The 57,671-nt window shown below is 64.2% G+C and carries 50 protein-coding genes and 1 tRNA gene (2 of these 51 only partly in view); 26 read left to right on the top strand and 25 right to left on the bottom strand.

Annotated features, from left to right (window positions below):
* From pknB to BFN03_RS17780, 7 genes are all read right to left on the bottom strand, one after another.
* Positions 1 to 1,313, bottom strand: partial view of a Stk1 family PASTA domain-containing Ser/Thr kinase gene (pknB, locus tag BFN03_RS17810; protein WP_070380122.1) — the 5' portion only. The gene continues 589 nt to the left of window position 1, outside the view; the window shows 1,313 of its 1,902 coding nt (coding positions 1–1,313); it begins with the start codon at positions 1,311 to 1,313; its stop codon lies off the left edge, out of view.
* Positions 1,310 to 2,761: a protein kinase domain-containing protein gene (locus tag BFN03_RS17805; protein WP_070380121.1), complete on the bottom strand. Its 1,452-nt coding sequence runs from the start codon at positions 2,759 to 2,761 to the stop codon at positions 1,310 to 1,312. Before BFN03_RS17805 ends, pknB begins: the two co-directional genes overlap by 4 nt.
* A 2-nt stretch (positions 2,762 to 2,763) precedes the next feature.
* Entirely contained in the window at positions 2,764 to 4,251 is a 1,488-nt protein-coding gene (locus tag BFN03_RS17800; protein WP_070380120.1) for a peptidoglycan D,D-transpeptidase FtsI family protein, read from the bottom strand.
* Positions 4,248 to 5,702, bottom strand: coding sequence for an FtsW/RodA/SpoVE family cell cycle protein (locus tag BFN03_RS17795; RefSeq protein WP_070380119.1), 1,455 nt, complete (start codon positions 5,700 to 5,702; stop codon positions 4,248 to 4,250). The genes BFN03_RS17800 and BFN03_RS17795 overlap by 4 nt, the downstream gene beginning before the upstream one ends.
* Entirely contained in the window at positions 5,702 to 7,198 is a 1,497-nt protein-coding gene (locus tag BFN03_RS17790; RefSeq protein ID WP_070380118.1) for a PP2C family protein-serine/threonine phosphatase, read from the bottom strand. Before BFN03_RS17790 ends, BFN03_RS17795 begins: the two co-directional genes overlap by 1 nt.
* A complete protein-coding gene (locus tag BFN03_RS17785) occupies positions 7,195 to 7,659 on the bottom strand; it encodes an FHA domain-containing protein FhaB/FipA (protein WP_070381050.1) in 465 nt (154 codons plus the stop codon). Before BFN03_RS17785 ends, BFN03_RS17790 begins: the two co-directional genes overlap by 4 nt.
* A gap of 247 nt (positions 7,660 to 7,906) precedes the next feature.
* Positions 7,907 to 9,325 (bottom strand): DUF3662 and FHA domain-containing protein, encoded by a 1,419-nt coding sequence (locus BFN03_RS17780; RefSeq protein WP_070380117.1) that lies wholly within the window; start codon positions 9,323 to 9,325, stop codon positions 7,907 to 7,909.
* Positions 9,326 to 9,616: 291 nt separating this feature from the next.
* Between BFN03_RS17780 and BFN03_RS17775 the strand changes: the two genes are divergently transcribed.
* Positions 9,617 to 9,702: transfer RNA gene (locus BFN03_RS17775), tRNA-Leu, on the top strand.
* Positions 9,703 to 9,827: 125 nt separating this feature from the next.
* Positions 9,828 to 10,511, top strand: coding sequence for a helix-turn-helix domain-containing protein (locus tag BFN03_RS17770; RefSeq protein ID WP_070381049.1), 684 nt, complete (start codon positions 9,828 to 9,830; stop codon positions 10,509 to 10,511).
* Here BFN03_RS17770 and BFN03_RS17765 read toward each other — a convergent pair.
* Positions 10,501 to 10,896, bottom strand: a complete 396-nt coding sequence (locus tag BFN03_RS17765) for a VOC family protein (RefSeq protein ID WP_070381048.1) — start codon at positions 10,894 to 10,896, stop codon at positions 10,501 to 10,503. The genes BFN03_RS17770 and BFN03_RS17765 overlap by 11 nt on opposite strands.
* A gap of 185 nt (positions 10,897 to 11,081) precedes the next feature.
* Here BFN03_RS17765 and BFN03_RS17760 point away from each other — a divergent pair, with 185 nt between their 5' ends.
* Together BFN03_RS17760 and BFN03_RS17755 are read left to right on the top strand one after the other, a co-directional pair.
* The gene (locus BFN03_RS17760) at positions 11,082 to 11,795 is read left to right on the top strand and encodes a hypothetical protein (protein WP_070380116.1); all 714 of its coding nucleotides are present in this window, start codon (positions 11,082 to 11,084) and stop codon (positions 11,793 to 11,795) included.
* Positions 11,792 to 12,259, top strand: a complete 468-nt coding sequence (locus BFN03_RS17755; protein WP_070380115.1) for an RDD family protein — start codon at positions 11,792 to 11,794, stop codon at positions 12,257 to 12,259. Before BFN03_RS17760 ends, BFN03_RS17755 begins: the two co-directional genes overlap by 4 nt.
* A gap of 7 nt (positions 12,260 to 12,266) precedes the next feature.
* Here the strand turns inward: BFN03_RS17755 and BFN03_RS17750 are convergent, their stop codons facing one another.
* Complete coding sequence (locus BFN03_RS17750; RefSeq protein WP_070380114.1) at positions 12,267 to 12,707, bottom strand: MmpS family transport accessory protein; 441 nt, start codon at positions 12,705 to 12,707, stop codon at positions 12,267 to 12,269.
* A gap of 259 nt (positions 12,708 to 12,966) precedes the next feature.
* On the opposite strand from BFN03_RS17750, the gene BFN03_RS17745 reads away from it, so the two are divergent.
* Complete coding sequence (locus BFN03_RS17745; RefSeq protein ID WP_269748455.1) at positions 12,967 to 14,175, top strand: acyltransferase family protein; 1,209 nt, start codon at positions 12,967 to 12,969, stop codon at positions 14,173 to 14,175.
* On the opposite strand, the gene BFN03_RS20300 is transcribed toward BFN03_RS17745, so the two are convergent.
* The 3 genes from BFN03_RS20300 to BFN03_RS17725 all read right to left on the bottom strand — a co-directional run bounded on the left by BFN03_RS20300 (position 14,082) and on the right by BFN03_RS17725 (position 17,113).
* The gene (locus BFN03_RS20300) at positions 14,082 to 14,861 is read right to left on the bottom strand and encodes a hypothetical protein (RefSeq protein WP_084385676.1); all 780 of its coding nucleotides are present in this window, start codon (positions 14,859 to 14,861) and stop codon (positions 14,082 to 14,084) included. The two genes, BFN03_RS17745 and BFN03_RS20300, sit on opposite strands and share 94 nt — an antisense overlap.
* Positions 14,858 to 15,805, bottom strand: a complete 948-nt coding sequence (locus BFN03_RS17730) for a hypothetical protein (protein WP_198163510.1) — start codon at positions 15,803 to 15,805, stop codon at positions 14,858 to 14,860. Before BFN03_RS17730 ends, BFN03_RS20300 begins: the two co-directional genes overlap by 4 nt.
* A 285-nt stretch (positions 15,806 to 16,090) precedes the next feature.
* Entirely contained in the window at positions 16,091 to 17,113 is a 1,023-nt protein-coding gene (locus BFN03_RS17725; protein ID WP_070380109.1) for an FAD-dependent monooxygenase, read from the bottom strand.
* 53 nt (positions 17,114 to 17,166) lie between these two features.
* On the opposite strand from BFN03_RS17725, the gene BFN03_RS17720 reads away from it, so the two are divergent.
* The 13 genes from BFN03_RS17720 to BFN03_RS17660 all read left to right on the top strand — a co-directional run bounded on the left by BFN03_RS17720 (position 17,167) and on the right by BFN03_RS17660 (position 36,653).
* Positions 17,167 to 17,715, top strand: a complete 549-nt coding sequence (locus BFN03_RS17720) for a TetR/AcrR family transcriptional regulator (protein WP_070380108.1) — start codon at positions 17,167 to 17,169, stop codon at positions 17,713 to 17,715.
* A 296-nt stretch (positions 17,716 to 18,011) separates the two neighbouring features.
* A complete protein-coding gene (gene gltB / locus BFN03_RS17715) occupies positions 18,012 to 22,610 on the top strand; it encodes a glutamate synthase large subunit (protein ID WP_070380107.1) in 4,599 nt (1,532 codons plus the stop codon).
* On the top strand, positions 22,603 to 24,054 hold the full coding sequence (locus BFN03_RS17710) for a glutamate synthase subunit beta (RefSeq protein WP_070380106.1): 1,452 nt from the start codon (positions 22,603 to 22,605) through the stop codon (positions 24,052 to 24,054). The genes gltB and BFN03_RS17710 overlap by 8 nt, the downstream gene beginning before the upstream one ends.
* Before the next feature lie 232 nt (positions 24,055 to 24,286).
* Positions 24,287 to 26,035 carry an Ig-like domain-containing protein gene (locus BFN03_RS17705; RefSeq protein WP_198163288.1) on the top strand — a complete coding sequence of 583 codons (1,749 nt, stop codon included), beginning with the start codon at positions 24,287 to 24,289 and terminating at the stop codon, positions 26,033 to 26,035.
* An 87-nt stretch (positions 26,036 to 26,122) separates the two neighbouring features.
* Complete coding sequence (locus BFN03_RS17700) at positions 26,123 to 27,856, top strand: Ig-like domain-containing protein (protein WP_157109647.1); 1,734 nt, start codon at positions 26,123 to 26,125, stop codon at positions 27,854 to 27,856.
* A 285-nt stretch (positions 27,857 to 28,141) separates the two neighbouring features.
* Positions 28,142 to 29,923 (top strand): Ig-like domain-containing protein, encoded by a 1,782-nt coding sequence (locus BFN03_RS17695; protein WP_232320330.1) that lies wholly within the window; start codon positions 28,142 to 28,144, stop codon positions 29,921 to 29,923.
* Positions 29,924 to 30,011: 88 nt separating this feature from the next.
* The gene (locus BFN03_RS17690) at positions 30,012 to 31,742 is read left to right on the top strand and encodes an Ig-like domain-containing protein (protein ID WP_232320328.1); all 1,731 of its coding nucleotides are present in this window, start codon (positions 30,012 to 30,014) and stop codon (positions 31,740 to 31,742) included.
* Between the two features lie 264 nt (positions 31,743 to 32,006).
* Entirely contained in the window at positions 32,007 to 32,909 is a 903-nt protein-coding gene (locus tag BFN03_RS17685) for a cutinase family protein (protein ID WP_070380103.1), read from the top strand.
* Positions 32,910 to 32,957: 48 nt separating this feature from the next.
* On the top strand, positions 32,958 to 33,404 hold the full coding sequence (locus BFN03_RS17680) for an acyl-CoA thioesterase (protein ID WP_070380102.1): 447 nt from the start codon (positions 32,958 to 32,960) through the stop codon (positions 33,402 to 33,404).
* A 134-nt stretch (positions 33,405 to 33,538) separates the two neighbouring features.
* On the top strand, positions 33,539 to 33,832 hold the full coding sequence (locus tag BFN03_RS17675) for a putative quinol monooxygenase (protein WP_070381045.1): 294 nt from the start codon (positions 33,539 to 33,541) through the stop codon (positions 33,830 to 33,832).
* A 112-nt stretch (positions 33,833 to 33,944) separates the two neighbouring features.
* Positions 33,945 to 35,324 carry an Hsp70 family protein gene (locus BFN03_RS17670; RefSeq protein WP_070380101.1) on the top strand — a complete coding sequence of 460 codons (1,380 nt, stop codon included), beginning with the start codon at positions 33,945 to 33,947 and terminating at the stop codon, positions 35,322 to 35,324.
* Positions 35,325 to 35,421: 97 nt separating this feature from the next.
* Positions 35,422 to 35,919 (top strand): hypothetical protein, encoded by a 498-nt coding sequence (locus tag BFN03_RS17665; protein WP_070380100.1) that lies wholly within the window; start codon positions 35,422 to 35,424, stop codon positions 35,917 to 35,919.
* A gap of 50 nt (positions 35,920 to 35,969) precedes the next feature.
* Positions 35,970 to 36,653: a dienelactone hydrolase family protein gene (locus BFN03_RS17660; protein WP_070380099.1), complete on the top strand. Its 684-nt coding sequence runs from the start codon at positions 35,970 to 35,972 to the stop codon at positions 36,651 to 36,653.
* 4 nt (positions 36,654 to 36,657) lie between these two features.
* Here the strand turns inward: BFN03_RS17660 and BFN03_RS17655 are convergent, their stop codons facing one another.
* The 3 genes from BFN03_RS17655 to lysX all read right to left on the bottom strand — a co-directional run bounded on the left by BFN03_RS17655 (position 36,658) and on the right by lysX (position 41,599).
* Positions 36,658 to 37,257 (bottom strand): histidine phosphatase family protein, encoded by a 600-nt coding sequence (locus BFN03_RS17655; RefSeq protein WP_070381044.1) that lies wholly within the window; start codon positions 37,255 to 37,257, stop codon positions 36,658 to 36,660.
* A 39-nt stretch (positions 37,258 to 37,296) separates the two neighbouring features.
* Positions 37,297 to 38,103, bottom strand: coding sequence for an alpha/beta fold hydrolase (locus tag BFN03_RS17650; RefSeq protein ID WP_232320326.1), 807 nt, complete (start codon positions 38,101 to 38,103; stop codon positions 37,297 to 37,299).
* A gap of 70 nt (positions 38,104 to 38,173) precedes the next feature.
* Complete coding sequence (gene lysX / locus BFN03_RS17645) at positions 38,174 to 41,599, bottom strand: bifunctional lysylphosphatidylglycerol synthetase/lysine--tRNA ligase LysX (RefSeq protein ID WP_084385674.1); 3,426 nt, start codon at positions 41,597 to 41,599, stop codon at positions 38,174 to 38,176.
* A gap of 108 nt (positions 41,600 to 41,707) precedes the next feature.
* Between lysX and BFN03_RS17640 the strand changes: the two genes are divergently transcribed.
* Positions 41,708 to 41,935, top strand: coding sequence for an RNA-binding S4 domain-containing protein (locus BFN03_RS17640; RefSeq protein WP_070380097.1), 228 nt, complete (start codon positions 41,708 to 41,710; stop codon positions 41,933 to 41,935).
* Here BFN03_RS17640 and BFN03_RS17635 read toward each other — a convergent pair.
* Positions 41,926 to 43,281, bottom strand: coding sequence for a dipeptidase (locus BFN03_RS17635; RefSeq protein ID WP_070380096.1), 1,356 nt, complete (start codon positions 43,279 to 43,281; stop codon positions 41,926 to 41,928). The two genes, BFN03_RS17640 and BFN03_RS17635, sit on opposite strands and share 10 nt — an antisense overlap.
* A gap of 24 nt (positions 43,282 to 43,305) precedes the next feature.
* Complete coding sequence (gene rraA / locus BFN03_RS17630) at positions 43,306 to 43,776, bottom strand: ribonuclease E activity regulator RraA (RefSeq protein ID WP_070380095.1); 471 nt, start codon at positions 43,774 to 43,776, stop codon at positions 43,306 to 43,308.
* A 42-nt stretch (positions 43,777 to 43,818) separates the two neighbouring features.
* On the opposite strand from rraA, the gene BFN03_RS17625 reads away from it, so the two are divergent.
* On the top strand, positions 43,819 to 44,697 hold the full coding sequence (locus BFN03_RS17625; RefSeq protein WP_070381042.1) for an NAD(P)H-binding protein: 879 nt from the start codon (positions 43,819 to 43,821) through the stop codon (positions 44,695 to 44,697).
* Here BFN03_RS17625 and BFN03_RS17620 read toward each other — a convergent pair.
* A complete protein-coding gene (locus tag BFN03_RS17620; protein WP_070380094.1) occupies positions 44,674 to 45,075 on the bottom strand; it encodes a hypothetical protein in 402 nt (133 codons plus the stop codon). The two genes, BFN03_RS17625 and BFN03_RS17620, sit on opposite strands and share 24 nt — an antisense overlap.
* A 119-nt stretch (positions 45,076 to 45,194) precedes the next feature.
* Between BFN03_RS17620 and BFN03_RS17615 the strand changes: the two genes are divergently transcribed.
* Complete coding sequence (locus BFN03_RS17615; protein WP_070380093.1) at positions 45,195 to 47,615, top strand: ATP-binding cassette domain-containing protein; 2,421 nt, start codon at positions 45,195 to 45,197, stop codon at positions 47,613 to 47,615.
* Here the strand turns inward: BFN03_RS17615 and BFN03_RS17610 are convergent.
* On the bottom strand, positions 47,600 to 48,532 hold the full coding sequence (locus BFN03_RS17610; RefSeq protein WP_070381041.1) for an oxygenase MpaB family protein: 933 nt from the start codon (positions 48,530 to 48,532) through the stop codon (positions 47,600 to 47,602). The genes BFN03_RS17615 and BFN03_RS17610 overlap by 16 nt on opposite strands.
* 130 nt (positions 48,533 to 48,662) lie before the next feature.
* Positions 48,663 to 49,049, bottom strand: a complete 387-nt coding sequence (locus BFN03_RS17605; protein WP_070380092.1) for a DUF5313 family protein — start codon at positions 49,047 to 49,049, stop codon at positions 48,663 to 48,665.
* 158 nt (positions 49,050 to 49,207) lie between these two features.
* Between BFN03_RS17605 and BFN03_RS17600 the strand changes: the two genes are divergently transcribed.
* Positions 49,208 to 49,774: a nucleoside deaminase gene (locus BFN03_RS17600; protein ID WP_157109646.1), complete on the top strand. Its 567-nt coding sequence runs from the start codon at positions 49,208 to 49,210 to the stop codon at positions 49,772 to 49,774.
* A gap of 19 nt (positions 49,775 to 49,793) precedes the next feature.
* Here the strand turns inward: BFN03_RS17600 and BFN03_RS17595 are convergent, their stop codons facing one another.
* Both BFN03_RS17595 and BFN03_RS17590 read right to left on the bottom strand, forming a co-directional pair.
* A complete protein-coding gene (locus BFN03_RS17595) occupies positions 49,794 to 50,549 on the bottom strand; it encodes a MerR family transcriptional regulator (protein WP_070380091.1) in 756 nt (251 codons plus the stop codon).
* A gap of 39 nt (positions 50,550 to 50,588) precedes the next feature.
* The gene (locus BFN03_RS17590) at positions 50,589 to 52,445 is read right to left on the bottom strand and encodes an AMP-dependent synthetase/ligase (RefSeq protein ID WP_070380090.1); all 1,857 of its coding nucleotides are present in this window, start codon (positions 52,443 to 52,445) and stop codon (positions 50,589 to 50,591) included.
* 320 nt (positions 52,446 to 52,765) lie between these two features.
* Here BFN03_RS17590 and BFN03_RS17585 point away from each other — a divergent pair, with 320 nt between their 5' ends.
* Entirely contained in the window at positions 52,766 to 53,860 is a 1,095-nt protein-coding gene (locus BFN03_RS17585; RefSeq protein WP_232320323.1) for a beta-propeller fold lactonase family protein, read from the top strand.
* Between the two features lie 205 nt (positions 53,861 to 54,065).
* On the opposite strand, the gene BFN03_RS17580 is transcribed toward BFN03_RS17585, so the two are convergent.
* The gene (locus tag BFN03_RS17580; protein WP_070380088.1) at positions 54,066 to 54,617 is read right to left on the bottom strand and encodes a GNAT family N-acetyltransferase; all 552 of its coding nucleotides are present in this window, start codon (positions 54,615 to 54,617) and stop codon (positions 54,066 to 54,068) included.
* Positions 54,618 to 54,644: 27 nt separating this feature from the next.
* Entirely contained in the window at positions 54,645 to 54,938 is a 294-nt protein-coding gene (locus BFN03_RS20500) for an RtcB family protein (protein ID WP_157109645.1), read from the bottom strand.
* Between BFN03_RS20500 and BFN03_RS20290 the strand changes: the two genes are divergently transcribed.
* Together BFN03_RS20290 and BFN03_RS17570 are read left to right on the top strand one after the other, a co-directional pair.
* Complete coding sequence (locus BFN03_RS20290) at positions 54,884 to 55,129, top strand: type II toxin-antitoxin system RelE/ParE family toxin (protein ID WP_084385673.1); 246 nt, start codon at positions 54,884 to 54,886, stop codon at positions 55,127 to 55,129. The two genes, BFN03_RS20500 and BFN03_RS20290, sit on opposite strands and share 55 nt — an antisense overlap.
* Positions 55,130 to 55,167: 38 nt before the next feature.
* A complete protein-coding gene (locus BFN03_RS17570; RefSeq protein ID WP_070381039.1) occupies positions 55,168 to 55,479 on the top strand; it encodes a HigA family addiction module antitoxin in 312 nt (103 codons plus the stop codon).
* 133 nt (positions 55,480 to 55,612) lie between these two features.
* Here BFN03_RS17570 and BFN03_RS17565 read toward each other — a convergent pair whose 3' ends face one another.
* Positions 55,613 to 56,809 (bottom strand): RtcB family protein, encoded by a 1,197-nt coding sequence (locus tag BFN03_RS17565; protein WP_070380086.1) that lies wholly within the window; start codon positions 56,807 to 56,809, stop codon positions 55,613 to 55,615.
* A gap of 215 nt (positions 56,810 to 57,024) precedes the next feature.
* On the opposite strand from BFN03_RS17565, the gene BFN03_RS17560 reads away from it, so the two are divergent.
* Positions 57,025 to 57,671 carry the 5' portion of a TetR/AcrR family transcriptional regulator gene (locus BFN03_RS17560; RefSeq protein ID WP_070380085.1) on the top strand. The gene runs 13 nt beyond the window's last position, so the window shows 647 of its 660 coding nt (coding positions 1–647); the start codon lies at positions 57,025 to 57,027; its stop codon lies beyond the right edge, outside the window.

Here is a 57,671-nt window from a genome sequence, read left to right as displayed (position 1 = left end):
TCCTGCTGGTTCAGTCCGGCCAGCCGGGGAATCGTCACCTGCTCGGGGCCCGAGGACACCTCGAGGGTGACGGTGCTTCCCCGCTCTACCTCGACACCTCCGAGGGGCCGGGTACTGATGACGTTGCCTGCCGCCACGACGTTATCCGGCCTCTGCTGCCGGGTCACTTGAAACCCTTCGTTCTGCAGTGTGGCGGTGGCGGCGTCGGCGCTCTGATTGGTGACATCCGGCAGGGTCACCTGGTCGCCGGACCCCAATCCCAAGGCAGTCCACAGAAACGCCGTGACGATGCCGATGACGATGAGTGCGCCCAGCGCCATCAGTGCCAGCAGGATCGGATTTCGCCGTCGATCCGGATGCTCATCCGTTTCGTCCTCTGGCGGATCGGGGGGAAGCAGCTGAGGCTTGATGAGGCCGGTGGGGCGGTCGTCCCAGTCGTTGGGGTTCTTGTCGACCACGGGCGCGCTGGGCCGTCGACCGGCCAGCACCCGGACCAGGTCGCTGCGCATGTCGGCGGCAGTCTGGTAGCGGTTGGCAGGGTTCTTACTCATTGCCTTGAGGATCACGGAGTCGAGCTCGCGCGGAATATCCGGGTTGATGTCGGACGGTATCTCCGGATCTTCCCGCACGTGCTGATAGGCCACCGCGACCGGTGAGTCACCCTTGAACGGGGGCTGGCCGGTGAGGATTTCGAAGAGCACACACCCGAGCGAGTACACATCGGATCGGGCGTCCACCTGTTCGCCGCGGGCCTGTTCCGGCGACAGATACTGGGCAGTGCCGATGACGGCAGCAGTCTGAGTCATCGGGCTGGACGCATCGGAGATTGCACGCGCGATACCGAAGTCCATCACCTTCACCGCGCCCGCGCGGTTGATCATGATGTTGGCCGGCTTCACGTCGCGGTGAACGATGCCGTTGCGGTGGCTGAAGTCGAGCGCCGCGCACACATCCGAGATGACTTCCATCGCGTGCTGCGGCGACATCGGGCCCTCGTTGCGAACGATGTCGCGAAGGGTCTCGCCTTCGACGTACTCCATCACGATATAGGGCAGTGGTCCGGCGTCGGTCTCCGCTTCACCGGTGTCGTAGACGGCCACGATCGCGGGGTGGTTGAGTGCTGCCGCGTTCTGTGCCTCGCGGCGGAAGCGCAGATAGAACGTGGGGTCGCGGGCAAGGTCGGCCCGCAAAACCTTGATCGCCACGTCTCGGCTGAGCCGGACATCGCGGGCGAGATGGACCTCGGACATGCCACCGAAGCCGAGAATCTCACCCAGCTCGTAGCGTGCGGAGAGGTTGTGCGGTGTGGTCATGGCTGTCCTTGTGGGATCGGAGCTTCGGTTTCCTCCGACGTGGTCGTCGTCGTGGGCGGCTCGGTGGTCGTCGTCGTGGGCGGCTCTGTAGTGGTCGTCGTGGGCGGCGGCTCGGTGGTCGTTGTCACGGGTGGCGGCTCGGTGGTCGTTGTCACGGGTGGCGGCTCGATCGTCGTCGGCGGCACTTCGACGACCGGTGGCGGCACGATGATCGTCGTCGGTGTCTGCTCGAACGTGGTGGTGGTCGGCGGCGGCGTCGTCGTGATCGTCCGAAGTGGCGACGTCACGGAAGGCGTCGTCGGAACATTCGTACCACCCTGGTCGAACAGGACGAGTGCAACGCCGATGATTGCTGCCAACAGGATCAGCCCCCCTGCACCCCAGGCGACAGCCATCTGGCTACTGGTCAAGCCGCCCCGTGCGTTGTCATTCTTTTCGTCAGAGTCTTCGGGTGCTGCCTGAGCAGCGCCTTGACCCGCGTACACGGCCTGAGTCGGCCCTGCCGTCGGCGTCATCTGGGACGGCCCTGCCGTCGGTGTCACCTGAGTGGGCCCCGCCACCGGTGGAGGCAGTACCCGGGACGCCCCATTCTTTCTGCCGGGTGGTGGTGGGCGTCGCCCGGCCCGGACCGCAGCGACGGCCTCGGCGAAGTCGCCGCCACTCGAATAGCGCACCGCCGGATCCTTCGCGATGGTGATATCGATCAGTTCGCGGATGTTCGGCGGCAGGTCGCTCGGCAGCGGCGCCGGAGTCTCCTGCACGTGCTTCATCGCGACGGTGATCGCGCCGTCACCGAGAAATGGGCGATGCCCTGACAGCGCTTCGTATCCGACGATCCCGAGTGAGTAGACATCGCTGGCAGAGGTCGCATCCTGTCCGAGCGCCTGCTCCGGGGCGATGTACTGGGCAGTGCCCATCACCATTCCGGTGCGGGTGATGGGAGAGCTTTCCACAGCCTTGGCGATGCCGAAATCCGTGATCTTCACCTGACCGGTGGGGGTGATCAAGATGTTGCCCGGCTTCACGTCGCGGTGCACCACGCCGGCGTCGTGCGCCACCTGCAGCGCCCGTCCGGTCTGCTCGAGCATGTCCAGGGCGTGCGGAATGGTCAGTCGGCCCACCCGCGCGAGGACTGCGTTCAGCGGTTCACCGTTGACAAGTTCCATCACCAGGTATGCGGTGGACTCGCCGGTGCTGTCGCTTACCTCGCCGTAGTCGTAGACGCCGGCGATACCGGAGTGGTTCAACTGTGCGGTGAGACGCGCCTCGGAGCGGAAGCGCTCGAGAAATTCTGGATCCGAAGAGATTTCGGACTTCAGTACCTTCACCGCGACATGACGATTGAGCCGACTGTCGTTCGCTTCCCAGACCTGTCCCATTCCGCCGGTAGCGATGAGACGGATCAGCCGGTAGCGGTCGGCAATCAGAGAGCCGTTGTTCAGTGCCATGGTCAGCCCCCCTGAAGTCCCGCCGCAATGACTGCACGACCGATGGGCGCGGCTACCGAGCCTCCGGTCGCCGCCAGTGAACGATCTCCGCCGTCTTCGACGATGACCGCGATTGCCACGGTCGGGTTCTCGGCGGGCGCGAATCCGATGTACCAGGCATGTGGCGGTGTGTTCTGTGGATCGGTCCCGTGTTCGGCAGTGCCAGTTTTGGAGGCGATCTGAACGCCGGGGATCTTGCCTTCGCCGCTGGTGTCGTTCTCGGAACCGATCATCAGTTCGGTCAGGGTATCTGCCACCTCCGGAGACATCGCTTGGCCTTCGGACACAGGGTTGGTGATGGCGAGATCGGACAGGTCGGGGGCCTGCAGCTTCGACACCAGCTGTGGCTGCATCCGAACTCCCCCGTTCGCGACTGTCGCCGCGATCATCGCGTTCTGCAGCGGAGTGAGCGCGACGTCGCGCTGGCCGATGCTGCTCTGGCCGAGTGCCGCATCATCCGGGATCGTCCCGATTGTGCTGTCTGCCACCGGGAACGGAACACCGGACATTGGTCCGCCGATGCCAAGTGCGCTGGCTTGGTCGCGGATGGCGTCAGCCCCGGTTTCGATACCCAGTTCGACGAATGCCGTGTTGCACGACCGTGCGAATGCCTCGCGCAACGGTGCGGTGGGGGCGTCGCCACAGGGTGTGCCAGCGTAGTTCTCGAGGGTGGTCGATGTGCCGGGAAGAGTGATCTCGGGGGCCGCAGTCAGTTGGGTGTCGGGGGTGGTTCCGGCGGCGAGCGCTGCCGCAGTGACCACGACCTTGAAAGTGGAACCCGGCGGGTAGGTCTGTGACACCGCGCGGTTGATGAGGGGCTTGTCCGGGTCGTCGTTCAGCTGCTCCCAGGCCTGAGTGACCTCGGTGCCGTCGTGGCCGGAGAGTGAATTGGGGTCGTAGCTCGGGGTACTGACCATCGTCAGGATATGACCGGTGCTCGGGTCGATAGCCACGACCGAACCGGTGTAGCCCTTTGCCGTCAACTGGTCGTAGGCCACCTGCTGCATGGCCGGATTGAGAGTAGTCACGACGTTGCCGCCACGGGGGTCGCGCCCCGCCACGAGGTCGAAGAATCGCCGTCCGAACAGGCGACCGTCGGAGCCGTTGAGAACTTGGTCCTCGGCCCGCTCGAGCCCGGTGCTGCCGTATTGCATCGAATAGAAGCCGGTGACCGGGGCGTTGGCGAGCGGACTCGAGGGCGCTCCTTGGGCGGCGGGGTAGGTGCGTAGGTACTTGTAGCGGTCGGTGGTAGGAACCGACACCGCCAGCACCTCGCCATCCGCCGAGATCTGACCCCGCTGACGCGAGTATTCGTCGAGGAGCACCCGGGAGTTGCGCGGATCGGCTCGCAGGTCGTCGGCCTTGATCACCTGGACGTAAGTGGCGTTGGCGAGCAGAGCAACAACCATCATCATGACGGCGATGGCGACGCGGCGTAGAGGTGTGTTCATGAGCGAGGCATCATCTCGGTCTGGGCCTCGGCGATGGGCGTGGGACCCTTCTTCTTCGGAACGGCGGGCTCACGTGCGGCGTCCGAGATCTTGATCAAGATTGCGAGCAGCAGGTAGTTGGCGAGCAGGGACGACCCACCGTACGACATGAACGGCGTGGTCAGGCCGGTGAGCGGGATCAATTTGGTGACGCCGCCGACCACCACGAACACCTGGACGGCGATGGTGAACGACAGTCCCGCCGCGAGGAGTTTGCCGAAACTGTCTCGCACGGCCAACGCGGTGCGCAACCCGCGGATGACCAGTACCAAGAAGAGCATCAGTACGGCGGTGAGACCGATCAGTCCGAGTTCCTCGCCGATTGTGGCAACGATGAAGTCGGTCTTCGCGAACGGCACCTGGGAGGGCCTGCCGCCGCCGAGTCCTGTGCCGGCGACCCCGCCGGTGGCGAGGCCGAACAGCGACTGCGAGATCTGGTAGCCGGTGTCGTTGTAGTCGGCCAACGGGTCCAGCCAGGTGCTGACACGAACGCGGACGTGACCGAACATTTGATAGGCGAAGAAGAACCCGATCGCCAGCAGTCCGACGCCGATCAGTAACCATCCGACACGTTCGGTGGCGATGTAGAGCATCACGAGCACGGTGCTGAACAGCAACAGCGACGTTCCGAGCTCTTTTTCCACCACGAGCACGCCCACCGACACCATCCAGGCGACGATGATCGGGCCCAGGTCACGGGCTCGGGGCAGATCGATGCCGAAGACATGCTTGCCGGCCGTGGTGAACAGGTCTCGTTTCGCGACGAGGATCGAAGCGAAGAAGATGATCAGCAGGATCTTCGCGAACTCGCCGGGCTGAATGCTGAACCCGGGGAGCCGGATCCAGATCTTTGCCCCGTTGACTTCGGAGAATCGCGCCGGCAGGAACGCGGGGATCGCAAGGAGGACCAGCCCGGCGAGACCCAGTGTGTAGCTGTAGCGAGCCAGGAGGCGGTAGTCGTTCAAGAGGACGAGAACGGCCACGAACCCCGCGATGGCCAGTGTGGTCCACAGAACCTGCTGGTTAGCGTCCGGAGACGGGATGGGAAGCCCGAAATACGTGGCGGACTGTTCGTCGGCGAGATCGAGCCGGTGGATCAGCACCAGACCCAGCCCGTTGAGTAGTGCGACGATCGGCAGGATCAGTGGGTCGGCGAACGGTGCGAACCGGCGCACTGCAAGATGCGCGATCAGGAACAGCGCAGTGTAGGCGGCGGCGTACTTGGCGAGATCCCAGCCCAGGATCTGCTCCTGGCTGGCCTCGACCAGCACCAGCGAAATCGTCGTGATCAGGATCGCGAAACCGATCAGAAGCAGCTCGGTATTGCGCCGGGTCGGTTGGTCGGGAGCAGGTGCGAACCCGCCAGGCGGACTGGGAAACTGCGCTCCCGGTGATGGACTGGCAACTGACATCAGTTGGCCGTCCTGCAGTTCTGACCGGGGATCTGGACGATGGGAGGCACTGCCGAGTCAGTGGGCGGCGACGGAATCTCCTGCGTAGGAGCCGGGATCTCCTGCGTAGGAGCCGGGATCTCCAGCCCAGCTACCGGTGGCACCTGGGCCGGGGCCTCTGGCGCCGGCGGAGGCGTTGTCTCCGGGGTGGGCGTGGGAGCCGGGGTCGTCGGGGTCAGGTCGGACGATTCCGGCTCGCAGACCGGAAGCAGATCGTTCAGGGCGAGCCGCGCCATTTGGTTGCGGGCGTCCTCGAGGTTGCCCGAGGGTAGCCCGGCCCGCACCTGCTCGCGGGCGGAGGGCCGGAGGTCATCGACCTCGAGAATCGTGCAACCGCTCGCCGTCTCGTTGGGCGACATCAACCTCAGGTCGCCTGTATCGCTGACACAGCCGAGGAGATTCGCTTCCTGCAGCGAGTAACCCAACACTGAGCCGGGAACCCCGCGCAGCACGGTGACCCGTTCGTTGTCGGCCCCGACGTAGTAGTTGTTGCGTATCAGGGCCTGTCCGACGTAGGCGGCGATGGCGATCACCGCGACCAGGCCGACCGCGAAGGCGGCCCACCAAATGCGATGGCGCTTCTTCGCCACCGGTTCCGTGGTCTGGGGGATCACCCGCTTCGGGGTGGCTCGCGGCGGGCGCATCGCGGCGGCACGACCGGCGGCAGTGTTCGGCGGAGGGGCGTCCTCCTCGTCGTCTGTAGAGGCGGCACCAGCAACGATGGGGTTGCTCTCGCCGTAGTCGAGGTCGATGACATCGGCGACGACGACCGTGACGTTGTCCGGCCCGCCGCTGCGGAGGGCCAGTTCGATCAGCCGATCGGCGCACTCATCCTGAGAACTCTCGCGCATGGTGTTCTCGATGGTCTCGTCGCTGACCACGTCGGACAGTCCGTCCGAGCACAGAAGGTAACGATCCCCGGCGCGTGCCTCCCGCACCGTCAGCGTCGGCTCGATCTCGTTGCCCGTGAGGGCACGCATGATGAGTGAGCGCTGAGGGTGCGAGTGCGCCTGCTCGGCCGTGATCCGTCCCTCGTCGACGAGGGACTGTACGAACGTATCGTCCCGGGTGATTTGAGTGAGGGAGTCGTCGCGCAAGAGGTAGGCGCGCGAGTCACCGATGTGGACTAGCCCGAGTTTGTTGCCGGAGAACAGGATTGCTGTGAGCGTGGTGCCCATCCCGTCGAGTTCGGGATCTTCCTCGACATGGTCGGCGATGGAGTCGTTGCCTTCGCGGGTGGCAGCCTCCAACTTGCCCAGGAGGTCTTCACCGGGTTCGTCGTCGTCGAGATGTGCCAGTGCGGCGATCATCAATTGTGATGCGACTTCACCGGCAGCATGACCGCCCATGCCGTCCGCGAGTGCAAGGAGACGAGCACCTGCGTAAACGGAATCTTCGTTGTTGGATCGAACGAGGCCGCGGTCGCTGCGAGCGGCATAGCGGAGTACCAGGGTCACGGGCGCAACTCGATTACCGTTTTGCCGACGCGTACGGGAGTACCGAGCGGCACGCGGACAGATGTTGTGACTTTGGCCCGATCCAGGTAGGTGCCGTTGGTCGAGCCGAGGTCTTCGACATACCAGTCGGCGCCTCGTGGGGAGAGCCGAGCATGGCGGGTGGAAGCGTAGTCGTCAGTGAGGACGAGGGTGGAGTCGTCGGCGCGGCCGATGAGGACCGGCTGCGTGCCCAATGTGATGCGTGTGCCAGCCAGGCCTCCCTGCGTGACCACCAGGTATTTCGCGGATTTCGTCCTACCCAGAGACGGCAAGACGCTGCCGCTGCGGGAGTACCGAGCCGGAACCCGTACGCCGGAGCCGGCGTAGATGTCGCCACGCAATGTGCGCAAGACGGCCCAGACGAAGAGCCACAGCAGAAGCAGGAAGCCTGCTCGCGTGAGTTGCAGAATCAAACCCTGCACGCAGTCCACCTCCTTCATTCATGGCCGGAACACCCGAGGTTTCCGGCTCTATTTCTGGCAGCATCATAGGGGCAACCCGTACCCTGCGATCAGGATACGGGCAGCCCACAACGACACGGAGTCCGCACCGTGTTACGGCCGAATCAGTATCCGACGTGATGTCGGCCGAGTATCGAAGCTGTCTCAGTTGTGTCTCGGCCGGGAAGGTCCGTGGAACGGTTTCGAGCGGACGCTTCACCGGTTCGTCTTAGAGGATTCGGACGAGGATCTCTGAGTGACCTGCGCGGATGATGTCTCCGTCGGCGAGTTGCCAGTCCTGAACGGGTGCACCGTTGACCGTGGTTCCGTTGGTGGAGCCGAGGTCGGAAAGCATGGCGACCCGACCGTCCCAGCGAATGTCGATGTGGCGACGTGACACGCCGGTGTCCGGGAGGCGAAATTGTGCTTCCTGGCCGCGTCCGATGACGTTGTTGCCTTCTCTCAGCTGGAAGTGTCGACCGCTACCGTCCTCGAGCTGCAACGTCGCGGTGAACGTCTGGCCGGAAGCCGGATACGGCTGCTGGTAGCCGCCCTGGTCGTATCCACCCTGCTGGTCGTAGTCGGCGTAGGACTGCTGGTAGCCACCCTGCTGCTGGTAGCCACCCTGCTGGTCGTAGTCGGCGTAGGACTGCTGGTCGTAGCCGCCCTGTTGATAGCTGCCGCCGTCATATCCCTGGTCGTAATTCTGCGGCTGTTGGTAGCCGCTGTCGGCGTAGGAGCCATCCGGGTAACGGGCGGGGGCTTGTTGGTCGTAGTCGGCGTAGCCGCCCTGGTCGTATCCACCCTGCTGGTCGTAGTCGGCGTAGGACTGCTGGTCGTATCCACCCTGTTGGTCGTAGCCGCCCTGTTGGTCGTAGCCGCCCTGCTGGTCGTAGCCGCCCTGCTGGTCGTAGCCGGGTTGCCCATACGCAGGTTGCTCGTAACCCCGAGAAGGCGGGCCCTGGTCGTATGCCTGGCCATATGCCTGTTCTTGTGGGTACGCACCCTCCGGCGGGTATTGGCCGCGGTCATAGCCGTTCTGGTAGCCCTGCGGGTACCGCTGGTCCTGACCTGGGTGGGCGTGACCGTTCCGCGCGTCTTGTGGGTCCGGCTTGCGGTTGCGCGCCGGGTCGCGGCTTGGGTCGTAGCCTGAATTCTGCGTCATGGGGCCAGCTCCTGGGTTCGACGTGACGGGTACTGATTGTGCCTGTGGTCGCGCTACGCGGCCACGTGGCGGTTCGGGTCGCCCCGACGTTGTGGAACTGGGGCGACCTGCGTCGGGATCTACCGAACCCCGGGCGCGGAACTGCCCCGTGTGCAGTGAAGACGATGGTTCGAACGCGACGACGATGGGACCGTACGTCTGCCAGCCCTGCTCGCGGATGAAGTCTTCGAGGTGACGAGCGAAGGCCTTGACCGTCAATTCCGCATCAGCGGCGAGGGCCTCGTGGTCCGAGTTGTTGATCGTGATGACGTAGCTGTTGGGTGCGAGGAGATGGCCGCCCTCCAACTGCTGAATCCGGTCGGACGCTTCCTGCTGCAACGCGGCTTCCACCTCGTGGGGCACAACCCCGCCGCCGAAGACCCGGGCAAATGCGTCGCCGATGGCGCCTTGGAGCTTCCGTTCGAAGCGTTGAACAATTCCCATCGGATCGGAACCTCCTTCCAGTGCCGCGGCGCCATACGCCGGGTGTCGCTGTGTTGTATTTGTCGGAGACATGTTTATATATCGGACGGCTCCAGGCTGCGACACTTACGTGTCGTGACACCGCCGTGCGTGAACCCCACGGTACTGTCAGTGCAACCAATCACGACACCCGTCCGCGCAACAGCATGATATCGGTCCTCTGGCGGACGAGTACTGTCGTGGCCTTTTTGTGTCCTGAGCTGTGCGAATCGCAATTGCCAGGGATCCCGTGATAATGTTCTCGCGTCGCTCGGGCGAGTGGCGGAATGGCAGACGCGCTGGCTTCAGGTGCCAGTGTCCTTCGGGACGTGGGGGTTCAAGTCCCCCTTCGCCCACCAGCGTGATTCTCCGGAATCATGACATCGAGGCCACGGACCCGCAGGGGTTCGTGGCCTTCGTGCTTTCCAGGTCGGATCGGCACCGGTCGGGTCCGGGTCTGCACCGCCTACATAGCATTGAAGTCATGTATGCGGAGCGGCGGTCCACGTTCCCGGGCGCAGTGGTGTGGACCAGCACCGCGGCCGAGGGGCAGACCGCTGTCCTGCCCGACGGTTGCATGGACCTCATCTGGAGGAGCGGTGAAGTCGTCGTAGCCGGCCCCGATTCCCGGCCATATCTCGCCGCCGCTCGGGAGGGGGATCAGTACGTCGGATTGCGTTGCGCTCCTGGGATACTGCCGGATCTGTTGGGGACCCCAGCGGAGGAGCTCGCCAATCTGCGGGTCCCGCTTGCCGACGTCTCGAGCGACACCGCTACGGCAGAATTCCTCAGCCGGATCGTCGATGCAGCCGACCCCGATCGGGCGCTCGAGGACTTCGCGAGGTCTCGAAGGTTCCATGGGCCGCCGAGGGACGGCAGGATCGCCGCGATCGTTCGGCTCCTCGAGCAGCAGGCGTCCGTCCGCGAGGTCGCGGACTATGTCGGTATCGGAGAACGCCAACTGCACCGGTTGTGTCGTCGTCAGTTCGGCTACGGGCCGAAGATGCTGGCCCGGATTCTTCGGTTGCAGTCGGCGATGAGATTCGCAAACTCATCCATTCCCGCAGCGCAGGCGGCTGGGATGGCCGGGTACTCCGATCAAGCCCATCTGATTCGTGAGGCCAACGAGTTGACTGGGCGCACTTTCGGTCAGCTCGTCACCGTGTGAGGGCTGCGAACAGGTCGACGGGATTGCCGTCGGGATCGTCGACGATGGCGTATCGCTGGCCCCAGGGCGCGTCCCACGGCTTCTTCCGGCCAGTGTGGCCGGCACCTGTGATCTCATCGAACAGCTTGTTGACGCCTTCGGCGGTTCCGCAATCGAAGGCGAGGCAGACGCGATGCCCACCGCTGGGTTCTTCCCATTCGGGCGTAAACGAACGGATGGTCTCGATCGTGTCCCACATCAGGCGAACACCGCCGGGAAGCTCGACTTCGACGTGGGGCGACCTTTCGGCATCGACGGGGATGTCGAGTCCGAGTTGCCTGTAGAACGCGAGTGAGGCGGGCAGGTCGCGAACGACCAGTTCGATGGCGCTGAGTGTTGCGGTCATGCCGAGAACGCTAGAGACCGCCAGCCAGTCCGCATTGAAGGTTTCGGACATCAAGCATGTTCACTCGTTAGAGTCCCTTTTCGATCTGCAGCACGGTGCGGTGGGCATGACATGGGCCGCGACCACCGAGGACGAAAAACGAATAACCGGTCCGCCGCGGCCTTGAACCGGCTTGGATAGTAGGTATGGACGGCGCGAAGTCCTCCGATCCGGTGCGCCTCGCGATTGGTGTCGCCGCCACCCTGGGCGCAGGGTTGCGTCGTGTGATTGGGTTCGGCCTCGATACGGCGCGGCGCGTGCCGGGCATCGATCCTGTGTTTGCCATCCTCGAAGTCCGCGGGACCGCGGCACTGCACACAGCAGACGAACTCACGGATCGGGTCTTGCACGCTGTCCTGCGGAGAATTGTGCGGGTTGCGCTCCTCGAAGTGGACATCACGTCGATCGTTCGCGACCACGTCGACCTCGATACCATCGCCGAAGGCGTCGACATCGAGCGCATCATCGACCGGGTGGACGTGGATGCGATCGCTGCCCGCCTCGATATTTCACAGATCCTCGATCGAGTGGACGTCGATGCCGTCGTCGATCGCGTCGACCTGAATTCGATTGCCGGGCGGATCGATGTGGATGCGGTCGTCGAGCGTGTCGACGTGGGTTCGGTGATAGCACGCATCGACCTCATCGGTCTCGCTGACACCATCATCGAGGGTGTGGATTTACCGAGCATCATTCGGGAGTCCACCGGATCGATGTCCAGCGAGGCAGTGCGCGGCGTGCGAAGCCAGGGAATGCAGGCTGACGACGCCGTGTCGGGATTCGTGGGCAAGTTGTTCGGACGCACGCAGGAGCAGCGCGGGGACGCTCGGGAACAGTCCGAGGAACCGGGCGAACGATGAGCGGGCCTACACATCACTACGCGGGAATCGTCACCCGAGGGTTGGCCGCCGGTATCGACCTCCTGATCGTGTCGGCGGTGATGGGCCTTATCTATATCGGTGCGTTGATTGCGCAGCTGTTGTTCTCACCGCAGGAATTCTCGTTTCCCAGGGGCAACGCCGTGCTCTCCGTCAGCACGTTCATCACCGTGTCGGTGCTGTACCTCACGGCATGCTGGGCCGTCAGCGGTCGCACCGTCGGAGCGGTGACGATGGGCCTGCGAGTGATAAGCCGCAGCGGGAGGTTGATCGGCTGGCCGCGAGCATTCCTGCGCGCCGTGCTGTACGTGATGTTCGGGTTCGGGCTGCTGTGGGCGGCCGTCGACCCTCGGCGCCGGTCGGTTCAGGACATCCTGTTGCGGACCACGGTCGTCTACGACTGGGAGCCCGACCTACATCTCGGCGAAGCTGCGCCGGGGATATGACGGCGGGCTAGTCCAGGATCTTCGAGCAGTAGACGGAGGCGTAGGGGCCGCTCGCTGTGTCCGAGTCGAGGACCTTGCCGCCTTCGGAGATGGTGCAGCTCACGGTTCTCCCGGAACTACCGGTGGAGACGCTCAGTGTTGCCAGCTTGACCAATCCGGAGATCGTGACGGTCTCGGACCACGGCGTGGTTACGCTGGCGGCTTCGACCGACTCCGAGTCGCCGCTTGTGTACCGGATCGACCGGATGTCGTCGGAGGTCGAAGTGACCTCGTACTGAACGTCGATCGTACGGCTGACCTCCTCGTTCACCTCCTTCACCGCAACCCCCACCAACGCTGTGCACCCCGCGAAACCGAGCAGGACGACGCCGACTACCGCGATCAACACCCAGAGCCAGACGGGGTGCTTCTTCTGCGGAGGCTGCTGAGGATAGCCGGGCTGAGCCATGTAACTCGGTGGCGGCGGGTAGGCACCTTAGTTATGGGTACTGCCCCGGTGGCTGTTGTTAAAAGCCGCCTTCGGGAGATTGTCCCGGCGGGGTTGTCTCATCTGGCAAAGCGATGACCCCTCGGAAGAACTGCCCTAAAAATGGGACAAACGTACCATTTAGCCCAGGGAGTCCCGGCTGATGATGTAGCTACCTTCGCCAGGTAGCTATTCTGTTCGAGCGTCTCGTGACGCCCGGCAGTGCAGTAAGGAGCAGGCGGTGGTTGTCAATTCCGTGGACGAGTCTGCGCGGCTTACTACGATCAGTTCTCTCACGGGAATACGGGCCTTCGCGATGCTCCTGGTGGTGGGGGCGCATGCCGGTTTCTGGACCGGCAAGTACACACCCGACCTTGTGGGTGCGTTCTACTCTCGACTCGAGATCGGCGTGGCGATCTTCTTCGCCCTGTCCGGGTATCTGCTGTTCCGGCCCTGGGTGAAGGCACTGGCCAGAGGGGGTCAGAGTCCGGCGGTGGGCACGTACTTGTGGCACCGAGCACGAAGGATCTTGCCCGCATACTGGATCGCCATTATTGCGGTTTACACGATCTACCTGTTCCGCGATTCGGGCGAAACCGGACTCGGGTGGGACGGATTCCTGCGGAACATGACCTTCACCCAGATCTATGGGTTCGGCCATTTCCACGATGGGTTGACGCAGACATGGTCGCTGGCGGTGGAGGTGATCTTCTACCTGCTCCTGCCACTGATCGCCTGGGCGCTCGTGGTTGTAGTGTGTGGCGGGCGTTGGCGGCCCGGTCGACTGGTGCTGGGGTTGTCCGTTCTGGCGATGACCACCCCGCTGTGGATCGTTTTCACGCACACCGACGCCCAGATTTCGATTACCGCGCGGCTGTGGTTCCCGGGCTTCTTCGCCTGGTTCGTGGGAGGGATGGTCCTGGCGGTCGCTTCGATGACGCTTCGCCGCTTCAATCCGTATGCGGCGGGCGCCGGAGCGCTGGTCTGCTTTCTACTGGCCATGACACCCGCGACCGGTGAGGCAACGATCGTCCCCGACGACGGCGGAGCGGCGATCACCAAGGCTTTCCTGTACCTGATGTTCGCGATGTTCCTGCTGGCCCCGCTGGTCGTCGGCTCACACGACGGACCGTTCGGATCCCTGTGCGCGTCCAGGCCCATGGTGTGGCTCGGCGAGATTTCGTACGAGTTCTTCCTCGTGCATCTCGTCGTCATGGAGTTCGTCATGGAGATGCTCGGCTACGGGACCTTCCAAGGTTCCGCGGTGGGTGTGTTCATCGTCACCACTGTCTTGACCATCCCTCCTGCATGGGCACTGCACAGGGGAATCGCACGCGTCGTGTTGTGGCGCGAGAATCAGACCCGTGCCGGTCGACCCTCACCCACGGCCGTCGCTGTCGCCGACAGCCGCTCGTACGCCGATCGCGTCTCCGGTGCCAGCAGGTCTTGACTGATGACGACTCCCGTGCCCAGGTGTTCGTCGTAAGGGATGGTTTCGATCCCCCACACCTGTCCGCCGAGGTACTCACGCAGGAGGTCGACGTCCACCTGCCAACCAGTGGCGTCCTGATTCGACACGGTGACCACCGTCCGGGCGAGACCAGGCTGACCGAGGGTGTCGCCGATCGCTTGCAGTGATGAACGCAGGCGGTTGAAGGCGTCTGCCCGGCAAGGCACGACCAGGATGATCGGCGATGGTGTGGCCAACAGCGGCGCCAGGTATGCGGCGCGCAGTCGGTGACCGAGATCGTAGACAGTGCTCCCACCCCGGGCATGCAAGGTACGCGTAAGAACGTGGTATTCGCCATCGACGGCGCTTTGGTTCCCGATGCGATTCAGAATGCGGGCTCCGGCGCTTGTACGGGAGCAGAATTCGTCGATCACGTCGGGCTGAACCGAACCCGATGCCGCAGACGCCACCAACTGTTCCAGCCCGTTCATCGAAAGCATCTCGTCGGCGCCGCGCTCGGCGATATCACCGCCCGCAGGCGTCGCATCGACGGCTACGACTGAGCCCCCGTTCGCCGTGTTGGTGTTCGCGAGGCCCAGCGTCGTCGTAGTTGCTCCGGCCCCACCACACGCCCCGAGGACGAGCGTCGACACGGGAAGGGGCTGCAGCAGAGGTTCGTTCGTCAATTCGAGGCTCCAATAGATGTGATGTACGTCCGGCCGCCGACGTCTGCCGTGGTCACGACCTGCTTGTATCTCTGCATTGACCCATTCGGTCGCAACTCCGACAGCGTCACGGCGTAGCGACCGATTCCGGTCTCGGTGATGGTGAGGCAGTGCTCGGTGCCGACCGGGAGTGTGTCGATTCCACCTTGAATATCCGCGGCCGACCCCATCTCCGCATCGGGCGCGCCGACAGCACGGGCCTTCGCGCCGTCCCGGTCGACGTAATACGCGTGGTCGAAGGCGAGGATCGCATCGAATCCGTTGGTCGTCCCACCTGGTCCGTTCCCGACGACTGTTTCGCCGTCGCGTGCTTCGACGCACCAACTCGGGCTCTCATCGGCGACCGGTTCACTCGGCGCATTGCTGGTCGGTGGGGCGGTCGTCGGTGCGACGGTTGACTGTGCGACGGCAGACGGGGACGGTTCGTCATCGGACTGCGCAAGGAACAGGGCGGCGCCACCGCCTGCCACAGCGATTGCCGCGACGCCGACGCCGAGCTTCCGCTTGCCTCGCCCTTTGCCTCGTCCACCTCGAACGGGTGGCGGGGGAGAGGGCTCGTCATCCGCCGACAACCACGTAGGGGCAGGTGGAGGCGGGAGGTCCCGGCGGCGTTCGGCTTCGGGGGCGGCGGCCGCGGGGTCGTGGGGCTGTTCGTTCTCGGGGGTGGCGGCCGGGAGGTCGTGGGGCTGTTCGTTCTCGGGGACGGCAGCCGGGAGGTCGTAGTGCTGTTCGGCTTCGGGGGTGGCAGCCGGGAGGTCGTAGTGCTGTTCGGCTTCGGGGGTGGCGGGGGGGTCGTCGTGTACGGCCTGTCGGGTCGGTGCCGCAGCCGGTGCGAAAGGTGGGAACCAATGTGAGAAGCGATCGAGGGGAACGCTGTCGTCATTCCTGTTCGGCGGTTCTGTCACAGCTGAATCCTCCACACCTCGCTCCCTTGCGTGAAGCCGACCCCTGGCCGGGCCTCGCGCGAGGGATTCGTATCACACCTGCAGCAACATCGATCACACCAATGATCTGCACGAACGGATCTGCACGAACGGATCTGCCCGAACGCGGGCGCAGGTCAGTCGGTCCTGGCGGACAGTGCTTCAGTCGTCGATCGCCCCCATGATCGCCCCGGTCATTCCAGTCCCGCTACCGCGGAAAAGTACCAGACGGCAAGTATCCCCGCGATCTTCGAGCATCGGTCTCGGTCAGGCCAGGCCGGTGGCCAGCTTCACAGCGAGATCGCGAGTAGGACGTAGGTGCCGTGTCATCGCGACGGCGGACATGATCCGCGAACTGTGGACGAGTCTGCGGGTCGGACGGCGACGCGCGCGGTCGTAGCGAAGGAGTGCGTCTCGAATGTCGTTGCTGCGGGCAAGCAGTCGCCCCAAAGTTGCGGCATCGACCAGCGCTTCGGATGCACCGCGGCCGAGATTCGGTGCCATGGCGTGTGCTGCGTCACCAAGAAGCGCTGTCCGGCCCGATACATACGAGGGCAAAGCAGGGGATTCGTACAGATCGTGATGCAGCATCGCCGCGTCCGTCATCGCTTCGAGAACGGCTCGGACTTCGGTGTGCCAGCTCCCGAAGCGGCGGCGCAGGAAATCGATGCCGCCGTCGAATCCTTCGTCCGCACGTACGCACGCAAACCAGTTGACCAGATTGCCGTCGCGGGGGGTGATTCCGAAAAGCGCTGATTTGTCCCAGGTTTCACTCATGTCGCTTTGGCATCCTGGAATCCACCCGCGCCATGCGGTGACGCCGGTATAGACGGGTTCGTATCCGTCCCCGAACAACTGCCGTCGGGTTGGGCTGCGCAAGCCATCCGCCCCGATCGACACGTCGTAGTCGGTCAGCGCGTCGAGTGGCGGCGCGGGCGTGCCGAATGCAAGGGCCTTGTTGGGCAAGGCTTCGTACAGGGCACCGAGAAGGGCGGGCCGCGACAGAAGATAGGTGGTCCGGCTCGTGTTGTCGATGGTCCCGATGCGGGATCCGTCGGGCCGGAGGAATGACCCGCGGTGCTGCGCTGATCCCACTTCGCGTACTCGATCGCCCGCTCCGATGGCGTCGAGCGCGGTGAGTGCGTGCGGCCACATCGCGAGGGCGGTACCGGACGTGGGCAGTTGGGGCGCACGCTCGAAGACGTCGACATGCCAGCCCCCGCGGGAGAGGGCGCCGGCGACGGCAAGTCCACCGATTCCTGCGCCGAGTATTGCTGCGGAACGAGTCATGCCGACAAGCTACTACAGGTGTAGTGATCTTACTACATGTGTAGTGTTTGGCTGTGGCAGGAAAACAAGACCAGGTACTGGACGCCGCGATCGAGTTGGTCGGCACGCGTGGATTGCGTGCCCTTACGCACCGGGCCGTCGACGAACTAGCGGGAATGCCACAGGGATCCACGTCGAACTACTTCCGCAGTAGGGGTGCGCTGCTCGAGGGATTGATCACTCGATTGGGTCAACGTGACCGAGACGACTTCCGGATGCTCGCGAAGGCGCCGCCGGAAGACCGGGAAGAGTTGGTGAATGCGCTGGCCGCTTTCGTGCGCTACGCCACCGGTCCTGACCGTGTACGAACGACCGCCCGGTACGCGCTCTTCGTGGAGGCTGCATCAACGCCGGCGTTGGAGACGATCATCCGCTCGATCCGGTCCCGGCTCGTCGAATGGGGCGCGGACATGCTCGAACAGGTCGGATCGAGGGATCCGGCAGCCGGCGCTGCGGCAATTACCGACTACGTGGACGGGGTGGTCCTTCACCAGCTGACTATGCCTGACCCGCAATTCGATCCGGCTACCGGAATCGGCACCGTGGTCGGCGCGTTCGTTTGACATCTACTCCTCGAGGTCGGCGGCTCGAGTTCGCACACGTCAGGAGATAGATAGGTTAACCTAAATTGTGTTTTGACGGGGGTTCTGACTTATCGTTTTCTGTACACGCCGGACCCACGAAAGTCCGACCCAACCGAAAGAGCGACGTCGCCCAGCGCGAGACCATACCCAGCGTGTTGCAAAGGGCGACAGCCGATCGGTGGTGCCGATCACGTCGTGACGGTGCAGGCATTGCAAGTTGATGGCCATCAGCGCTGCTGGTCGTCGGTGCATCTCTTGGCATACGAAGGCTAGGTATGAAGCAACTTCCAGGCCCTCAGGGGCTATACCATCCCGCAAACGAGCACGATTCCTGTGGTGTCGCGTTCGTAGTGGACATGAAGGGCCGAAGCAGCAGAGACATCGTCGAGAAGGCGATCACCGCTCTGGTGAACCTCGAGCACCGTGGTGCTGCGGGCTCCGAACCCAATACGGGTGACGGTGCCGGCATCCTCCTCCAGGTTCCGGACAAGTTCTTCCGCGCGGTAGTCGATTTCCCACTGCCCGCCGCGGGAAAGTACGCCACTGGCATCGCGTTCCTGCCGCAGAGCCAGGCTGACGCTCAGCGTGCAGTGGAGGCGGTCGAGAAGATCGTCGAGAACGAGGGGCTGAAGGTTCTCGGTTGGCGCGAGGTGGGAACCGACGAATCGTCGCTCGGTGCCCTCGCTCGCGACGCCATGCCCACGTTCCGGCAGATCTTCATCGGCAGCGAGAACCACGCCCTGAGCGGGCTCGAACTCGAGCGCCGCGCCTACGTCATCCGCAAGCGCACCGAGCACGAGTTGGGTAACGAAGGCGCCGGTCAGGACGGCCCCGGTCGCGAAACCGTGTACTTCCCGAGCCTGTCGAGCCAGACGTTCGTGTACAAGGGAATGCTCACGACTCCGCAGCTCAAGGGTTTCTACCTGGACCTGCAGGACGAGCGCCTCGAGTCGGCCCTCGGCCTCGTGCACTCACGCTTCTCCACCAACACGTTCCCGTCATGGCCACTGGCCCACCCGTTCCGTCGGGTGGCGCACAACGGTGAGATCAACACCGTTACCGGCAACGAGAACTGGATGCGCGCCCGCGAAGCGCTCATCGACAGCGACATATTCGGTGGTCGCGACGAGCTCGAGAAAATCTTCCCGGTCTGCACCAAGGGCGCGAGCGACACCGCGCGTTTCGACGAGGTGCTCGAGATGCTGCACCTCGGTGGCCGTAGCCTCCCGCACGCGGTCCTGATGATGATCCCGGAAGCCTGGGAGCGTCACGAGGGCATGGATCCCGCGCGTCGGGCGTTCTACCAGTACCACGCGTCACTCATGGAGCCGTGGGACGGACCGGCCTCGGTGTGCTTCACCGACGGCACCGTCATCGGCGCGGTGCTCGACCGCAATGGCCTGCGCCCGTCGCGTCTGTGGGTGACCGACGACGACCTGGTCGTCATGGCCTCCGAGGTCGGCGTTCTGCCGATCGATCCTGCCACCGTCGTGCAGAAGATCAGGCTGCAGCCCGGCCGCATGTTCCTCGTCGACACCGAAAAGGGTCGCATCATCAGCGACGACGAGATCAAGTCGGAGTTGGCTGCCGAGCACCCGTACCAGGAGTGGGTCGAGCAGGGGCTGACTCACATGGACGATCTGCCGGACCGTCCGTACACCTACATGTCGCACGAACGTGTCGTTCTGCGTCAGCAGATGTTCGGGTACACCAGCGAAGAGGTCAGCCTCCTCGTGAAGCCGATGGCGGCTTCCGGTGCCGAGGCTCTGGGTTCGATGGGTACCGACACCCCGATCGCCGTTCTGTCCTCGCGGCCGCGAATGCTGTTCGACTACTTCTCTCAGCTGTTCGCGCAGGTCACCAACCCTCCGTTGGACGCAATCCGGGAGGAGGTCGTCACCAGCCTCGGCGGCACCATCGGTCCCGAGCACGACCTGCTGCACCCCACCGCAGAGTCCTGCCATCAGATCTACCTGCCGCAGCCGATCCTGCACAACGACGACCTGTCGAAGCTCATCCACGTCAACGACGACGGTGACTTCCCGAACTTCCGCAGCGTCATCGTCCGGGGCCTCTACCCGGTGGCCGAGGGCGGAGAAGGCCTGCGCCGGGCCCTCGACGACGTCCGGTACCAGGTGTCGGAGGCCATCGCCGGTGGTGCACGCCTCATCGTCCTGTCCGACCGTGAGTCGAACGAGACCTACGCGCCGATCCCGTCGCTGTTGATGACCTCGGCCGTCCACCACCACTTGGTGCGCGAGAAGACCCGCACCAAGGTCGGTCTCATCGTGGAATCCGGCGATGCACGTGAGGTGCATCACATGGCGGTTCTCCTCGGGTTCGGTGCAGCAGCGGTCAACCCCTACATGGCGTTCGAGACGATCGACGAGGCCGTCCAAAACAACGAGTTGGACGGCGTCAGTCACGACAAGGCCATCGAGAATTACATCAAGGCGGCAGGCAAGGGCGTGCTCAAGGTGATGTCCAAGATGGGCATCTCCACCCTCGCCTCCTACACCGGTGCCCAACTGTTCCAGGTCATCGGTCTGTCACAGGAACTGGTGAACGAGTACTTCACCGGACTCAACTCGAGCCTGGGCGGAATCGGGCTCGACGAGATCGCAGCCGACGTGGCAGTTCGTCACTCCAATGCGTACCTGGACCGTCCGGAGGAGCGCGCGCACCGCGAGCTCGAGGTGGGCGGTGAGTACCAGTGGCGTCGCGAGGGCGAGTACCACCTGTTCAACCCCGACACGGTGTTCAAGCTGCAGCACTCCACGCGCACCGGGCAATACGAGGTGTTCAAGGAGTACACGAAGCTGGTCGACGACCAGTCCGAGCGCCTCGCAGCGTTGCGCGGCCTGTTCGAGTTCAAGAAGGGTATCCGCGAGCCGGTCCCGCTGGACGAGGTCGAGCCGGCCTCCGAGATCGTCAAGCGCTTCTCGACCGGGGCAATGAGCTACGGCTCCATCTCGGCCGAGGCGCACGAGACTCTCGCGATCGCGATGAACCGTCTCGGTGGTCGCTCCAACTCCGGTGAGGGCGGCGAGGATCCGGCGCGTTTCAACCGAGACGAGGATGGCGAGTGGCGCCGGTCGGCGATCAAGCAGGTGGCGTCCGGACGCTTCGGTGTCACATCGCACTACCTGACCAACTGCACCGACATCCAGATCAAGATGGCGCAGGGAGCCAAGCCCGGTGAGGGCGGTCAGTTGCCGGCGCACAAGGTGTACCCCTGGGTGGCCGAGGTGCGGCACTCCACGCCTGGCGTCGGGTTGATCTCGCCGCCGCCGCACCACGACATCTACTCGATCGAGGATCTAGCGCAGCTGATCTACGACCTGAAGAACGCCAATCCCGAGGCTCGCATCCACGTGAAGCTGGTCTCCGAGTTGGGCGTCGGCACTGTTGCCGCGGGCGTGTCCAAGGCCCACGCCGATGTCGTGCTGATCTCCGGTCACGACGGTGGCACCGGGGCAACCCCGCTGACCTCTATGAAGCACGCGGGCGCTCCCTGGGAGCTCGGCTTGGCCGAGACTCAGCAGACGCTGCTGCTCAACGGCCTGCGCGACCGCATCGTCGTTCAGGTGGACGGACAGCTCAAGACTGGTCGCGACGTCATGATCGCTGCACTGCTCGGTGGTGAGGAGTTCGGATTCGCGACTGCCCCACTGGTGGTTTCGGGCTGCGTCATGATGCGGGTGTGCCACCTCGACACCTGCCCGGTGGGAATCGCCACCCAGAACCCGGTTCTGCGCAAACGGTTCACTGGTCAGCCCGAGTTCGTGGAGAACTTCTTCCTCTTCATCGCCGAAGAGGTCCGCGAACTGTTGGCCGAGCTGGGATTCCGCACCCTCGACGAAGCCGTCGGACAGGTCGATGTCCTCGACACGACGAAGGCGTTCGAGCACTGGAAGGGCAGCAAGGCGGGTAATCTCGATCTTTCCCCGATCCTGCACCAGCCCGAGTCGGCGTTCATGAACCAGGACCTGTACTGCACGGGAACCCAGGATCACGGACTCGACAAGGCTCTCGACCAGCAACTGATCGTCGCGAGCCGCAATGCTCTGGACAAGGGCGAGAAGGTCGCGTTCGAGTCGCCGATCACCAACGTCAACCGCACGGTTGGCGCCATGCTCGGCCACGAGGTGACCAAGGCCTACGGTGGTGCGGGGCTGCCCGACAACACGATCGACATCACGTTCACCGGTTCGGCAGGAAACAGCTTCGGCGCGTTCGTTCCCAAGGGCATCACCCTTCGCCTCAACGGCGACGCGAACGACTTCGTCGGCAAGGGGCTCTCCGGTGGTCGGATCGTGGTACGCCCACCGCTCGAGACCGCTCCCGGGTTCGTCGCCGAGGACAACATCATCGGCGGCAACGTGATTCTCTTCGGTGCCACGAGCGGCGAGGCTCTGCTCCGCGGCGTCGTGGGGGAGCGGTTCGCGGTTCGCAACTCCGGTGCCACCGCGGTGGTCGAGGGTGTCGGCGATCACGGCTGCGAGTACATGACGGGCGGTAAGGTCGTCATCCTCGGCGCGACGGGACGCAACTTCGGTGCCGGCATGTCCGGTGGCGTCGCGTACGTCTACAACCCCGACAAGGTGTTCGAGAACAATCTCAATACCGAACTGGTGGATCTCGAGGACCTCACGGGTGATGACTTCACCTGGCTGAAGTCCGCAATCGAGCGTCACCGCGACGAGACGGGCTCCGAGGTTGCCGCGCGCATCCTCTCCGACTGGTCGCAGCAGGTCAGTCACTTCGCGAAGGTGATGCCCCGCGATTACAAGAAGGTGCTCTTGGCCATCGAGGCCGCGAAGAAGGATGGAAAGAACGTGGACGAGGCAGTGATGGAGGCAGCTCGTGGGTGATCCAAGCGGCTTTCTGAAGCACACGTCACGCGAACTTCCGGTTCGCCGCCCGGTGCCGTTGCGCCTGCTCGACTGGAAAGAGGTCTACGAGGATTTCTCCTCGGAGACCCTGAAGACCCAGGCCAGCCGGTGCATGGACTGCGGTATCCCGTTCTGCCACAACGGCTGCCCCCTGGGGAACCTGATTCCCGAGTGGAACGACCTGGTGTATCAGGACCGCTGGCGCGACGGCATCGAGCGCCTGCATGCGACGAACAACTTCCCGGATTTCACCGGACGGCTGTGCCCGGCACCTTGTGAGGCGTCCTGTGTCCTGGGTATCAACCAGGACCCGGTCACGATCAAGCAGGTCGAGGTCGAACTGATCGACCGGGCGTTCGACGAAGGCTGGGTCAAGCCGGTGCATCCCACCCGCTCGACAGGCAAGAAGGTGGCCATCGTCGGTTCCGGACCCGCGGGTCTCGCTGCCGCACAGCAACTTACTCGTGCGGGCCACATGGTCACCGTCTTCGAGCGCGATGACCGCATCGGCGGACTGCTGCGTTACGGGATCCCCGAGTTCAAGATGGAGAAGCGCCACATCGATCGCCGTCTGGATCAGATGAAGGCCGAGGGCACCGTCTTCCGGACGGGTGTCAACGTGGGCGTCGACATCACCGCGGACGCGCTGCGGGAACAGTTCGACGCCGTCGTTCTGGCCGGTGGTGCCACCGTCGCTCGTGATCTTCCGATCCCCGGCCGCGAGTTGGACGGCATCCATCAGGCGATGGAGTTCCTTCCGATCGCCAACCGAGTACAGTTGGGTGACTTCGAGGAACCCACCATCACCGCGCAGGGCAAGAAGGTTGTGATCATCGGCGGTGGCGACACCGGCGCGGACTGCCTGGGTACCTCGCACCGTCAGGGTGCGGTGAGTGTTCACCAGTTCGAGATCATGCCGAGGCCCCCCGAGACCCGCGCCGAGCAGACGCCGTGGCCGATGTACCCGCTGATGTATCGCGTCGCGTCCGCCCACGAGGAGGGCGGAGAGCGGCTGTTCTCCGTCAATACGGAGAAGTTCGTCGGCAGCGACGGCAAAGTGACTGCGCTCATAGCCCACGAGGTCGAGATGAAGTCGGGTCGCTTCGAGAAGGTGGAGGGCTCGGACTTCGAGATCGAGGCTGATCTGGTTCTGCTGGCGATGGGCTTCGTCGGTGCTGAGAAGCCGGGTCTGCTCACCGATCTCGGTGTCGGTTTCGACGAGCGCGGCAACGTCGCCCGCACAGACAAGTGGGCAACCAACGTCGACGGCGTATTCGTGGCCGGAGACATGGGACGTGGACAGTCCCTGATCGTGTGGGCCATCGCCGAGGGCCGTTCCGCAGCGGCGGCGGTAGATGAATTCCTCGAGGGTTCGACGGCGTTGCCTGCGCCGATCGTGCCGACCAGCGCACCACAGCGCTGATCCGAGGAAGGCTTCCAGCACTTTCGGACCAGGGCCCGATTTCACTCGAAAAGTGGAGTGAGATCGGGCTTTTGGTGTGTGCAGGACCACAGTTTTGAACGTTTGACCAGGTTTTTCTGGACAAATGACCAGAAATGCTCCGGTGGCGCTCGTTAGCGGCTATTCTCCCTGGCGACGCGACCGTCGTCAGCCCCGCCCAGGTCGGAGCGGTGTGAGATTCGAGGAGGATTTTTTGCGTTCGTCAACCCTGCGCAGAATCGCGGCACCGCTGGTTGCGGGCATCGCCGCGGCGGGACTGATCGTGGTCGGTTCCGGTACGGCTGGTGCCGAAGCGCCGCCGCCGGCATCGAGCAATACCCTCAACGACGGTCGGCTGAGGCTGATGAAAGAGGTCGTCGGCGACAACGTGGTGCATCCCGGTGACACCGTCACCTACAAGACCACGGTCAGTCACAACGGCGGCGGGATCCGGTTGTCACTCCCCTGGATCCGGGACTATCCGCCGGCTGGATTCGAGTTGATCAGGGACAGCGTCAAGGTCCGGTACGACAACTCCTGGAACAAGGCGAATCTCAAATACAAGACCGATGGTGGGGTGGCCGCGGAATGCAAGAGTGACTGCACTCTCCTTGTCGGCGGGTTCGACCTCAACGACAACGAGAAGATCACCCTCGAGGCGAAGTACCGCGTCCCTGACGACATGGCCTTCGGGGAGTACGACAGCGGCGCGAAGGTCTCGGTCAGGACTTGGTCCGGTGACCGGGGCAGCAAGAACTTCGGGGTGTTCGTCCGGGTGGATGATCCGGTGACGCGTACGTCGACGGCACTGTCGGTGCCGGCGACGGCCGAACTGGGTGCTCCGGTCGAATTGGTTGCGACGGTCGACCCCTCGGCTGCGTCCGGTCGGATTCAGTTCAAGGACGGTGGGACCGATATCGGCGCTCCGGTCGATGTGGTGAACGGGCGCGCGAGTTTGTCGCACACGTTCGAGACGGCCGGTGTGCGTGAGGTGACCGCGGAATTCCTTGCTGATGGAGGTTTCTACAGCTCGACGTCTGCACCGCAGACCATCGACGTCACCGCCGACACCGTGACCGAACTGCAGGTGTCGCCGAATCCGGTCCTCGTCGGTGAGGACGTGGTTGCTACCGCGACGGTGACCCCGGCTAATGCCCAGGGGCAGATCCAGTTCAAGGTCAACGGCGCCAATGACGGTGCGCCGGTCAACGTGGTGAACGGCACGGCCAGCCTCACTCGTTCCTTCCCGGAGGCGGGGACGTACAGTGTCGTCGCCGAATTCCTCGGTGCGCCGGGCAACATCGGCTCGACTTCGGAGCCTGTCAACGTCGCCGTGAACGACGCCGATTGGGGTACCACCACGACCGTGATCGAGCCGGTGACCGCTGTGGCGGGCACCCCGGTCAACCTTGCCGCTACTGTGTTGCCGATTCCCAGCGGCGGTGACGTGATCTTCGTCGTCAACGGTGTCGAGGTCGGCGCCGCTGCGGTCGGGACGGGCGATGGTGTCGCGGTGCTGCCGTACACCTTCGGTGCCTCAGGCACCGCGAACGTGGTCGCCGAGTTCAGTGGAACAGCCGGGTACACACCGTCGACTTCTGCCGGCTTCCCCGTCACCGTGACGGATCCGGAGCCGGCGCGCACCGAGACCACCACGGCGCTGAATGTCATCGGTGAGACCGAGGTCGGGGAGCCGTTGAGTTTCGAGGCCACCGTCGCCCCGAACACGGCGAACGGAACCGTGGAGTTCAAGGCCGGCACCGAGGTGCTCGGCACGGCGGACGTGGTGGGCGGGGTCGCGACCCTGACGCACACCTTCGGTGCGGCGGGCACCTACGTGGTGACCGCGAACTTCGTTGCCGGCGAGGGCTTCGCTAACTCGGCGTCCGGTCCCACCGTGTTGGCGGTGACCGAGCCCAGCGATCCGCCCGAACCCCCCAGTACGGGATCTCTCGGAGGCTGATCGGTCTACTGCCCGCCCCGGGTGTGAGAAGTGCATCCGGGGGCGGGTCCAGACCCAGCGTGCCACCCCACCATGTCAGGAGAAGTAGTGAAGCAAAGCGGAATACGCAGGCTCACAGCCCCGATCAGCATCGGCGCTCTCGTCGGCGCCACCATGCTGACCGGGATACCCGCTCAAGCCGAGACCACGACTACCAATTTCAAGACCACGTGCCGCGTGACGCCGTCGGTGTCGGTGGTAGATCCGATCAACGAGTCGCAAAACAACGCGGTCACAGTCGAAGCACCGGCAAGTGTCGATCCCGGTGAAGAGTTCGAGGTGACCATTCAGCCGAGCCCGATCGGCTTCCCCGGCGACGCATCGATCGCCACCGTCGAAAACGTGTCGCGGATCAAAATCGATATGTACGTTCCGGACAACGCGACCCTCCTGTCCAAGGAGATCGTCCCCGGCACCTCGGCCGGACTCAGCGGCACCGCTCCGAACATCCTGCGCATCAACTCGGACGGCGACCTGGATAACGAGGGCAACATCCTGCGGCTCTCGGGCAACAACAGGACGATCGGAAACAGCCCCAACTCGAGCACCGACAGCACGGGCGGCATCCAGGTGAAAGCGACGGGCAAGGACGTCGATGGGAACAAGACCTCCAACGGTTTCACCTACTTTCAGCTCCCGAAGGTCAAACTCCGGCTGATTGCGGGACAGTCCGGCACCGTCGAGGTGAAGCTGCGCGCAAACGGTGTCGCGGGCGACTGGAACCACAACAAGAACTTCCTGACGTTCCTCGCCAAGGCGAAGGCCGTGGGGATCACCGCGTGGGCGCCAAGCCGCTGCACGCCACGAAACAACAAGAACGCATCGCTCAACGCGGGCGCCGGTCCGCTGGCCTCGGTGAACATCATCGCGCCTGATCAAGAAACCACCACCAGCCTCTCCGGGCCTGCGGCAGCGCTGAACGGTGCGCCCGTCACACTGACCGCGAACGTTGCCCCAGCCCCCAGCGGCGGAACCGTACAGTTCCGGGACGGTGTGACGGCGATCGGTGATCCCGTCGATGTGGTCGGTGGCGAGGCGTCGATCTCCCATCCCTTCGACCTCAACGGCGACCATACGGTCACGGCGGAGTTCCTCGGAGCCGCAGGCTATTCCGCGTCGACGTCCGAGCCACTGACGATCAACGTGAGTGCCTCCGAAGCGGACACCAGTATCGAGGTGACATCGCCGGTGAGGGCCCACGTCGGGGAGGACGTCAACCTGGCCGCGCAGATCACGCCGGCCGTTCAGGGCGGCACCGTCGAGTTCGAGGTCAACGGCCAGACGCTCACTGCCGAGGTCAGAACCGATGGCTCCGCGATCGCGCCGTACACGTTCACCGGCGTCGGAACCCACCGGGTCGTCGCGCGGTACTCCGGCACGGACGGCTTCGCGGGATCGGTCTCGCCTGCCTTCCCGGTCAGTGTCACCGAGGCACCGCCGGGGGATGTTGACACCACAACCACGATCGATCCGGTCGGCACGGTGATCAAGGGCATCCCTGTGGCGCTGACGGCGAGGGTCGATCCGACGAACGCGAACGGCACGGTTCAATTCAAGCTCGGCAACACTCCGCTGGGTACGGTGGGCGTGGTGAACGGCATTGCGACTCTGTGGACAACCTTCCAGAACTCCGGTACCTACAGCGTCACAGCGGAGTTCGAGGGATCCGCGGGCTTCGTCGATTCAGCTGCGGCGCCTCAGCAACTGATCGTGCCCGGCCCGGTCGATCCGGTACCGACCGATCCGGGTGGTGAAGGCGGCAGCTCGGGCTTCGGTTCCTGATCGCAGCCGAGAAGCACTGAGTCCTCAGTAGTGGGCGTCGCCGGAAATCCGGCGGCGCCCACTTCTCGTTGATAGTTGATGTCCGAACGTTCGCTCACCTCGTTGCGTCTCGCAGCGTTGCGCGGCACGTTCGGGTGGGCGGCAAGGATCCGTCTTCGACCTGGGTCTTTCTGGACCATTGACCAAAAACGCTGCGGTGCCGCTCGGCGGCGGTTACTCTCCCTGGCGACGCGACCGGCGTCACCCCCGCTCAGGTCGGAGGGGCGGGAAATTTGAGGAGGATTCTTGCGTTCGTCAACCCTGCGCAGAATCGCGGCACCGCTGGTAGCGGGCATCGCCGCGGCGGGAATGATCGTGGTCGGTTCCGGTACGGCTGGTGCCGAGCCCCCACCACCGTCGAGCAACACCTACAAAGAGGATCAGCTGCAGCTGACGAAAGAGGTCGTCGGCGACAACGTGGTGCACCCCGGTGACACCATCACGTACAAGACCACGGTCAAGCACCGCAACAACGGGATCGTTTTGGCGATCGAAAAGATTCGGGATGTTCCGCCGGCCGGGTTCGAGTTGATCCGTGACAGCGTCAAGGTCCGGTACGACAACTCGTGGAACAAGGCGGACCTCAACTTCAACTCCGACGGCGGGGTGACCGCGAGGTGCAAGAGCGACTGCACCCTCCTTGTCGGCGGGTTTGTGGTGGACGACAACGAGGAAGTCACACTCGAGGCGACGTATCGGGTGCCCGAGGACATGGACTTCGGGGTGTACGACAGCGGCGCGCTGGTCAACGTGCATGCCTGGTTCGGTGCAGACCGGGGCGACAAGAACTTCGGGGTGTTCGTCCGGGTGGACGATCCAGTGGTGACCACCTCGACCAGCCTGCAAGTGCCGGCGACGGCGAAGACGGGTGTTCCGGTCGAGTTGGTCGCGTCGGTTGATCCTGCCGTTGCGTCCGGGCGGATTCAGTTCAAGGACGGTGGGACCGATATCGGTGCCCCGGTCGATGTGGTCGACGGGCGGGCAACCCTGACGCACACGTTCGACATTGCGGGCGTGCGTGAAGTGACCGCGGAATTCCTTGCTGATGGAGGTTTCTACAGCTCGACGTCTGCACCGCAGACCATCGATGTCACCGCCGACACCGTGACCGAACTGCAGGTGTCGCCGAATCCGGTCCTCGTCGGTGAGGACGTGGTTGCTACCGCGACGGTGACCCCGGCTAATGCCCAGGGGCAGATCCAGTTCAAGGTCAACGGCGCCAACTACGGTGCCCCTGTCAACGTGGAGAACGGCACAGCCAGCCTCACCCGCAGCTTCCCGGAGTCCGCGACATACAGCATCGTCGCCGAATTCCTCGGTGCGCCCGGCAACATCGGCTCGACCTCCGCGCCCGTCGACGTCACGGTGAACGACCCGGACTGGGATACCACCACCACGGTGATCGAGCCGGTGACCGCTGTGGCGGGCACCCCGGTCAACCTTGCCGCTACTGTGTTGCCGATTCCCAGCGGCGGTGACGTGATCTTCGTCGTCAACGGTGTCGAGGTCGGCGCCGCTGCGGTCGGGACGGGCGATGGTGTCGCGGTGCTGCCGTACACCTTCGGTGCCTCAGGCACCGCGAACGTGGTCGCCGAGTTCAGTGGAACAGCCGGGTACACACCGTCGACTTCTGCCGGCTTCCCCGTCACCGTGACGGATCCGGAGCCGGCGCGCACCGAGACCACCACGGCGCTGAATGTCATCGGTGAGACCGAGGTCGGGGAGCCGTTGAGTTTCGAGGCCACCGTCGCCCCGAACACGGCGAACGGAACCGTGGAGTTCAAGGCCGGCACCGAGGTGCTCGGCACGGCGGACGTGGTGGGCGGGGTCGCGACCCTGACGCACACCTTCGGTGCGGCGGGCACCTACGTGGTGACCGCGAACTTCGTTGCCGGCGAAGGCTTCGCGGACTCGGTATCCGGGCCTGCCGTGTTGGCGGTGGTCGATCCGGGTGATCCTTCCAACCCGGGCGGCCCTTCTGATCCGGGCGGCCCCGGCAGCGTCAGCACGGGTTCCCTCGGAGGCTGATCGGTCCACTGCCCGCCCCGGGTGTGAGAAGTGCACACCCGGGGCGGGCAGGAGAACCAGCGGTCTACCCACCATGTCAGGAGAAGTAGTGAAGAAAAGCGGAATGCGTCGGCTGACCGCCCCGATCAGCATCGGCGCTCTCGTCGGTGCCACCATGCTGAGCGGGACACCCGCTCAGGCCGAGACCACGACCACCACATTCAAGAACACTTGCCAAGTCAAGCCGTCGGTCTCGCTGATAGATCCGATGACGGAGACGCAGAGCGCATCGGTCGTAGTCGAAGCACCGGCAAGCGTCGACGCCGGTGAAGAGTTCGAGGTGACCCTCCAGCCGAGCCCCATCGGCTTCCCCGGCTCCGCATCGATCGCCACGATCGAAAACGTGTCGCGGATCAAGATCGACATGGAGGTCCCGCAGAACGCCACACTGTTGGACGCAGACGTGGTTCCCGCCACCTCGGTCGGGCTCAGTGGTACCGCTCCGAACGTTCTGCGGATCAATGGGAATGGTGACGTCGACTCGAACGGCGCGTACTTGCGGCTGTCGGGCAACAATCGGACCATCGGCAACGGTCCCAACTCGAGCACCAACAGCGAGGGCGGCATCAAAGTCAATGCGACCGGTAGGGACGTCGATGGGAACAACACCCCCGACGGCTACACCTACTTTCAGCTCCCGAAGGTCAAGCTCAAGCTGAAGGCGGGCCCGTCCGGCAACGTCGACATCAAGCTGCGCACAGACGGTGACGCCGGCGAGTGGGACAACAGCAAGAACTTCCTGACGTTCCTTCCCAAGGCGAAGGCCGGGATCACCGCCTGGGCGCCCACGCGCTGCACGCCACGAAACAACAAGAACGCATCGCTCAATGCGGGCGCCGGTCCGCTTGGCTCGGTGAACATCATCGCGCCTGATCAAGAGACCACCACCAGCCTCTCGGGCCCTGCGGCAGCGCTGAACGGTGCGCCCGTCACGCTGACCGCGAATATCGACCCAGCTCCCGGCGGCGGAACCGTACAGTTCCGGGACGGTGTGACGGCGATCGGTGATCCCGTCGATGTGGTCGGTGGCGAGGCGTCGATCTCCCATGCCTTCGACCTCAACGGCGACCATACGGTCACGGCGGAGTTCCTCGGAGCCGCTGGATATTCCGCGTCGACGTCGGAGCCACTGACCATCAACGTGAGTGCCTCCGAAGCGGACACCAGTATCGAGGTGACATCGCCGGTGAGGGCCCACGTCGGGGAGGACGTCAACCTGGCAGCGCAGATCACGCCGGCCGTTCAGGGTGGCACTGTGGAGTTCGAGGTCGACGGCCAGACGCTGACTGCCGAGGTCAGAACCGATGGCTCCGCGATCGCGCCGTACACGTTCACCGGGGTCGGAACCCACCGGGTCGTCGCGCGGTACTCCGGCACGGACGGCTTCGCGGGATCGGTCTCGCCTGCCTTCCCGGTCAGTGTCACCGAGGCGCCGCCGGGGGATGTTTCCACCACAACCGTGCTCGATCCGGTCGGCACGGTGACCAAGGGCAGCCCGGTAATTCTGACGGCCAGGGTCGATCCGGCGAATGCGAACGGCACGGTTCGATTCAAGCTCGGCAACACGTCGCTGGGCACGGTCGATGTGGTGAACGGCGTTGCGACGTTACCGGCAACCTTCTACAGCTCCGGTACCTACAGCGTCACAGCGGAGTTCGAGGGATCCGCAGGCTTCGTCGATTCGGATTCGGCACCTCGAGAACTGATCGTGCCCGGTCCGGTCGATCCCGTACCGACCGATCCGGGTGGCGGAGGCGGCAGTTCGGGCTTCGGTTCCTGATCGAAGTCGAGAAGCACTGAGGCTTCAGTAGTGGGCGTCGCCGGAAGTCCGGCGGCGCCCATTTTGGTCAAAAGTTGACATATTCGGATCGCTGCCCAGATCGCTCCGGTAACGTTTAGTTACCGATCGCGCATCGACTCGAACATCACTTTGGCAAGTTCTCCTTGTCAGGGGCTCGTCGGCCTTGTGCGAGAGGGCGAGAGGGAACGTAGCGGCTCGTGGTCACGGGAATGTGACTGCCTGGATCGAACAAGTGGAGCGTTCATGGTCGTGAAGAGATCATTTGTTGCGCTGGGAGCAAGCATTGCGGCGGTGTTCGGGTCGGTCGCATCGGTCGGTACAGCGCAGGCCGCCCCGGCTTGCCCGAACCTCCAGGTGATCGCCATTCCGGGTACATGGGAAACCTCAACGGACTCAAAGCCGCGGCCAGGCATGTTGTCTGCGGTTACCGATGGTCTCCCCTCCTCGGTGAAGGTCGACTATGTGACCTATGCGGCCACGGCGTTCCCGTGGGAGTCCGAGGTCTACGGCGCGTCCAAGGCTCAGGCCGTAGACAACGCGCGCTGGATCCTCGAAGATTCCGCGAAGCGATGCGGCAACACTGACTTCGCAATCATCGGCTACAGCCAGGGCGCAGACGCTGCCGGTGATCTTGCCGCCGAGATCGGTACCGGCCTCGGTGTTGTCCCACCGTCTCGAATTGCGGCAGTCGGGCTGCTGTCCGATCCGCGGCGGTCGCCGACTGACGCCTTGATCGGTCCGCCAGTCGCCGGTAGTGGCGCCGGTGGGCCGCGCGTGGGCGGGTTCGGCTGGGTCAGTCAGAACACACGCACCTTCTGCGCTCCCGGCGATCTGTACTGCTCCACACCCCAGGACGATTTCGTCACCCGGCTGGCAGGTTTCCTCGCGCAGGCTTCGGATCCGACGTGGGAGCTGCTCGGCCGGTATCAGCAGGAACTCCTCACCATCTGGAACGACTTGATGGCCGCCGGGGGTATGCCGACACTGATGGCCCAGTTGGACGAGGAATCGAACGAGAGCCGCATCGACGATCTCGAGCAGTTCTACCAGTCGAATGCGCACCAGGATTACACGCGCTACGCCGTCGACTCTTCGGGCGCATCAGCGACGACATGGCTGCGGAATTGGCTGAGCAGTAAGGCGTGAGCCGGGCTGACGGCGACTGGGGACCAGAAGGTAGGGAATGCTGCCGGTATGACTGATACCTCTGCACCGGTTACCTCCGCCCAAGTCGGCTACGACGCTTTCGTTCCCGTCCGCTGGTCCGATATGGATGCCTTCGAGCACATCAATCATGCGCGGATGGTGACGCTGCTCGAAGAGGCCCGGATCGACTGGTTGCTCAGCGAGGGCCCTGGGGACGCGTCGTTCATCACCAGCAGTTTCATCGCCGACATCCACCTCCAGTACCGGCGCCCGCTGCACCATTCCGACAGCCCGCTGCGAATCACGATGTGGATCGCCAAACACCGAGCCGTCGATTTCACAATCGGCTACGAGGTGCGTGGCGCGCGGGCAGCACTCACAGACCCGCCCGCGGTCACGGGTACCACCCAGTTGGCCGTGGCAGATGTCGATGCTCAGCGACTGCGCCGAATCACCGCCGCAGAACGTGAGTACCTCATCCGTTGGTCTCGCTGATGACCTTGCTCTCCTGCCGGTAGCTCGATTCCGCTTCGGTTTCTTCGCTTTCGGGTTTCTTCGCTACCGCAACTGTGATTACGTGTACGTGCTATCAGGTGGGATTCGGAGAGTGGTATCAGAAAGAGGAGTCGATGTCAGATCTGCGCGTTGTCGCGACCATCCCTGCAAAGCCTGGGTCTGAGGACACCGTCCGTGACGGCTTGTCCTCGCTCGCTGCGGAGAGCCGCAATGAGGAGGGGTGCGTGTCGTATGAATTGTTCGAATCCGGCTCGCAGCCCGGTACCTTCGTCATCGTCGAGGTATGGGCGAGCCAGGCTGCCATCGATGCGCACATGAAGTCGCCACACTTCCAGTCGGCGGCCGGCCTCTTCGGTGAGCACCTCGCGGGTGCGCCGGCGATCCATCCGCTGAAACCGGTTTCCTAGGGGTAGCAGCTGTTTCGCGCGTCTGGGCTCAACTTCGGAAGCCGGACCGGTCTGTTTCCACCCTGACGTGCAGCGACTTCGTACGTAGTCGAACGGGGATACTCTCGGTCCCATGAGTTCGGTAGTCGGTGTGTCGGTCGGTGCCAGCGCCGTGCGGTTGACGTACCGGGGGTCGGGCGCCGATTCGGTGACCGTGGGTGCAAACCGCGCGCGCTCGGAAGAGCTGGCGGCCGCGAGCATCGGATCACTGCTCGCCGAGAAGGCGGACCAAGAACCAGTACAGGCGATAGGCATCGCCTACCAGAACGAGGCTCAGGCCGGTGCTGTACGGGCCGCCTTGGAGCGTCAACAGATCGACAACTATCGCCTGGTCCCCGAAGTGATCGCCGCGATGCGGAAACTCGAAGAGTCGGGAGAGCTCGGGGGCCACTCGACCCTGCTGTTCTACGACCTGGGCAGTTCCGGCCTGACCGTTACGATGGTCGATCGATCTACCGGAACGATATTGAGCGCGGCTCGCACAGGCCAGATCAGCGGTGAACTCTTCGACCAGCTGATCCGCGACCGCCAACTTGCACTGCACCACATCGACCAGCCGGCCGACGAGAGCGCCGCGCGAGCACTCGAGACTCAGTGCCGGGAGGCCAAGGAGGAATTGTCGATCGGCGGCACGGCGTGCACACCTGGTGCAGGCGGTCTGTTGGTGCTCTCGTCGAGCAGTTTCGATTCACTTATCGAAGACTCTGTCGAAGAATCGATGATTCTGGTCCGTGAAGTGATCGGCCGCTCGGGACGCACACCGAACGCCGTCGTGCTGATCGGTGGCGGCGCACACCTTCCACTGGTCACTTCGGTGATGGAGTCTGCTCTCGAGCTCCCGGTTATCGTTCCGAACGAACCCGAACGTGTAGCGGCCGAGGGCGCAGCTCTGCTGGCCGAGTCGGAATCCGATCCGGTGCAGCCACCGTTCGTGGAGAGCGCTTCCTCTCCGCCGATTTCCGCAGACACCACGAACCCGTGGCGAAGACGTTCCGTCATGGTAGGGGGCGGCGTGGCTGTCCTTGTCGTGGTTGGGATAGGTCTGGGTCTCGCCGCGAATTCGAGTTCGGGGTCGAACCAGTCGCCGCAAGTTGTGGTGACCGAGCCGGAAACTTCGGCACCGATCGCCGTGGCGCCGCCACCGGCACAATCGCCACAAGTGGTGCTTCCAGCCCCAGAAGCGCCAGTAGCGACACCGTCCCCACTGCCCTCACCGACGACGCAGGTGGTAATCCCCCCGACCACGGAGCCGGATATCGTTCCGGGTCCATCGGGTGAGGGCGCACAAGTCCCGCCTCAGACGGATGAGGGTGAGCAAGTCCCGCCTCCCGAGCCGGAACCGGCACCCGCCCCACTCATTCCCGGATTACCGGACATTCCGCTACCGGTGATCCCGCTGCCGCAGATTCAGTTTCCGCAACTCCCACCGCCACCACCGCCCCCTGGCCCATAGGGCGCAGGCCTCCTGCTGGAGTAGTGATTGCCTACCGTGTGGTCACAGCTCTAACGGCGAGCGGGTGTCCGCGGTCGGACGGGGTACGGTCAGAGGTGTGCTGATCTGGTACGTCAGCTATGGGTCGAACATGGCGACGTCGCGACTGGCGTGCTACCTGCAGGGCGGGCGCCCGGCGGGTGGCCGTCACACGAATCCGGGGGCGCGTGATCCGAGCGCGCCACGCGGGTCGATGCCGTTGGAGATACCCGGGTCCATATTCTTCGCTGGAGTATCGAGGGTGTGGGGTGGTGGTCGAGCGTTCTATGACCCCGACGCTCCAGGAACCGTGGCGGCTCGCGCCTTCCTTGTGACGCAAGAGCAGTTCGAGGACATTCACGCGCAGGAGCCGGAGTGCTACGACCGCGTGGTCGCGCTCGGAGACCACGCGGGAGCAAAGATGTGCACGTTCACGACCTGGGCGCGCGGCGACATGGTGGACCGCAATCCACCGGCGCCGGTGTATCTTGCGACGATCGCGGACGGTCTGCGTGAGGCACACGACTGGGATGACGCACGGGTGATGCGGTATCTCTCCCGGCTCCGCGCTTCGTGAGCGCTGCGCTTCCCGAGGGCGTTGTCTCGAATTCGCGTACGTTGGATTCCGTGACCGCACCAGTGACCAGTATCACGCCCAACGGACCGGCCCGCGGGGGCGTCGTTGTCATCCAGGAAGCGTTCGGCGTCACCGAGCACATCACCGACGTCTGTCGTCGCTTCGCTAGCGCCGGATACCACGCTGTCGCACCGCACCTGTTCCATCGAAGTGGCGACCCGGTGGTGGCATACGACGACCTCGAAACCGCTATGCCGTTGATGGGCAAGCTCGAGGCCACGGCCATCGACGAGGACGTCGACGCCGCAATCGAGGTGCTCGCGGCGGCATCGATCGCTCCCCTCGACACGGCAATCGTGGGTTTCTGCATGGGCGGAACCGTCGCCTTCCACACTGCTGTGCGGCGTGAGCTCGGGGCGGCGGCTACGTACTACGGCGGTGGAATCAGCCAGGGTCGTTTCGGCTATCGGTCGATGCTCGAGGTCGCGGCAGACCTGCAAACCCCGTGGCTGGGCTTGTTCGGAGACCGCGACAAGGGAATCCCCGTCACGGATGTCGAGGAGTTGCGCAAGGCGGCAGCGAACGCGGCGGTGGCCACCGAAATCGTGCGGTACCCCGACGCCGACCACGGCTTCAACTGCGACGATCGTCCGGCTGTGTTCAACCCCGACGCCGCGGCCGGAGCCTGGTCCCACACCTTGGAGTGGTTCGGCGCCCGACTCGGCCAGTCTTAGCGGCCTACCGCCGCAACATGTCTCGAATGTGACCGGTCTCGTTGACCGACGCGACCCGGCGTGCGCCAGTGCGTGAGACGAGTATCCGGGTCAGCGATACGTACTCGATCGGAAACACCAGCGGACGGTCGAGTCCGAGGAGTTCCTGCAGGTAAACGTTGATGACGCCGCCGTGCGCGAACACCGCGACGGTGTCCTCGTGGTCGGAATCGTCGACGATTTTCTCGATCGCCTCGAACACCCGGTTCCGGAACGCCTCGGGATCGACGAAGTCCGGGAAATGTCCGGCCCGGATCCGGGCGAAAGTCTCGGGGACGCGGGCCTCGGCTTCGTGAAACGGGATATAGACGCCGAGGCCGTAGTCGTATTCGGCGAGGCCGAGGTGCTCGGTGACGGGCAGGTTCAGTGCGTCGGCCAGGGGAGCCGCGGTCTCGATTGCCCGGCGCTGCGGGCTGCTTGCTATCCGCGCAATGCGATACGGGGCCAGTGCTGCGGGCAGGCGCGCGGCCTGGGCGTGGCCTTCCTCTGTCAGCGCGGGGTCCGCGTGGCCGTCGGACGTGGCGACCAGTTCGGGCAGCGCGTGGCGGATGAGTAGCAGTTGCACGCCGAACACGATGCCACGTGAGAGCCGACGCAGTGCGCATCACCCCGACAGGCCCCTCACCAGTGCCGCGATCTGGTCCGGTTGGTCGATCATGGCGTGGTGCTTCGCGGGCCGCACCACCCGGAAGTCTGCGCCGAGGGCCTCCGCGAAACGTTGCTGCGTCCTGATCCACACCCACCCCCACGGTGTCCGGCTGGCGGAGTCGGCAGCCGCGACGACGACCGGTGCGGTGAGCATCGTTCCCTCACGTAAATCGAGCAGTTGGTGAACGAGCTCGGGATACGACGCGTTCTCCACGATCGAGGCCTCGAGGTAGGCGGGCTCGCGGACGACGCGATCGATCCACGCCTGCATGGGTGGTGGTATCCCGTCGGGCGGCTTCGAATGATTCAGCAGGCGGTACACACCCGGGCCGAGTGCGTGCTGGAGCCCCGCGAGGCTGGCGGCATGAGCGATCCGTCGGCCGGTCTCCACCCGCCACCGTGTGGGTACGAGCAGGCGCCGCCGTTTCGGAACGGTCGCATCGAGTAGCAACACCGCCGACGTCTGCCGGGGGTATAGACGCGCGAATGCCTCGGCATAGATCCCGCCGAGTGAGTGACCTACGACGATCGCCGGCTCGGTGATGGCGAGTTGGGCGAGCACAGCACGGATACGCTGTGCCTCGCCCTGGACAGTCGGCGGTTCATTCGACGTCGGACTCAGGCCGTACCCCGGACGGTCGATCCGAACGACTCGGTGATCGCGGGACAGTTGCGCTGCGACTCCGTCCCAGTCGAACCAGTTTCCGCCGAGGCCGCCGTATAGAACGACCGGTGGGCCCTTGCCGTCAACCACCACATGCACCCCCAGAATGGTTTCCCCTGGAGGTTTCACGTGGAACCATCGCTAACCAAAGTGCAGTGACTTCGGTACATCATTGCTTGGGCTTGGCCAGCGGGAAGGCGAGAGACTCGCGGATGCTGCCACCGGTGATGAGCATAACCACCCGATCAACACCCACGCCGAGTCCGCCGGTCGGAGGCATGGCGTGCTCGAGGGCTTCCAGGAAATCCTCGTCGAGGTCCATCGCCTCTTCGTCGCCGCCTGCGGCGAGCATGGACTGCTCGGTGAGTCGCCTGCGCTGATCCACCGGGTCCGTCAACTCGCTGTAGGCCGTACCGAGTTCGATGCCCCACGCCACCAGATCCCACTTGGCCGCCACCCCCGGGATTGTGGGATGGGGGCGCGTCAGCGGCGACATCGACGTCGGGAAGTTCGTGTAGAAGGTGGGGAACTCGGTGTGGTTCTCAACCAAGTGTTCGTACATCTCCTGCGCGACCTCCCCAGCGTCCCAGGTGGTCTGGTAGGGGATCTCGTATTCATCGCAGAACCGTTGCAGGTCCGCGAGCGGAGTAGTGGGTGAGACATCGGCGTCGATCTTGTCCGCAATAGCCTGATGCATGGTCTTTACCGGCCACTCGCCGGAGATATCCACCTCGATCAAGGTGCCGCCCGGTCCGGGTCGCTTGACCACCTCACGTCCGTGCGCGGCCCTGGCCGCTGCCTGAATGAGTTCTCGGCACAGCACCATCATCTTCTCGTAATCGCTGTGCGCCTCGTACGCCTCGAGGATGGTGAACTCCGGGTTGTGCTTGTAGTCGACGCCCTCGTTGCGGAACACGCGGCCGATCTCGAAGACCTTCTCCACACCCGCCACACACAGGCGTTTGAGGTACAGCTCCGGTGCAATCCGCAGGTACAGGTCGAGGTTGTAGGCGTTGATATGGGTCAGGAACGGTGCTGCATGGGCGCCGCCGTGTGCCTGCTGGAGAATCGGCGTCTCCACTTCGAGGAATCCGCGGCTTCCGAGGGAGTCACGAAGCGACTTGACGATTGCGCTGCGGGCCTCGAGGAGACGCCGGGCTTTGACATTGATTGCGAGGTCGATGTACCGCTGTCGTACGCGAGTCTCCGGGTCCGACAGGCCCTTCCACTTGTCGGGTAGCGGATGCAGGCACTTGCCGGTGATGCGCCACTCGTTCGCCAGCAGCGACAGCACCCCACGGCGGCTGTATCCGATGACACCGGCCACTGCGACCAGGTCGCCGAGGTCGAACTCGGTGGCAAACGCACGGATGCGATCGGTACCGACCCTCGCCTCGTCGACGAGAATCTGGATGTCACCCGACCAGTCCCGAATCACCACGAATACGACACCGCCGTAGTCGCGGATCCGGAGCAAGCGGCCGGCGATGCGAACCGTCGTGCCCTCCGGGGACTTCGACGCTGCTGCCACGGTGTGGGTCGGCGGATAGGCGACCGGGTACGCGTCGATGCCCGCCTCGGCGAAGGCCTCGAGTTTGTCGAGTCGCACGCGCACCTGCTCGGGACGTTTCGGGCCGATCGGCGTCGGCCGGAGTACTTCGTGGGGTGCGCTGCCATCCGCGCGCAGTCCCTCCGCCGCGACCAGCGCCGCGGGGACCGATGCGTGAGTGCCGGTGTGCGCGATGGCGTCCTGGGTTCCGGAGCGGCCGAACTTCGGCAGAGTCACGAACCCTTCCGCGACGGCTGATGCGAATCCGACGCGCAGCAGTTCGCGGTTGTCTTCGAAGCACAGGTAGCGCGGTACCCATTCGGGCTGATACTTCACATTGGATCGGTACAACGCCTCGAGCTGCCACCATCGTGAGAAGAAGACGAGGATCGACCGCCAGATCCGCAAGATGGGCCCCGCGCCGATTCGGGAGCCTTCCGCGAATACCGAGCGAAAGACGGCGAAGTTCAGCGATACCTTGGTAATGCCGAATTGCTCAGAGGTGGTAGCGAGTTCGGTAATCATCAATTCGACCACACCGTTGGGCGATGTGGGTTTGCGGCGCATCAGATCGAGCGAGACACCCATCGGACCCCAGGGCACCAGCGAGAGGACGCCGACTATCTCATCGCCCGCGTCGATCGCCTGCACCAACAGGCAATCCCCGTCGAGGCGGTCGCCGAGGCGGCCGAGAGCCATCGAGAATCCGCGCTCGTTCTCGGTGTCGCGCCAGGCGTCCGCGAGCCGAATGGTCTGCGCCATCTCCTCTGCGGGCACATCCCGGTGTCGCCTGATTCGGACTTTGACCCCTTGGCGCCGCGCCCGGGTGACGGCCTGTCGAACCTGCCGCATGTCACGTCCGTTGAGACTGAACTCGCGGGTCCGCAAGACGGCCTCGTCGCCGAGTTGGAGCACGGTGAGACCCGCCTTGTTGTAGGCGGTAGCACCGGCTTCGCTGGTGCCCATCACCGCGGTCGCCCAACCGTACCGAGAGGCGAGTGCCTGCCAGGCCGCGATCGCATGCGGCCACGCCTCCGGGTCGCCGATCGGATCGCCGCTGGCGAGGCAGACGCCGATCTCGACGCGGTAGGTGATGGCGGCCTTGCCGCTGGGCGCAAAGACGACGGCCTTGTCGCGGCGGGTGGCGAAGTAGCCGAGTGAGTCGTCTTCGCCGTACTGCTGCAGGAGCCCGCGCAGTGCCGACTCGTCGTTGCCGGTGAGTGCATTGTGGGAGCGTTGAGAGCGGAACAGGGTGATCACGGCAGCGAGGAGTGCGAGTGCGCCGAACAGGCCGAGCAGCGTGTTGACGAAGCCGTTGGGCTGGCCGGAAAACTGCGTATTGTCTATCGAGGCCAGCGCGGTGACCCGATTGAACGCCCACAGGAAGCGATCGTCTGCCTCGAGGGAGCCCGGGAACAGTTCGACGAGGCCCCAGCCGATGACGGTCCCCACGCCAAAACCGACCAGCAGCACCCCGAGCGCCTTCCAGCCGGCGCCGCGACGCACGCGTGTGTAGAACTCTGGCCTTGCGGCAATGAGGATCCCGATGACCACCAACTGCACGGCCGCGGCAATTGCTGCGTTCGGGTTGCGGTCTGTGATCGCCACGGCGACGTTGAGTGCTAGGAAGACAGCCAGATAAAGCGTGAGCAGCCACCACGCGATGCGTTTGCGGCTGGCCAATGCCGCCGCGAGCAGGCCGACCACGAGCGCCCAGGAAAGGCTCGTGTCGGGGGCATCGAAATAGTAGGTGTCCACGTAGTTCCGCGGCGCATCGATGTAGTACCGCAGGACGGGGGAGAGGCTCCACAAGAACACCAGCACCGAGAAGACGCCCAGGATCAGCCCCGAGATGTGGGGAACCTGGTGCAGATATGCGTTCTTCGAGCCCGGAGCACGCCCGCGCCTTGTCTTCGAGCCCGGAGCAAGCCCGGTCCGTGTCTTCGAGCCCGGAGCAAGCCCGGTCCGTGGCGTGGTGTTGCCCGCTTCCGGCTCGGACGTCGCCTCGGCCCCCGACGTGTGGTGTGCCTCCGTGCTAGCTGCCATCGAGCGTTTCCTTCCCGGCGAGAGAGGTGGAGCGCGATCACTGGTTACTTTCCAGTGTTCAGTGTGAGCCGTCGGGATGCGATTTGGGTGGAGAGGGATGATAGAGGCATGTCCGACACTCCTGACGCCGTGCCGATCCGAGACGAATCCATCCGTCTGGGCCAGTTCCTCAAACTCGCCAACCTCATCGAGTCGGGCGCCGAGGCGAAAGAGGTGATCGCCGACGGTCTGGTGACGGTGAACGATGAGGTCGAGGTGCGGCGGGGCCGGCAGTTGCGCGACGGCGACGTCGTGGAGATCGGTGGGATGACCGCGCGGGTGAGTTCTCAGCCGTGACGGTCGACGGTCGCGAATCGCTGCAGGAACAGTGCTTCGGCGACCGCGAGGTTTCGGATTTCGCTCGGATCGACACTCTCGTTGGGTGCGTGAATGAGGCAGCGCGGTTCCTCCACCCCGATCAGGGCGATCTCCGCGTTCGGCACCATGGCGGACAAGACGTTGCACAGTGGGATCGATCCGCCGTGCCCGACGCTTCCAAGTTTCTTGCCGAAAGCCTCTTCCATCGCCGCTCCGAGGGCGGTGTAACCCGGACCGTCGGCGCCGGCCCGGAACGGCGAACCGATCGCTTCGGGTTCCACGGTCACCCGCGCACCCCACGGCGCGGCGTTCTCGAGATGCGCCGCGAGCGCGTCCTGTGCCATCTGTGGATCCATTCCCGGCGGCACACGGAGATTCAGCCGGGCCGAAGCGCGCGGTTGGATGGCGGCCGCGGATCCGACCACCGGCGGGCAGTCGATGCCGAGGATCGTCAGGGTCGGCTGCGCCCACACGGCGTCCGACACGGATCCCGAACCGGTCAGGCCGACGCCATCGAGAACTCCTGCGTCGGTGCGGAACTGCGCCTCGGGATACTCCACCCCCGTCCACGTCTGGTCGGATTCCACACCGTCGACGACGGTGTTTCCCTCCTCGTCTCGTAGCGTGGCGAGTATCCGTACGAGCGCTGCGAGCGCGTCCGGGGCGGGCCCGCCGAACATGCCGGAGTGCACCTCTCCGGCAAGGGTCTCGACGTGCACCACGACGTTCGCGATGCCGCGCAGCGTGGTCGTGACGGTCGGACTCCCGACCTCAGCGTTTCCGACATCGCCGATGAGGATCATGTCGGCATCGAACAGTTCCGGCCTGGCCTCGACGAGGTTCTCGAGCCCGCCGGTGCCCATCTCCTCGGATCCTTCGACGACGATCCTGATTCCGACGGGCAGCGGCGTGCCGAGCGCTCGCAGCGCCAGCAGGTGCATCACGACGTTGCCCTTGCAGTCGGCCGCACCACGGCCGTACCAGCGTCCATCCCGCTCGGTGAGGGTGAAAGGATCTGTGTCCCAGAGTGTCTCGTCTCCGGGAGGCTGAACGTCGTAGTGGCTGTAGAGCAGGACCGTGGGCGCGCCTTCCGGTCCGGGTTGGTGCCCTACGACTGCGAGTGATCCGTCGGATGTCGGCAGCAGGTCCACCTGTCCGATTCCGGCTGCGATGAACGCGTCCCTGACCCATTCGGCCGCGCGAGTACATTCCTCCGGCGGGAACTGCCGCGGATCGGCCACCGAACGCATGCCGACCAGCGTCGCGAGTTGGTCACGTGCCGTAGGCATCAGTTCGGCCACTCTGGACCGGATCTCGTCCGACATCACTGCCTCCTCGAAAGCGACGAATCAGCGGACGACGACGCCGTCCTGGTCGCTGTAGACGGTCTCGCCAGGGTTGAATGTCACTCCGCCGATCTCGACCGGCACGTTCTTCTCGCCCGAACCGGTTTGGGTGCTCTTGCGAGGATTGGTGCCGAGTGCTTTGACCCCGATGTCGAGGGTCTTCAGGATCGCCGAGTCGCGGACTGCGCCATTGACGATCACTCCGGCCCACCCGTTGTCGACCCCGCGTCCGGCGATGATGTCTCCGACCAGCGCTGTATGGACGCTCGCGTCACCATCGACGACGAGGACGCCGCCATTGCCCGGCTCGCTGAGTGTCTGCTTGACCAGCAGATTGTCCTGGAAGCACTTGATGGTGGTGATGGGGCCGGAAAACACGTCACGCCCGCCGTACTGGACGAACTGCGTATCGCAGCTCCGAATCTCAGGTCCGATCTCATCTGCCAGGTCAGCGGTTGCTACGGGTTCAGTCATACGGACCAGAGTAGAGGTGAGGGCGCTGGGATAATGCTGGCCATGACCATCGCAGTGACAGGGGCCACCGGCTCGATCGGGGGCAAGGTACTCGAGAGGCTGGGCGGCGGTGCTGGTATCCGCCTGATCGGGCGGAACTCTCAGCGCCTCGAGCCGCTCGCCGAGCACTTCGACTCCACTTTCGCCGTGGCTACCTACGCGGATGCAGGCGCGATGACGGCCGCACTGCGCGGTGTCCGACTGCTCTTTCTCGTCTCGGGACACGAGAGTGCCACTCGACGAGAAGAGCACGCCACAGTGGTCGACGCCGCCCGTGATGCCGGGGTGGAACGGATCGTCTACCTCTCGTTTCTCGGCGCAGCGCCCGAGTGCACGTTCACGTTCGGGCGCGACCACTACTACACCGAACAGCACATACGGCGCAGCGGGCTGAAGTTCACCTTCCTGCAGGACAGCTGGTACCAGTCGATGATCCCGTTGATGGTGGACGACCGAGGCGTCATCCGCGGTCCGGCCGGCAACGGCAAAGTTTCCGCCGTGGCGCCCGACGACGTCGCTGATGCCGCAGCCGCGGTCCTCGCGACCGGTAACGGCGACCACGACGGCGCGACCTATCGGTTGACCGGACCCGAAGCGTTCACCCTTGCCGATGCGGCGGAGACGATCACGAGGGTGACCGGTCGGCCGGTGCGGTTCGAGAACGAGACCCTCGAAGAGGCCTACGCATCCCGTGCCCACTTCGGCGCGCCCGCGTTCGAGGTCGAAGGGTGGGTGACCTCGTACGCGGCTATCGGTGCGGGCGAGCTGGCGGTGGTGACCGGCGATGTCGAGGCTCTCACCGGCCGGCTTCCGCAGACCTTCGCCGACTATGTCGAGTCGACGATGAAACCGGGAGGGTCAGCTGCTTCCCGAAAAGGGTGATGGGACGACGTCGAACTCGATCGTTTCCTCGGCTTCGGCGCCGATCGGTGGGTTGAACGTGAACACGGCCGTGTACCGGCCGGCTTCGTGGATTCTGGTTGCCACCGTTCCGAACCCGAGGGTCAGCGGGATCAATCGAACATTGACCTCGCCGTCGGGTTCGGTGATCTCGAGAATGACGGGTGACGTTTCGTCCCCGTTCGCTGGGGTAGGCGTGACCAGCGCGCCGAGCGTCACCAAGTTGTTCGAGTAGACGGTTCCGATCGGCGGTACGGGGCCGATCTCGTAGACGGGTGCGGCGGTTGCCGCGGGTGCGAGAGCGATGGATGCAGCTCCGGCCAGGGCCGCGATTGTCAAGGTCCCTCGAGAGAAGTTCACGCGTAATCCCTTCCGTTCGACGGTCTTTACGTGCAGGAACACTACGGCAGTATGGGCGTGTTGCCGTTGCAATACTCGGTGTGTCCGAGAACGATTCGAGTACATCCCTACTCAGTGGGATGCCTCCCCAGGAGCGAACAGGGGAGACCACGTGCGTTGCCACGAGTAAGGACACGCAGTTGCCTGAGATTCACCGCGCGGACAGCCACGACCTGATCCGCGTGTACGGTGCCCGCGAGAACAATCTGAAAGATGTGAGCGTCGAGCTCCCGAAGCGGCGGCTTACGGTGTTCACCGGCGTCTCCGGCTCGGGCAAGAGTTCTCTGGTGTTCGCCACGATCGCTGCGGAGTCGCAGCGGCTGATCAACGAGACCTACAGCGCCTTTGTGCAGGGCTTCATGCCGACCCTCGCGCGCCCCGAGGTCGACGTACTCGACGGGCTGACGACCACGATCATCGTCGACCAGGAGCGAATGGGCGCGAATCCCCGCTCCACCGTCGGCACCGCCACTGACGCCAATGCGATGCTACGCATTCTCTTCAGCCGAATCGGGCTGCCGCACATCGGCTCGCCCAACGCATTCTCGTTCAACATGCCGACCGTGAGAGCCAGCGGTGCGATCACGATCGAGCGCGGCGGCAAGTCCAAGGCCGAGAAGGCAACCTTCAACCGACTCGGTGGCATGTGTCCGCGCTGCGAGGGTATGGGTTCGGTCTCCGACTTCGACCTTGCGGCCCTGTACGACGAGAGCAAATCGCTCAACGAGGGCGCGCTCACCATCCCCGGCTACGGCATGGAGGGTTGGTACGGACGCATCTTCCGCGGCTGCGGCTTCTTCGACCCGGACGAGCCGATCGCGAAGTTCACCGAGAAACAGCTGCACGACCTGCTCTACAAGGAGCCGACCAAGGTCAAGGTCGAGGGCGTCAACGTGACGTTCGAGGGGTTGATTCCGAAGATTCAGAAGTCGTTCCTGTCCAAGGATGTCGATGCGATGCAGCCGCATATCCGGGCGTTCGTGGAGCGGGCGGTGACGTTCTCCGAATGCTTCGACTGCGACGGAACCCGGCTCACCGAGGAGGCGCGGTCCTCGAAGATCGAGGGGAGGAACATCGCCGACCTGTGCGCGATGCAGATCAGCGACCTCGCCGAATGGGTCCGAAGCCTGGAAGAGCCTAGGGTGGCTCCGCTGCTCACCGGTCTGCAACACCTTCTCGACTCGTTCGTGCGGATCGGGCTGGGATATCTCTCCCTCGACCGGCCATCCGGCACGCTCTCTGGAGGAGAAGCCCAGCGCACCAAAATGATCCGCCATCTCGGCTCATCACTCACCGATGTCACCTACGTCTTCGACGAGCCGACCATTGGCCTGCACCCGCACGACATCGCGAGGATGAACGAGCTGTTGCTGCAACTGCGCGACAAGGGCAACACCGTGCTGGTGGTGGAGCACAAGCCGGAGACGATCGCGATCGCCGACCACGTTGTCGACCTCGGCCCGCGCGCGGGCACCGAGGGCGGGCAAGTGGTGTTCGAGGGCACCGTCGAGGGTCTGCGTTCCGTCGGCACGCTCACCGGGCGCCACCTCGACTACCGTGCGTCCGTCAAGCCTGCGGTCCGCACACCTTCAGGGGCGCTCGAGGTGCGCGGCGCCGCCGCCCACAACCTGCGCGCCGTCGACGTCGACATCCCGCTCGGCGTGCTGGTGGCGGTCACCGGCGTGGCAGGCTCGGGCAAGAGTTCGCTGATCCACGGTTCGGTGTCTGGTGGTGACGCAGTTGTGTCGATCGATCAGAGTGCGATCAAAGGCTCCCGGCGAAGCAACCCCGCGACGTACACCGGACTGCTCGAGCCGATCCGCAAGGCGTTCGCGAAGGCCAACGGCGTGAAGCCGGCGCTCTTCAGCTCCAACTCCGAGGGCGCCTGTCCTACTTGCAGCGGTGCCGGCGTCATCTATACCGACCTCGGAGTCATGGCCACGGTCGAAACCACCTGCGAAGAGTGTGAGGGGAAGCGGTTTCGGGCGGAGGTGTTGGAGTACCAATTCGGCGGCAAGGACATCAGCGAGGTGCTCGCACTGTCGGTGGCCGAGGCCGAAGAGTTCTTCGGGACAGGCGAAGCGCGGATCCCGACCGCTCACAAGCTTCTGCAGCGACTCGCCGACGTCGGGCTCGCTTACCTCGGCTTAGGTCAGCCGCTGACCACGTTGTCCGGCGGTGAGCGGCAGCGGCTGAAGTTGGCTGTCGCCATGGCCCAAAAGGGTGATGTCTACGTTCTCGACGAGCCGACCACCGGCCTTCACCTCGCCGATGTCGAGCACCTACTCGGCCTGCTGGACCGCCTCGTCGACTCCGGCAAGTCCGTCATTGTCATCGAGCATCACCAGGCGGTGATGGCGCACGCCGACTGGATCATCGACCTCGGCCCCGGTGCCGGACACGACGGTGGCCGAATTGTCTTCGAGGGCACACCAGCCGATCTCGTCGCTGACCGCTCCACCCTCACCGGCCGCCATCTCGCGACCTATGTCGGAAGGTGATTCTCGGGTCCGGAATCGGTATGCCTATCGCCAGAGTTGGTTTCGGTGGTGCGGCGAACCGGGCAAGTAGTGGGGAAGGTGCCCAGTTTCTCCACCTCGTACCCGTGCGGGTAGCTGCGAATGCTGGACAGGTCGCGCGCGAACTTGGGCACGGTGCGAACCGGGTAGAAGCGAATCAGTCGCGCGCGTGCCTTCAGTGCTCCGCGAGCCAGACGTCTAAACAGTGGCGAGGGGCGGGGATAGCCGAACGCGTCGAGGAGATGATCGTCCATGATCGCCATGGAGAATCGCTTGATCAGGGCTGCGGGTGCGAGATTGTTGGGCGGGAAGGTGCACAGAAGGTCCAGGGTGGAATCTGCCACGGCGCGGCTGCCCTCGTCGAAGAGGAAGTGCTCGCGCTCGTAGTCGTCCAGGAACTTCTCGAACGCCTCGAAAGTCTCCGGAATCTGTTTGATACCCATGCGGCTGCCCAGTGCCCGGTAGTAGTTCGTCGAGGCGACGATTTCATTGCGAGTCAGCTTCCGCCAGCCGAAGTCGTCGATCCAGCGGACGGGCGTGACAACGAACGTCGACAGGACATATCGCATGTCGTCATTGGAGATGTCGTAGGAGCCGTGCATCTGGTTCATGCGACGGATCGCGGCCCGGCCGCGATCACTGTGTATGCCGTCTTCGAGGACGGCGTCGAGGATCAGGGCGGTGTCGTCATAGCGTTTCTGCACGCGCTCGGTGAACTCGCCCGTTTGATACAACAGATTCCCGATGGTGGGTACGGCATACGTTCGGAACAGTGCGAAGCTGAGCGCCTGAGTGATGTCCCAGGGGAATTCCTGTGTGCCGAGAACGCGGCAGATCTCCTCGTACTGTGTCTCTGGATCGAGTTGATCAGTCCGATTACGAAGATCGAAGCGTTTCATGGGTTCGGCCCGTTTCATGGTTCGGCTCAGAGGCGGAGATTGCATTCAAGCAGGCCAGCGACAGATCCGACAGTTCGACTGTATCGCCCGCCGAAACGCGATACCAGAGCGTTGTGGTGAACGGTGGTGGCTAACTCAGGGCGCGGCCGTGACGCTGCTCGTAGTCCGCACGGGTGAGGTTCGCGCGTCGCGTCGCCCTCTCGTTCACCAGATCCGGGTCGAGGCCGTGGATGAGCAGGCGGTGGCGTCGGTAGTTGTTCATCAGAGCGATCGCGAAGTAGAGAAGCGGGATGAGCAGCAGGGCCATCATCGCCAGCGGAACCCACACCGGGCCCGGGATGAGCAGGAACAGCAGCAGCGCTAGAGCGCCTGGAAGCATGAACCGCGTGAGGTACCGCACCGAGGCGCCGGGACCGACCAGGTCGTTGCGGACCCAGTCCTGCATCGACTCGGGCAGTGTGCCACCGAACGTGTATCGAATGTACTGACCCAGGTTGGGGCGCTGCGACGAGGACATGAGTTCAGCGTAGTGCCGACGCGCTGAACAATCACCGGTGTTGGAGTGTCATCTAGTTCACGCGCATACTCGTCGAGGATCATGGGCCACAGTGCTCGAGGGCAGCAGATCGACCGGCGTGAGCCGTCGGTGAACGAGACTGCAGATCGGGGCGAGTTGTGACGCGTGAAGAACTCATGGCAGAGGCGTGTCGGCTGGCCGAGGAATCGGTCGACAACGATTGGGGCGGGCCATTCGGCGCGGTGATCGCCAGCGGCGGCGAGATCGTGGCTCGTGGGCAGAACCGAGTCCTGCTGACCGGTGATATCACCGCTCATGCGGAGATCGAAGCGATCCGCAAGGCGGTGCAGGTGTTGAACACGGAAGCCCCGTCGATCGCGAAGAACCGTCGCGCTGATTCGACGCTCGAACTGGTTCCGCGCCCGGAGGGATCGGTAGACAAGGTTCCCGAGCGCGCGAAAATGTTGATGGGCATGGAGATCTATACCAGCGGTGCGCCTTGCCCGATGTGCATGAGCGCCATCTACTGGGCCAGGCTCGACGCCGTCCATTTCGCCTGCGACCTCGCCGCCACGAGCGCGATCGGATTCGACGACGCCTTCCAGTACGAAGACTTCAACAAGCCGTTCGCGGAGCGCCGCATCAAGATCGAGCAATTCCGGCCGGACCTCGGAGCCGACGCCTATGACGCGTGGCTCGCGAAGTCCGACCGGCATCCGTACTGACTCGGCGACCAGGCTACTGCTAACTCGCGTTGGCGACGATGACGTCCCTCACGTACTGGGCGAGCCCGGGGGCGACCTTCTCGTAGTGCTGACGAAAGCGGGCGTCGGCGACGTACATCTCGGCGAGATTGACCTGCATCGTGTGGTCGCAGTCGTAGAACTTCGAGACGCCGGCGCGATGTTCTTCGGCCAGCGCATTCGCGCGATCGGACCCCGGTTCGACGCCCTCAGCCATCGCTTGCGCAAACCTCGTCTCGAGCGCGTCGATCTCGGCCTTGATTCGCCGCCAGTCCTGCTTGTTCAGCTTCGCGGTGCGTTGCTGTGACTGCTTCCAGGCTGTGCTCTCGCTCCAGCGCTCCTCGGCCTCTGTTGCGTATTCCTCGCCGCGCCAGTCGTCGCCGAAGATCTCGTGCTGCTCTTCGGGGGTGAGCGCAATGCCCATGCTCTTTGCCTCCATCATCTTCTCCACGGCTGCAACCATTTGGTGTAAGCGATCGATCCGTTCGCCCAGCAACGCGTGCTGACGCTGCAGATGCGACAGCGCATCCACGTCGGGGTCGTCGAGGAGGGCTGCGATCTCCTCGAGAGGGAATCCCAGTTCCCGGTACGTCAACACCTGGTGCAGGCGTTCGACGTCTGCATCCGAATAGCTGCGGTACCCACTGGGTGTGCGGCCGGACGGCGTCACCAGGCCGATCTCGTCGTAGTGGTGCAACGTGCGCACACTGACTCCGACCAGCCTGCCGACCACGCCAACCGTGTGTTTCTCGCTCACATCCTCCAGCGTGCAGCCTCACCTCGCGTGAGGGTCAAATCAGGCGTAGAGATCCGCGAGTGCGTCGGAGAAATTTGTCATCACGACCTTGCGCTTGAGCTTCATGCTCGGTGTGATCTCGCCGTTCTCGATGGTCAGTTCGCGATCGAGGATGTGGAACTTCTTGACCTGCTCCCACCGATTCAGATTGGCGTTGAGTTCCTCGATGTAGCCCCCGATCAGGTTGCGGGTCTGCTGAGCATTCGCGATTTCGGCGAGCGACTTGTCGCCCATTCCGTGTTGTTTCGCCCATTCACCGATGGCTTCGGCATCAAGGGAAATCAGGGCGACACAGTACGACTTTCCTTCGCCGTCGACGATGATTTCACCGACGTAGGGGCAGATGCCCTTGAATGTGGACGCAATCGCGGACGGTGCGACGTACTTACCGTTGGACGTCTTGAACATGTCCTTCTTGCGGTCGGTTATCCGCAGGTAGCCCTTGTCGTCGATCATTCCGATGTCGCCCGTGCGGAACCACCCGTCCTCGGTGAGCGCGTCGGCCGTGGCTTCAGGATTCTCGTGATATCCACTCATGACGCCCGGACCCTTGATCAGGATCTCGCCGTCGTCAGCGATCTGGAGTTCGGTTCCGGGAACGGGCCAGCCGACGGTGCCGAACTGGTACGCCGACGGACGATTGACGAACGTGGCGGCACTGGTCTCGGAGAGTCCGTAGCCTTCCAGAACGACGATGCCGACTGCGTCGAACCATTGCGCAACATCGGCATTGAGCGGCGCGGACCCGGAGATGAAGAACTTCAGACGTCCCCCGAAGCGATCCCGGATGGTGCTGTACACCAATCGATCGGCAACGACGTGCTGAATCGAATCCAGAAGGGACGGTTTCCTGCCGGCCTGCTTTGCCTTGGACACCGCAAGGCCGACACCGATAGCCCAGTCGAAGATCTTCTCCTTCGGCCCGCCCTCCTCCCGCACCATCGAGACGATGCGGGCGTAAGCCTTCTCGAAGATCCGCGGAGCCGCGCCCATGAAGGTGGGCTTCACCACGGCAAGATTCTCGACGATCTTGTCGATGCGGCCGTCGATCGCGGTCGCGAATCCGATTTGTAGAGGAAGGGTGAGCAGGAGCTTTCCGAATACGTGCGCGAGCGGGAGCCAGAGATATTGAAGGTCGTCGGCGTCGAGGATGTCGGTGGAGTCGACCGCTGCGACCTCGTACGTCCACGCGGAATGCGAAAGTCGGACTCCCTTCGGCTTGCCCGTGGTGCCCGAGGTGTAGATCAGGGTCGCGAGGTCGTCCGGCTTGATCGCCTCGATCCGCTCGTGCACGGCATCGGGTGTCCGAGAGAGCAGTTCGGCACCGAGGTCGAGCAACTGCTCGAAGGTGATGACCCAGCTGTCGTCGTTGTCGCCGGGGGTGCCTTCGATCAGCACGACCTTGTCGACGTGGCCGAGTTCATCACGCTGCTGTCGCAGTTTGGCCAGCTGAACGTCGTCCTCGGCGAAGACGACCCGACTGCCGGAGTTGGCGAGGATGTAAGCGACGTCGTCGGCTTTGGTTGTGGGATACACGGTGGTGGTGGCCGCACCGGCGCACATCACGGCCAGATCGGCCAACGCCCATTCGTGCCGGGTGGACGAAGCCAACGCCACCCGTTGCTCGGACTGCACGCCGAGTCCGATGAGACCGGCAGCGAGCTTGAACACCCGGTCACCCGCCTCGGACCACGTGATGCTCGACCACCGGCTAGCGTCCCGCGGGTCGACGTAGCGGAATGCTTCGCGGCCTGGTGACTGCGCCACCCGATCCACGAACAATGCCGCTACCGACGGTGCCCGGTTCTCGATCCTGGACCAGTCCACAACCTCTTCCGACGCCCGTTGTGCTGTCATGCGTCGATCTTAGGAAGAGGCGCCGTTTGGCGGAGCGGTTTCGCCACGCGTCCTTCAGCCGGTTGCGGACGACCAATACGACGATCGTGGCACATATTGGTGTTCGTTGCGGCACGCATGCCGATCGCGCTTCTGACACGTAGGGCGGTCCGGAGGCTCGATCATTCCTCGTATGGCGAAGTGGCCGTGAGGAGTGCGGCGAGTCCTGAGGTGAAATAGAGATTTTGGCTGTTAGCCTCCGATGGGCCGGTGTTGGGCCCAGACATCGGTTGTCTCGCTGCAAGGTTGATCCGTTTTGTTCCTCTAGGCAGGAGGATAATGTGAATCACCACAGGAGTCTTCGGGGTTGTTCCACGGTCAGGGGGCGCACCCATCGTGTCGCGCTCGGAGTGACGGCCGTATTCGTAATGGTGCTCGGTATGACCGGGGTGGGGGCGGGAGCTGCAGTGGCGGATACCGTCATCGCGACCGTCCCAGTCGGGAACAACCCGGTCGGGGTGGCGCTCACCCCGGACGGGTCCCGCGTCTACGTCACCGACCAGTCGGACGATTCGGTGTCGGTGATCGACGCCGGCACGAAAATGGTGGTTGATACCTTCGATGTCGGGGACTTCCCGACCGGGGTGGCGATCTCCCCGGATGGGTCTCACGCCTACGTCGCCAACCGTGACGACGATTCGGTGTCGGTGATCGAGACCGCTGGGAACAGCATCATCGAGACCGTCGACCTCGGGGACCGCCCGGTCGGGGTGGCGGTCACCCCGGATGGTTCCCGCGTCTACGTCACCATCAGGGGTGATGACGAGGTGTCGGTGATCGACACCGACACCAACGCAATCATGGGCGGACCCATCGCGGTCGGGAGCAGTCCGCGTGAGGTCGCGATCACCCCGAATGGGTCCCACGCCTACGTCACCAACCGACTTGATAGTTCGGTGTCGGTGATCGAGACCGCCGGGAACACCGTGGTCAAAACCGTGGGGGTCGGGAGCGGTCCGCGTGGGGTGGCGGTCAGCCCGGACGGGTCCCGCGTCTACGTCTCCAACATCAGCGATGATTCGGTGTCGGTGATCGAGACCGCCACCAACACCGTTGTGGGCGAACCCATCCCGGTCGGGGTCAGTCCATTCGGGGTGGCGGTCACCCCGGACGGGGCCCGCGCGTACGTCGCCAATGGTGATGATGATTCGGTGTCGGTGATCGAAACCGCCACCAACACGGTGGTCAAGACCGTCCCCGTAGGGGACCTCCCGTTCGGAGTGGCGATCTCACCGGACGGGTCCCGCGCCTATGTCACCAACTTCGAGGACAGTACGGTGTCGGTGATCGGCATCGAACGGTGTCTCGGATCGCTGTGCTTCGACTTCGGTTCGCTGACCGGCAGCGGTTCGGGCGCAGGCAGCGCCTTCAGCTGATACCGGCACGGTTCAGTCGGGTGACGCTGCCACCGGAGATCGTGAGGGTGGCGGCGTCATCCGGTTTGTGGACGGGACCCGAACAATGCAGGTCACGCTACTCCCCAATTATATTGCGCAGAAACATAATTACCCTGGGTTACGTTCTCGATGCTCGGGCTTGCCGAATCTCCATCTGGTTCCACAGTCAACCCAGCTCTCATGCCTAACGAAGATCGAGCCTGCTCAGGTAGTGGGCGCCGTCGTCGATCGGATTGTCCGGTGGCAGATAACCCTCGCCGACCCGGCGAAAGCCGGCCTTCTCGAGTGCGCGCCACGACGCCCGGTTGGGGACGACGACAGGGACGATGATCGTGGTGGCGTCTGGTAGGTCGGCGCGGCACTTGGCGGCGAAGGCGATGAGCATCGAGGTGCCCAGGCCGCGGCCGGTGTTTTGCGGGTCGCCGACGAAGTAGTCGATCGAGATACTCCCCGCCGGGATCTCGACGAGCTTGGTCAGGAGTTCGAGATCCTCGGGGTAGTCGGCGATCCGGTACCGCTGGATGAATCCGAACGGTGATCCATCGCGGAGGACGAGAAAGTCCTCTCTGGGTTCGGTGCCGTCGATGCTGCCTCCGAAATCCCGTTCGATGTCGGCGTCCGAGGTCTCTTGGTTCCAGAACCTCGCGACGTGTGGTTCGCGGAGCCATCGCTGCAGTTGAGGGAAGTGTTCGCGTGTTGTGCGGACGAACTCGAAAGAGGATGCTTCGGCGCTCACGCTATGGAAGCTAGCAGTTCGAGTCCTCTACTGTCCCTTGACATTCAGAAACTGGCGTAGCTCGTGCAGGACTGTGACCAGGTCGGATGCGTCTTCCATCACCACGTCGATCGCCTTGTAGGCCGCGGGGATCTCGTCGATCTTATATCTCTGAAGATCGCAGAGGAGGAGTTCGGAGCGAATCCGGTTCGCCCCCGAGGCCGCCGCGTAACGCTTGGCGTTAATGACGCGTCGCGTTAAAATTCGCCGGCAAAGAGGCCGAGAAGGTGTGGGGCCGTCGCCACAGCCGCCAACTCGGCCCAGAGGTTCAGCGAGCGGCATACCGGAAACTGCTGATCCTCGACGCCGCGGACGACATCAACGACCTTCGCATTCCGCCAGGTAACCGGCTGGAAAAGCTGGTAGGAGACCGTAAGGGGCAGCACAGCATCCGAATCGACGATCAATGGCGGATCTGTTTCGTCTGGACCGCGAGCGGCCCCCGCGATGTGGAAATCGCCGACTACCACTGACAGCAGACCCACGACAGGCAACAGCTCGAGGAGTGACCATGAACGCACAGAACGAACCACTTTTCGACCGGGTCACCCCAGGGGAGATCCTCAACGAGGAGTACATCAAGGCATTCGGGATCACCCAGCACCACCTAGCTGTCGCGATCGGGGTTCCGCCGCGCCGGATCAACGAGATCGTGCACGGCAAGCGCCGTATCTCCCCGGACACTGCCCTCCGGCTGGCCCGGTACTTCTCGACCAGCGAACGGTTCTGGATGAACCTGCAGGACCGCTACGACATCGAAGTCGAGCGCGAGCGTATCGCGCCCCAATTGGACGCCATCACCCCGCTGGTGCTGAACGCGTAGACGACGATCGTGGGTTCTCACCTGATGCGGACGCCCCGACGGTAGTAGCCGACCGAGTCCGGGCATCGCTCCGCGGCCGCGGGATCCGACACCCATCATCCTCGTGATTCCAGTAATTACCGCCGCTAGCCCCCTACTGTCCCTTGACATTCAGGAACTGGCGCAGCTCGTGCAGGATCGTGACCAGGTCGGATGCGTCCTCCATCACCACATCGATCGCCTTGTAGGCCGCGGGGATCTCGTCGATCCACTCCTTTCCGTGGCGGTACTCGATGCCCGCCATCGACTGCTCGAGGTCGTCGAGCGTGAAGCGCTTGCGTGCTTCGGTGCGGGAGAACATTCGTCCTGCCCCATGCGGAGCCGAGTGGAACGACGCGGCGTTGCCCTTTCCCTCGGTGATGTAGGACCGCGTCCCCATCGAGCCTGGGATGATTCCACGCTTGCCCGGCGAGGCGTCCACGGCTCCCTTGCGGGTCAGCCACAAGGTCTTGCCGCCCATGGTTGTCTGCTCGGTGTAGTTGTGGTGGCTCTCGATCCGGTCGGTCTCGATCTGGTCGGGGTCCAGGCCCATCCACTCGGCGAAGGCCAGCCGGAATCTGTCGAGCATCTCGCCCCGGTTGGCCAGCGCGAACGCCTGGGCCCAGCGCAGATCCTTGATGTAGCGCCAGAACTCGTCGGTGTCCTCGGGCAGGTAGGCGTGATCCCTGTCGGTGAGCGGGACGAACCACTTCTCACACATCTGCTGCGCGATCTTGATGTGCTTCTGCGCGATCTTGTTTCCCACACCACGGCTGCCGGAGTGCAGCGTGAGCCAGACCTGATCGTCCTTACAGAAGCACGCCTCCGTGAAGTGGTTCCCACCGCCGAGCGTGCCCAGTTGCTCGCGCCACCGCGGCGAGTGCGACAGGTCGACCTCGCTGTCGGCGGCCATCGTCTCGAGGGCGGCGATCCGCTTGGCGGTGAACTCGTACCTGTCGAAGCGGGGGTTGTAGTTGCCCGCTGACATCGGGATCGCGTCCTCGACCGCCTCGCGCAGCTCGGCCAGCGTGTGGCCGGACACCAGATTCGCGTCCACGTCCTCCTTGTGCACGTTGGTCCGGATGACCGAGCAGCCGCAGCCGATGTCGACCCCGACCGCGGCTGGGATCACCGCGCCCCTCGTAGGAATCACGGTGCCCACACTCGAGCCCTTGCCCAGGTGGGCGTCGGGCATGAGTGCGACGTGCTGGTGGATGAACGGCAGCTCGGCGAGGGACCTGGCCTGGTCGACTGTGTCGTCGTCGATGATGGAGGCCCAGTTCAGGACCTTGGGGGCGATCTTTTTGGGTATGGATTCCAGTCGATGGTCGGTTCGGTCTCGGTGCGCTTCCTCGACGGAACGCAGGTTGGGCCGCCGCAGACATTAGCTTCTCCGGGCCGATAGCACCCGTGATTTTCTGGGCCGGCGACGCTCAGAGCACCCAACCAACTCCCGATGCGGGGCGTATCGAACCTCACAAACCTACCGATGAGTAATAGAACGCTTGATCTGCTATCGTTCGCTGCATGCCCAGGCCGCGCGTTCACGATCTCGACGACGCACTCGATGCCGCCGAAAGGCTGGCCGTCGAGGGCGGGCCGAGCGCGGTCACGCTGCGTGCGGTCGCCGGGGCCACCGAGATGTCCAATGGCGCGATCTATCACGCGTTCGGCTCGCGGGGCGGGTTGGTCGGGCGCGCCTGGCTGCGGGCTGCGCACCGATTCCTCGGTGTTCAACAGGAGTCGGTCGAGCAGGCACTGGCCTGCCTTTCGGCAGATGGCAGGGCCGCCGCGGTGGATGCGGTTGTTGCGGCGGCCGACAGCCCGGCGATCTTCGCCGAGCGCTTCCCGCAGTCGTCACGGTTTCTTCTCACCGTGCGCCGGGATGAACTACTGGGGGCGGATGTCCCCGAGGGTGTTTCGGATGAGTTGTCGCGCCTCGATTCCGTCCTCACGGAACTGTTCACCCGGTTGGCTCTGGCTCTGTGGGAGCGCAAGGACGGTCGCGCAGTAGAAGTGATCGAGTCCTGCGTCGTAGGCCTCCCCACCGGGCTTCTTCTGCATGGTCGGCGGAAACCGGACACCGCCATGCGCCGACACTTGGAGGTAGCCGTCCGTGCCGTCCTCGACCTAGACCCCCCAACTCCGGGGAAACGTCATGAAATCAACACGAA

It is taken from the genome of Rhodococcus sp. WMMA185 (genome assembly GCF_001767395.1).
In the GTDB taxonomy this organism is placed as follows: domain Bacteria; phylum Actinomycetota; class Actinomycetes; order Mycobacteriales; family Mycobacteriaceae; genus Rhodococcus_F.
The sequence above is the reverse complement of the archived record's forward strand: the minus strand, read 5'-3'. Positions and strand labels throughout refer to the sequence as shown.

What these genes read in the sequence shown, in the direction of transcription:
- BFN03_RS17805 (WP_070380121.1), bottom strand. Translation starts at nt 2,761, where the DNA reads ATGGCACTGAACAACGGCTCTCTGATTGCCGACCGCTACCGGCTGATC.
- BFN03_RS17800 (WP_070380120.1), bottom strand. Translation starts at nt 4,251, where the DNA reads ATGAACACACCTCTACGCCGCGTCGCCATCGCCGTCATGATGATGGTT.
- BFN03_RS17795 (WP_070380119.1), bottom strand. Translation starts at nt 5,702, where the DNA reads ATGTCAGTTGCCAGTCCATCACCGGGAGCGCAGTTTCCCAGTCCGCCT.
- BFN03_RS17780 (WP_070380117.1), bottom strand. Translation starts at nt 9,325, where the DNA reads ATGGGAATTGTTCAACGCTTCGAACGGAAGCTCCAAGGCGCCATCGGC.
- BFN03_RS17770 (WP_070381049.1), top strand. Translation starts at nt 9,828, where the DNA reads ATGTATGCGGAGCGGCGGTCCACGTTCCCGGGCGCAGTGGTGTGGACC.
- BFN03_RS17765 (WP_070381048.1), bottom strand. Translation starts at nt 10,896, where the DNA reads ATGACCGCAACACTCAGCGCCATCGAACTGGTCGTTCGCGACCTGCCC.
- BFN03_RS17760 (WP_070380116.1), top strand. Translation starts at nt 11,082, where the DNA reads ATGGACGGCGCGAAGTCCTCCGATCCGGTGCGCCTCGCGATTGGTGTC.
- BFN03_RS17755 (WP_070380115.1), top strand. Translation starts at nt 11,792, where the DNA reads ATGAGCGGGCCTACACATCACTACGCGGGAATCGTCACCCGAGGGTTG.
- BFN03_RS17750 (WP_070380114.1), bottom strand. Translation starts at nt 12,707, where the DNA reads ATGGCTCAGCCCGGCTATCCTCAGCAGCCTCCGCAGAAGAAGCACCCC.
- BFN03_RS17725 (WP_070380109.1), bottom strand. Translation starts at nt 17,113, where the DNA reads ATGACTCGTTCCGCAGCAATACTCGGCGCAGGAATCGGTGGACTTGCC.
- gltB (WP_070380107.1), top strand. Translation starts at nt 18,012, where the DNA reads ATGAAGCAACTTCCAGGCCCTCAGGGGCTATACCATCCCGCAAACGAG.
- BFN03_RS17685 (WP_070380103.1), top strand. Translation starts at nt 32,007, where the DNA reads ATGGTCGTGAAGAGATCATTTGTTGCGCTGGGAGCAAGCATTGCGGCG.
- BFN03_RS17680 (WP_070380102.1), top strand. Translation starts at nt 32,958, where the DNA reads ATGACTGATACCTCTGCACCGGTTACCTCCGCCCAAGTCGGCTACGAC.
- BFN03_RS17675 (WP_070381045.1), top strand. Translation starts at nt 33,539, where the DNA reads ATGTCAGATCTGCGCGTTGTCGCGACCATCCCTGCAAAGCCTGGGTCT.
- BFN03_RS17670 (WP_070380101.1), top strand. Translation starts at nt 33,945, where the DNA reads ATGAGTTCGGTAGTCGGTGTGTCGGTCGGTGCCAGCGCCGTGCGGTTG.
- lysX (WP_084385674.1), bottom strand. Translation starts at nt 41,599, where the DNA reads ATGGCAGCTAGCACGGAGGCACACCACACGTCGGGGGCCGAGGCGACG.
- BFN03_RS17640 (WP_070380097.1), top strand. Translation starts at nt 41,708, where the DNA reads ATGTCCGACACTCCTGACGCCGTGCCGATCCGAGACGAATCCATCCGT.
- BFN03_RS17635 (WP_070380096.1), bottom strand. Translation starts at nt 43,281, where the DNA reads ATGTCGGACGAGATCCGGTCCAGAGTGGCCGAACTGATGCCTACGGCA.
- rraA (WP_070380095.1), bottom strand. Translation starts at nt 43,776, where the DNA reads ATGACTGAACCCGTAGCAACCGCTGACCTGGCAGATGAGATCGGACCT.
- BFN03_RS17625 (WP_070381042.1), top strand. Translation starts at nt 43,819, where the DNA reads ATGACCATCGCAGTGACAGGGGCCACCGGCTCGATCGGGGGCAAGGTA.
- BFN03_RS17615 (WP_070380093.1), top strand. Translation starts at nt 45,195, where the DNA reads ATGCCTCCCCAGGAGCGAACAGGGGAGACCACGTGCGTTGCCACGAGT.
- BFN03_RS17610 (WP_070381041.1), bottom strand. Translation starts at nt 48,532, where the DNA reads ATGAAACGCTTCGATCTTCGTAATCGGACTGATCAACTCGATCCAGAG.
- BFN03_RS17605 (WP_070380092.1), bottom strand. Translation starts at nt 49,049, where the DNA reads ATGTCCTCGTCGCAGCGCCCCAACCTGGGTCAGTACATTCGATACACG.
- BFN03_RS17590 (WP_070380090.1), bottom strand. Translation starts at nt 52,445, where the DNA reads ATGACAGCACAACGGGCGTCGGAAGAGGTTGTGGACTGGTCCAGGATC.
- BFN03_RS20500 (WP_157109645.1), bottom strand. Translation starts at nt 54,938, where the DNA reads ATGCCGCTCGCTGAACCTCTGGGCCGAGTTGGCGGCTGTGGCGACGGC.
- BFN03_RS17570 (WP_070381039.1), top strand. Translation starts at nt 55,168, where the DNA reads ATGAACGCACAGAACGAACCACTTTTCGACCGGGTCACCCCAGGGGAG.